This window comes from Cupriavidus sp. L7L (assembly GCF_004353535.1).
Lineage (GTDB): Bacteria > Pseudomonadota > Gammaproteobacteria > Burkholderiales > Burkholderiaceae > Cupriavidus > Cupriavidus oxalaticus_A.
Genome location: NZ_SMNY01000024.1, coordinates 1 through 56937 on the forward strand (window position 1 = coordinate 1; position 56937 = coordinate 56937).

49 protein-coding genes and 1 rRNA gene (1 of these 50 only partly in view) are annotated in these 56937 nt (G+C 67.4%); 25 read left to right on the forward strand and 25 right to left on the reverse strand.

Features of this window, described 5'->3' with window-relative positions:
* Window positions 1–57: 57 nt before the first annotated feature.
* A 5S ribosomal RNA gene (rrf, locus tag E1J61_RS22090) occupies window positions 58–171 on the forward strand.
* Between the two features lie 95 nt (window positions 172–266).
* Here rrf and E1J61_RS22095 read toward each other — a convergent pair.
* The 6 genes from E1J61_RS22095 to E1J61_RS38355 all read right to left on the reverse strand — a co-directional run bounded on the left by E1J61_RS22095 (window position 267) and on the right by E1J61_RS38355 (window position 4889).
* Window positions 267–785: a hypothetical protein gene (locus E1J61_RS22095; RefSeq protein ID WP_133096137.1), complete on the reverse strand. Its 519-nt coding sequence runs from the start codon at window positions 783–785 to the stop codon at window positions 267–269.
* Window positions 786–797: 12 nt separating this feature from the next.
* The gene (locus E1J61_RS22100; protein WP_133096138.1) at window positions 798–1865 is read right to left on the reverse strand and encodes a poly(3-hydroxybutyrate) depolymerase; all 1068 of its coding nucleotides are present in this window, start codon (window positions 1863–1865) and stop codon (window positions 798–800) included.
* Window positions 1866–2192: 327 nt separating this feature from the next.
* The gene (locus tag E1J61_RS22105) at window positions 2193–2408 is read right to left on the reverse strand and encodes a hypothetical protein (RefSeq protein WP_207951241.1); all 216 of its coding nucleotides are present in this window, start codon (window positions 2406–2408) and stop codon (window positions 2193–2195) included.
* Between the two features lie 288 nt (window positions 2409–2696).
* Complete coding sequence (locus E1J61_RS22110) at window positions 2697–3281, reverse strand: hemerythrin domain-containing protein (protein WP_133096140.1); 585 nt, start codon at window positions 3279–3281, stop codon at window positions 2697–2699.
* Window positions 3282–3476: 195 nt separating this feature from the next.
* Entirely contained in the window at window positions 3477–4547 is a 1071-nt protein-coding gene (gene cax / locus E1J61_RS22115) for a calcium/proton exchanger (RefSeq protein WP_133096141.1), read from the reverse strand.
* A 63-nt stretch (window positions 4548–4610) separates the two neighbouring features.
* Window positions 4611–4889, reverse strand: coding sequence for a hypothetical protein (locus E1J61_RS38355; protein WP_243736948.1), 279 nt, complete (start codon window positions 4887–4889; stop codon window positions 4611–4613).
* Window positions 4890–5823: 934 nt separating this feature from the next.
* On the opposite strand from E1J61_RS38355, the gene E1J61_RS22130 reads away from it, so the two are divergent.
* On the forward strand, window positions 5824–6186 hold the full coding sequence (locus E1J61_RS22130; protein ID WP_243736949.1) for a hypothetical protein: 363 nt from the start codon (window positions 5824–5826) through the stop codon (window positions 6184–6186).
* Window positions 6187–6222: 36 nt separating this feature from the next.
* Here the strand turns inward: E1J61_RS22130 and E1J61_RS22135 are convergent, their stop codons facing one another.
* On the reverse strand, window positions 6223–7596 hold the full coding sequence (locus E1J61_RS22135; protein WP_133096143.1) for a tetratricopeptide repeat protein: 1374 nt from the start codon (window positions 7594–7596) through the stop codon (window positions 6223–6225).
* 269 nt (window positions 7597–7865) lie between these two features.
* Between E1J61_RS22135 and E1J61_RS22140 the strand changes: the two genes are divergently transcribed.
* From E1J61_RS22140 to E1J61_RS22160, 5 genes are all read left to right on the forward strand, one after another.
* Entirely contained in the window at window positions 7866–11783 is a 3918-nt protein-coding gene (locus E1J61_RS22140; protein WP_133096144.1) for a BTAD domain-containing putative transcriptional regulator, read from the forward strand.
* A 362-nt stretch (window positions 11784–12145) separates the two neighbouring features.
* The gene (locus tag E1J61_RS22145; protein ID WP_133096145.1) at window positions 12146–13675 is read left to right on the forward strand and encodes an ISNCY family transposase; all 1530 of its coding nucleotides are present in this window, start codon (window positions 12146–12148) and stop codon (window positions 13673–13675) included.
* A gap of 361 nt (window positions 13676–14036) precedes the next feature.
* A complete protein-coding gene (locus E1J61_RS22150) occupies window positions 14037–15617 on the forward strand; it encodes an isocitrate lyase (RefSeq protein WP_133096146.1) in 1581 nt (526 codons plus the stop codon).
* A gap of 242 nt (window positions 15618–15859) precedes the next feature.
* On the forward strand, window positions 15860–16249 hold the full coding sequence (locus E1J61_RS22155; RefSeq protein WP_133096147.1) for a helix-turn-helix transcriptional regulator: 390 nt from the start codon (window positions 15860–15862) through the stop codon (window positions 16247–16249).
* 2 nt (window positions 16250–16251) lie between these two features.
* Window positions 16252–17580, forward strand: a complete 1329-nt coding sequence (locus E1J61_RS22160) for a type II toxin-antitoxin system HipA family toxin (RefSeq protein WP_133096148.1) — start codon at window positions 16252–16254, stop codon at window positions 17578–17580.
* 2 nt (window positions 17581–17582) lie between these two features.
* Here E1J61_RS22160 and E1J61_RS22165 read toward each other — a convergent pair whose 3' ends face one another.
* Window positions 17583–17993 carry a DUF1801 domain-containing protein gene (locus E1J61_RS22165; protein ID WP_133096149.1) on the reverse strand — a complete coding sequence of 137 codons (411 nt, stop codon included), beginning with the start codon at window positions 17991–17993 and terminating at the stop codon, window positions 17583–17585.
* Window positions 17994–18174: 181 nt separating this feature from the next.
* Here E1J61_RS22165 and E1J61_RS22170 point away from each other — a divergent pair, with 181 nt between their 5' ends.
* A complete protein-coding gene (locus E1J61_RS22170) occupies window positions 18175–21660 on the forward strand; it encodes an adenylate/guanylate cyclase domain-containing protein (protein WP_133096150.1) in 3486 nt (1161 codons plus the stop codon).
* A complete protein-coding gene (locus E1J61_RS22175) occupies window positions 21657–22310 on the forward strand; it encodes a hypothetical protein (protein ID WP_133096151.1) in 654 nt (217 codons plus the stop codon). Before E1J61_RS22170 ends, E1J61_RS22175 begins: the two co-directional genes overlap by 4 nt.
* Here E1J61_RS22175 and E1J61_RS22180 read toward each other — a convergent pair.
* The 3 genes from E1J61_RS22180 to E1J61_RS22190 form a co-directional block, all read right to left on the reverse strand.
* Complete coding sequence (locus E1J61_RS22180) at window positions 22291–23322, reverse strand: patatin-like phospholipase family protein (protein ID WP_133096152.1); 1032 nt, start codon at window positions 23320–23322, stop codon at window positions 22291–22293. The genes E1J61_RS22175 and E1J61_RS22180 overlap by 20 nt on opposite strands.
* A gap of 180 nt (window positions 23323–23502) precedes the next feature.
* Complete coding sequence (locus tag E1J61_RS22185; protein ID WP_133096153.1) at window positions 23503–24387, reverse strand: class I SAM-dependent methyltransferase; 885 nt, start codon at window positions 24385–24387, stop codon at window positions 23503–23505.
* 108 nt (window positions 24388–24495) lie between these two features.
* On the reverse strand, window positions 24496–24741 hold the full coding sequence (locus E1J61_RS22190; RefSeq protein ID WP_133096154.1) for a hypothetical protein: 246 nt from the start codon (window positions 24739–24741) through the stop codon (window positions 24496–24498).
* Between the two features lie 92 nt (window positions 24742–24833).
* Here E1J61_RS22190 and E1J61_RS22195 point away from each other — a divergent pair, with 92 nt between their 5' ends.
* Complete coding sequence (locus E1J61_RS22195) at window positions 24834–25703, forward strand: DUF72 domain-containing protein (RefSeq protein ID WP_133096155.1); 870 nt, start codon at window positions 24834–24836, stop codon at window positions 25701–25703.
* A gap of 6 nt (window positions 25704–25709) precedes the next feature.
* Here the strand turns inward: E1J61_RS22195 and E1J61_RS22200 are convergent, their stop codons facing one another.
* Genes E1J61_RS22200 through E1J61_RS22230 form a run of 7 tightly spaced genes read right to left on the reverse strand, consistent with a single transcriptional unit; the run spans window position 25710 to window position 31743 of the window.
* Window positions 25710–26054, reverse strand: a complete 345-nt coding sequence (locus E1J61_RS22200; protein WP_133096156.1) for a Na+/H+ antiporter subunit G — start codon at window positions 26052–26054, stop codon at window positions 25710–25712.
* Between the two features lie 12 nt (window positions 26055–26066).
* On the reverse strand, window positions 26067–26339 hold the full coding sequence (locus E1J61_RS22205) for a K+/H+ antiporter subunit F (protein ID WP_133096157.1): 273 nt from the start codon (window positions 26337–26339) through the stop codon (window positions 26067–26069).
* Entirely contained in the window at window positions 26324–26827 is a 504-nt protein-coding gene (locus E1J61_RS22210; RefSeq protein ID WP_133096158.1) for a Na+/H+ antiporter subunit E, read from the reverse strand. The genes E1J61_RS22205 and E1J61_RS22210 overlap by 16 nt, the downstream gene beginning before the upstream one ends.
* A gap of 3 nt (window positions 26828–26830) precedes the next feature.
* Window positions 26831–28369, reverse strand: coding sequence for a monovalent cation/H+ antiporter subunit D (locus tag E1J61_RS22215; protein ID WP_133096159.1), 1539 nt, complete (start codon window positions 28367–28369; stop codon window positions 26831–26833).
* A complete protein-coding gene (locus E1J61_RS22220) occupies window positions 28366–28749 on the reverse strand; it encodes a Na+/H+ antiporter subunit C (RefSeq protein ID WP_133096160.1) in 384 nt (127 codons plus the stop codon). The genes E1J61_RS22215 and E1J61_RS22220 overlap by 4 nt, the downstream gene beginning before the upstream one ends.
* On the reverse strand, window positions 28749–31553 hold the full coding sequence (locus tag E1J61_RS22225) for a monovalent cation/H+ antiporter subunit A (protein ID WP_133096161.1): 2805 nt from the start codon (window positions 31551–31553) through the stop codon (window positions 28749–28751). Before E1J61_RS22225 ends, E1J61_RS22220 begins: the two co-directional genes overlap by 1 nt.
* A 10-nt stretch (window positions 31554–31563) precedes the next feature.
* Complete coding sequence (locus E1J61_RS22230) at window positions 31564–31743, reverse strand: hypothetical protein (protein ID WP_133096162.1); 180 nt, start codon at window positions 31741–31743, stop codon at window positions 31564–31566.
* Window positions 31744–32012: 269 nt separating this feature from the next.
* Here E1J61_RS22230 and E1J61_RS22235 point away from each other — a divergent pair, with 269 nt between their 5' ends.
* The gene (locus tag E1J61_RS22235; protein ID WP_133096163.1) at window positions 32013–32810 is read left to right on the forward strand and encodes a crotonase/enoyl-CoA hydratase family protein; all 798 of its coding nucleotides are present in this window, start codon (window positions 32013–32015) and stop codon (window positions 32808–32810) included.
* 24 nt (window positions 32811–32834) lie between these two features.
* On the opposite strand, the gene E1J61_RS22240 is transcribed toward E1J61_RS22235, so the two are convergent.
* Complete coding sequence (locus tag E1J61_RS22240) at window positions 32835–34916, reverse strand: acyl-CoA-binding protein (protein ID WP_133096164.1); 2082 nt, start codon at window positions 34914–34916, stop codon at window positions 32835–32837.
* Between the two features lie 34 nt (window positions 34917–34950).
* Window positions 34951–35766 carry an IclR family transcriptional regulator gene (locus tag E1J61_RS22245; protein ID WP_133096165.1) on the reverse strand — a complete coding sequence of 272 codons (816 nt, stop codon included), beginning with the start codon at window positions 35764–35766 and terminating at the stop codon, window positions 34951–34953.
* Window positions 35767–35992: 226 nt separating this feature from the next.
* Between E1J61_RS22245 and E1J61_RS22250 the strand changes: the two genes are divergently transcribed.
* From E1J61_RS22250 to E1J61_RS22270, 5 genes are all read left to right on the forward strand, one after another.
* On the forward strand, window positions 35993–37171 hold the full coding sequence (locus E1J61_RS22250; RefSeq protein ID WP_133096166.1) for a thiolase family protein: 1179 nt from the start codon (window positions 35993–35995) through the stop codon (window positions 37169–37171).
* Between the two features lie 58 nt (window positions 37172–37229).
* Complete coding sequence (locus tag E1J61_RS22255; RefSeq protein ID WP_133096167.1) at window positions 37230–37994, forward strand: SDR family NAD(P)-dependent oxidoreductase; 765 nt, start codon at window positions 37230–37232, stop codon at window positions 37992–37994.
* Window positions 37995–38051: 57 nt separating this feature from the next.
* Complete coding sequence (locus E1J61_RS22260) at window positions 38052–38816, forward strand: crotonase/enoyl-CoA hydratase family protein (protein ID WP_133096168.1); 765 nt, start codon at window positions 38052–38054, stop codon at window positions 38814–38816.
* Window positions 38817–39069: 253 nt separating this feature from the next.
* On the forward strand, window positions 39070–40314 hold the full coding sequence (locus tag E1J61_RS22265) for an MFS transporter (protein ID WP_133096169.1): 1245 nt from the start codon (window positions 39070–39072) through the stop codon (window positions 40312–40314).
* A gap of 56 nt (window positions 40315–40370) precedes the next feature.
* Entirely contained in the window at window positions 40371–40703 is a 333-nt protein-coding gene (locus tag E1J61_RS22270) for a YnfA family protein (RefSeq protein ID WP_133096170.1), read from the forward strand.
* A 237-nt stretch (window positions 40704–40940) separates the two neighbouring features.
* Here the strand turns inward: E1J61_RS22270 and E1J61_RS22275 are convergent, their stop codons facing one another.
* Window positions 40941–41921: an SDR family oxidoreductase gene (locus E1J61_RS22275; protein WP_133096171.1), complete on the reverse strand. Its 981-nt coding sequence runs from the start codon at window positions 41919–41921 to the stop codon at window positions 40941–40943.
* Window positions 41922–42093: 172 nt separating this feature from the next.
* Between E1J61_RS22275 and E1J61_RS22280 the strand changes: the two genes are divergently transcribed.
* Both E1J61_RS22280 and purT read left to right on the forward strand, forming a co-directional pair.
* On the forward strand, window positions 42094–42573 hold the full coding sequence (locus E1J61_RS22280; protein WP_133096172.1) for a hypothetical protein: 480 nt from the start codon (window positions 42094–42096) through the stop codon (window positions 42571–42573).
* A gap of 72 nt (window positions 42574–42645) precedes the next feature.
* The gene (purT, locus tag E1J61_RS22285) at window positions 42646–43851 is read left to right on the forward strand and encodes a formate-dependent phosphoribosylglycinamide formyltransferase (RefSeq protein WP_133096173.1); all 1206 of its coding nucleotides are present in this window, start codon (window positions 42646–42648) and stop codon (window positions 43849–43851) included.
* A 21-nt stretch (window positions 43852–43872) separates the two neighbouring features.
* On the opposite strand, the gene E1J61_RS22290 is transcribed toward purT, so the two are convergent.
* The gene (locus tag E1J61_RS22290) at window positions 43873–45198 is read right to left on the reverse strand and encodes a mechanosensitive ion channel family protein (RefSeq protein ID WP_133096174.1); all 1326 of its coding nucleotides are present in this window, start codon (window positions 45196–45198) and stop codon (window positions 43873–43875) included.
* 129 nt (window positions 45199–45327) lie between these two features.
* Window positions 45328–45645, reverse strand: a complete 318-nt coding sequence (locus E1J61_RS22295; RefSeq protein ID WP_029045934.1) for a multidrug efflux SMR transporter — start codon at window positions 45643–45645, stop codon at window positions 45328–45330.
* A 116-nt stretch (window positions 45646–45761) separates the two neighbouring features.
* On the opposite strand from E1J61_RS22295, the gene E1J61_RS22300 reads away from it, so the two are divergent.
* Window positions 45762–46679 carry a LysR family transcriptional regulator gene (locus E1J61_RS22300; protein ID WP_133096175.1) on the forward strand — a complete coding sequence of 306 codons (918 nt, stop codon included), beginning with the start codon at window positions 45762–45764 and terminating at the stop codon, window positions 46677–46679.
* On the opposite strand, the gene E1J61_RS22305 is transcribed toward E1J61_RS22300, so the two are convergent.
* Window positions 46674–47897, reverse strand: a complete 1224-nt coding sequence (locus tag E1J61_RS22305) for an HD-GYP domain-containing protein (protein ID WP_133096176.1) — start codon at window positions 47895–47897, stop codon at window positions 46674–46676. The genes E1J61_RS22300 and E1J61_RS22305 overlap by 6 nt on opposite strands.
* 223 nt (window positions 47898–48120) lie before the next feature.
* Here E1J61_RS22305 and E1J61_RS22310 point away from each other — a divergent pair, with 223 nt between their 5' ends.
* Together E1J61_RS22310 and E1J61_RS22315 are read left to right on the forward strand one after the other, a co-directional pair.
* Complete coding sequence (locus E1J61_RS22310) at window positions 48121–48414, forward strand: putative quinol monooxygenase (RefSeq protein ID WP_133096177.1); 294 nt, start codon at window positions 48121–48123, stop codon at window positions 48412–48414.
* A 165-nt stretch (window positions 48415–48579) separates the two neighbouring features.
* Window positions 48580–49581, forward strand: coding sequence for a cysteine synthase A (locus E1J61_RS22315; protein ID WP_133096178.1), 1002 nt, complete (start codon window positions 48580–48582; stop codon window positions 49579–49581).
* A 13-nt stretch (window positions 49582–49594) separates the two neighbouring features.
* On the opposite strand, the gene prpR is transcribed toward E1J61_RS22315, so the two are convergent.
* Window positions 49595–51574 carry a propionate catabolism operon regulatory protein PrpR gene (prpR, locus tag E1J61_RS22320; protein ID WP_133096179.1) on the reverse strand — a complete coding sequence of 660 codons (1980 nt, stop codon included), beginning with the start codon at window positions 51572–51574 and terminating at the stop codon, window positions 49595–49597.
* 285 nt (window positions 51575–51859) lie between these two features.
* On the opposite strand from prpR, the gene prpB reads away from it, so the two are divergent.
* The 4 genes from prpB to prpF form a co-directional block, all read left to right on the forward strand.
* Window positions 51860–52768, forward strand: a complete 909-nt coding sequence (gene prpB, locus E1J61_RS22325; RefSeq protein WP_133096180.1) for a methylisocitrate lyase — start codon at window positions 51860–51862, stop codon at window positions 52766–52768.
* A 101-nt stretch (window positions 52769–52869) separates the two neighbouring features.
* A complete protein-coding gene (gene prpC / locus E1J61_RS22330; RefSeq protein ID WP_133096181.1) occupies window positions 52870–54027 on the forward strand; it encodes a 2-methylcitrate synthase in 1158 nt (385 codons plus the stop codon).
* Between the two features lie 123 nt (window positions 54028–54150).
* Window positions 54151–56763 carry a Fe/S-dependent 2-methylisocitrate dehydratase AcnD gene (gene acnD, locus E1J61_RS22335; protein ID WP_133096182.1) on the forward strand — a complete coding sequence of 871 codons (2613 nt, stop codon included), beginning with the start codon at window positions 54151–54153 and terminating at the stop codon, window positions 56761–56763.
* A 131-nt stretch (window positions 56764–56894) separates the two neighbouring features.
* Window positions 56895–56937, forward strand: the start of a protein-coding gene (gene prpF / locus E1J61_RS22340) for a 2-methylaconitate cis-trans isomerase PrpF (protein ID WP_133096183.1). It continues 1148 nt past the right edge of the window; the window shows 43 of its 1191 coding nt (coding positions 1–43); its start codon is at window positions 56895–56897; its stop codon lies off the right edge, out of view.

Sequence of the window (56937 nt, forward strand, 5' to 3'; positions counted from 1 at the left end):
CCAACTACATCCCGATTCGTGACGCTGGCTTGAACCCCAGCGCCACAACCCCTCATGCCTGGTGACCATAGCGAGCTGGAACCACCCCTTCCCATCCCGAACAGGACCGTGAAACAGCTCCGCGCCGATGATAGTGCGGATTACCCGTGTGAAAGTAGGTCATCGCCAGGCTCTTATTGTGCAAAACCCCTCGACAGCGTGTGCTGCGAGGGGTTTTTGCTTTGGCGGTCACGCCTAGAATGGCGCAGCGGCCGCCAGGCCAGCGACTATGCTTCTGCCACCTGATCCGCCGGCGCCGCCTGTGCCGCAAGCGTCTGTGCCACCCAGTATCCGGTATTGACCTCGATATTCTCTTGCAGAGTTACGAGGTCGACCATCTGGTTGCTGAGAAGCAATCCGAAGCGAGCGAGGAGGTCCAATTCCTGTTCGACGAGCTTCGACATAGTGTTGGCACGCTTGACCTGCGCACGCTCTTGCAGCCAGGCCGTCCATCCCGCCATCCATCCTTGCTGCTGCGTCTGCAGGCGTTGGACGATAGCGTATTGCAGCTGGAACAGCTCCGTCAGCACTTGCACATCCATGCCAAAAGATGCCAGGTTCAGGCTTTTCACTCCGGTATCGGCTGTACGCAAGGCCCAGCCGCTCATCAGCGTCTGCAGCATCTGACTGCGCTGCAATGCGGCGGGTTGGGTCATGGCCAAGGCGCGATGCACTGCCGGCACGGAGGCCTCGTTCTTCGCTACGGTCAGCGCACCGTCATGCGGACTCATCATGGTTCCTTCCATCTTTCCGCTCCTTCAGCCGCCAAGGCGGCTAAGCATGCCGTGGATCGCCCTGATCTGGATCGCGTCACGCGAATAATAGTCAGGCTGCTCGGCGTCCGCGCTGGAATAGCCCCACCAGTCCCAGCATCCGTCCGGATTTTGCGTGAGGCTATTGTCAGTGCCCTCTGCCTGAGGGTACAGCACGATGATGTTATTGCTGTCGGCGATATTGTTGTAGCCGGTGGTCGTGATATACCGGTTGCCATAAGGCGGCTGGCTGGCGAAGTCGGACTGGCCGAAAGTAAAGTCGATATAGTTGTAGCCCTGCTTGCAGCCGTGAAGGGCGATGTGCACCCGAGCCGCTGCGCCATCCGCGACAGCCTGCGGTATGTAGGCGTAGCCATACTTGCTCATACTTGCGCGCGCTTCATTTCCGAAGAACTCCGTCTGGTCGAAGCGTAGCAGGCGCCCGCTCAGCTGGCGTGAAGGGGCATGCAGATTGCCGTAGATATGCCGAAGGATATTGTGCGACTGGATAAAGCTGCCGTTATTGATGTACGGCGGCTGGTTAGTGCCTAACGGCGAATCCTCGGCATTGTCGGTGATGATCGAATGGCCAGCCGGCACGCTGTCGTCAAAGAAGATATTGTCAGCCTTGACGCCAAGCAGGCGGTAGAACTCGCGAGTGCGTTCCACCACTGTTGAAAACACCACGCTGTCTTCGCTGCCCGTAAAGATGTAGACGCGATCCCCGGCAAGATTGGCGACCGGGTCGATCTTGCCGTCGAGCGCCGTCTGGTGTGCCAGCCGAGCAAGACGCTCAGCGTTTGGCGCGGTCCGCGGCACAAGCGGATTCATGCACAAATGCAGCGCGTTGAGTTCGTATGCATCCTCTGCTACCGCCGACGCGGAGCGAAACGATTCCGCGCAGCGATACGGACCTCCCGCGATCACGCCCGCGCCGCAAAAACTCGACGAATGGGCGAGATGCATTTGCACGGTCATAAAGGCCCCCGAGGAGAGCCCCGAAATGGAACTCTTTCCCTTTTCGACCCGATACGCGCCAAGTTGAACGACCTCACTATCCATATCAACTGCCATGTCCACCCCTTCGGTTGCGGGAATTATGTCTGGCACTGGCATGTCTGCACCGGCACGCCGTAGGCGGCCGCACAGAGGCGAATCTCCGCGCCCGTGGTGAAGCTACGCAGGGTGCAAAATGCAGCTATTGTGCAATGCACAATCCATATTAGCCGAGCCGCATGATGGCCGCCAGACGAATATTCGGCTGAACGTCACAATGCGGTAACAGCTAAATGGAAGGACTCCGGCAGCCTCCGCCGGCACATTTGGCCGTGAGATGCTCCAGTAGCCATGGCAAACAACCCAGGGCTCGGGCGGCGGGCAATGCTGGATAGGGGAGGGAGTTTATTGGGGTCGGACCGCCACCTGCCGCATCAGGGCCAGGCCTCTTGTGAAGCGAGACTGCATCGGCTTCTCGTCAAGGATGGCCACTAGAAGCAAGCCAAGGGACGGGCTGAAGATCATCGAGAAAGTCGTCCAGGCCGCGCCGGAGCGCCCCAGTCCGTTGGCAAAGCAGCCGACCAGAACGGAGAAAATCAACCAACAGGCAATGGCGAACATGACGGAAACTCGCAAAGGGGATCTACAGTGGCGTCGCGCGGGACGGCGTGTCGCTCTCACTCCCTTTCGCTTGTGCTGTCGTTGCCGAACCGGTGGATGGAGGGGAAGCGCTGCTATGAGTATGTGAAATCGCAGCGCGTCCATTTGACACCGCGGGACAAAAACTTTGCTCTTCGGGACAGTTAGGGTTAGTTAGGGGGCCGATGCGGTGCGCATGGGTGTGGGGGAAGGACGGATGCCGCACAACCTTCTTGGCGAGGCCTTGGATGCGGAATCGGGGTCGTGGTTTCAAGCCAGCTCGCGATGATCAGGGGAGGGGATATACATACTTGCTTCTCCGTCAATCAGTTTCCGCAGGGCTGCAAAACGCTGGTGTACATTTTCGCCAAATAATGGGTCGACGCTGGCCGGCTCAGTGGCCGCCACTGCTGCCCAATCTTCTTCGGTCAGCAAGTGTGCGGCACGGGGCATGACCTGTTTCTCCTCGGTGGAGAGATGATTGCGATAGTAGGCAAGGTACATGGCTGCAGCGGCTTCCAGCGCCGTTCGCGACGTTATGACATCCCGTTCCGCTTCATGAAGCCGGTTGAGCAAATCCTCGCCTACCGCTGCAATCACACGATGCTCTTGCAGAAGCCGGCTGATCACAATGCGCATGCCTGGGTCTCGCTCGACGAGCAGCGCGTATGCAACATCCTCCCGAGGATGGTGAACGCAATCGCCATACTTGCGCATGTACTCGATGATCAGGTCCATCAAACCGTAGTTTGGCTGCTCCTCCTGGTAAAAGGCGCTCACCTCTCTCTCCAACAGGTCAAGCAGGCTGGCGAAGTTGATATGGTCGGTATGCCAGGCGGCAAGTTGGTTGGTCATGGCGCCCCTCCCGGGAGACTGGTCGAGTGGATCTTGAGTCCGCATCCATATCGGAATTGCAAGATTCCTGATAACACCATAGGTATCCATCACCATGGGGATCTGATACAGATCAATCAGACTCCAGATGCCATGACGACTCGCAAGCTAACTGTCGAGCTTGTCACCTGCGCTTCAGCCGTGGCCGGCCATGACTTAGCGCGGCAGGAAGAAGAAGGTGAGGGCAAGCGCGAAATAGACCATCAGAAGTTGCGTGCCCTTGAACCAGTCCGCCCGTCCGTCGCTTGCCATTTGCGCCGTGACCAGCACGGACAGGACCACAATGAGTACCAGGGCTGGACGAAAGGCCAGGTCCATCGGAGCCGGCCCGAGAAAATGGCTGACAAGCACCAGGACTGGCGCGACGAAGAGTGCCACCTGGACGCTGGATCCCACCGCAATGGAAAACGACAGGTCCATGCGATTTCTGAGGGCTGCGGTAATGGCCGATGCATGTTCGGCTGCATTGCCCAGGATTGCCACGACGAACGCGCCGACAAAAATTTCGCTGAGGGCGTAGGCATGCATCATGGGACCAATCGCGCCCACCATGATCTCGCTCATCCACGCCGTCCCGACGGTGGCTGCCGCCAGTATCGCTAGCGCGCGGGGGGCGTTGGCAGGTGGCTTGTCCTTCTCGTGTTCTGTCGCCGCCTTCCCGGCTTCATGTGCACTGCGGAACAGCGCAGGATGAGTGACCAACGAGAACAACAGATACAGCGCGTAGATGACAAGCAGCGCAATGGAAATCCAGACGCTGAGCCGGTACAGCACGTCTGATCTGTCCGCTACGGCCTCGAAGCTCGCAGGGAGGATCAGCGCGATCGCCGACAGTATGAGCATGGTCGCCTGCGAACGCGCACCGCGCGGGTTGAACCGTTGCTCGGGATAGCGAATGCCCCCCGCGAGCATCGCAGCGCCAAACACCAGCAACAGGTTGCCGACAATGGAACCGACGATGGAGGCTTCCACGACCTGATGAAGGCCTGCACGCAAGGCAACCAGTGCAATGATCAGTTCCGCCGCGTTGCCGAATGTCGCATTGAGCAAGCCACCGATGGCCTCGCCGAGACGCTCCGCCAACTGCTCGGTGGCATGGCCCATCCGTCCCGCAAGGGGCAGGATGGCCACGGCAGAAGTCAGGAAAATGAGCAGATGCTGGTCGGCCGCGAGGAATTCCAGGGCTATCGCGACCGGCACGAATATAAGAAGCCAGTTCATCCACATGGGGCGTTCCTTTGCAGGGGCTGCCAGCGCCGAGCGGATCAGTGTGGCCTGTGCGCACGACGATTATTCGTGCCTGGCGATAAAGCCCTCAACGGTGTCGTGCAGCAGGTGCGGCTGCTCCAGGAAGATGAACTGGCCGCCGTCCAGCATGACAAGCCCGGCGCCGGGGATTCGCGCGGCAATCTCCGCGGAGGGTTGCGCTGCGCAATAACGCGCGGTGACGGATTGCCAGAAGCTGCGCGATGGCGCGGCCGGTCGAAGAACCGGCGGCATGGGCGCGTGCTGTGGAATGCCCTTGATCTCGTAGTGGATACGAACACCGTCTGAGGCTACGTCTGGCATGTTGCTTCCCCGGTTTAGGGCAGCGTGAAGGAGAAGTCGAAGGGGATGCAAGGGCCTGTGCGAAAAGCGTACATACTGGTATAGGCGGATCGTCCTCTTCGTCAAAGGCCTGCCTGCATGGACGAGGGCGCGTGGCGCCGCCTATTGAAGGCAGCGCGGCGCTAAAAAGCAGGGCGAATAGCAAGACCGCGAACAGCAAGACCGGCCGGCCAGGGTGGCGCTCAGCGCGCGCGCATCCCATACTAGAAGCGGTGCCCTCAGGACCAGGGGGCTCAGGCTGGCGCAAGAGCGCCGGTTCCGAGCAAGCATGAAGGGCGCCCAAAAACGGCTAAGGAGCCAGAGCTAGATATGAAAGCGCTAGGCGTGCTTCTCGGCATATCCATGGCGGCTGGGGTTGCGCCTTACGCCGGAGCCGCTGGATGCCAATACGACATGCAGTGCAAAGGGGAGCGAATCTGCGAGAACAGTCAGTGCGTCTCTCCCGGCGCACAGGAGCGGAGCGTCGATCCAGGCATCAAGGTCCCCGCGGCTCCAAAAAGCTTCCCCAAATCTGAGCAACCCACCCGGGCCTTCCCGGCAACGAAAAATGTTCCGGCGCCTGCGCCACCTCCCAAGGCTGCCCAAGTGACGAAAAGCGTTCCCGCCCCTGAGCACGCCATGCCGGCCGAGCGATCCGTCATGGCGTCTCCCGCAGTGGTGAATTCTCCGGCGCCTGCGACGGAATTCCGTTTCTGCTGCACCAAGGTCGGTAAATTTCCCATCGACCCGGAAGCGAGCGCGGACGGCCCCCTCAAGCAAGGCGATACCTGTCATGGGATCACCAGTTACGGGACGCCGCTACCTGGCACGCCCTGTAATTAAAAGGGTTCCACGCCCATCGCGCCAGAACGCGATGGGATGACCGCCTGTGCCCGGGCCTGGAAGGGAGCGTGTCATGTCCGTAGCACTTCGATCCGCGCTTTGCCAATTCTTCGTCGCCTGCTGCCTTGGCATCGCAGCCTGCGGAGGGGGCGGCGACGACGAGGGCAATGACGGCGGCACCGGCACGCTGATGATCTCCATCTCCGGCCTGCCGTCCGGGACGTCGGCGGCCATCACGGTACTGGGACCCGGCGAGTTCCGCCAGACCGTGACCCAGCCGACCACGCTGTCCAACCTGGCTCCTGGCAGCTATACCGTCAGTGCCGCCAATGTGCTGACCAGCAGCGCGCTGCTCAAGCCGCAGCCGCCCTCGCAGACGGTGGGGGTGGCCGCGGGCGCACGCGCCTTGGCCATGGTGGCTTACGAGGCAACGTAGCGGTTGTCGCCGAGCCACGCACCCGTCGTCCCAACCTTATGCCGCCTTCACGGCCGCCGCGTCGCGCGTGCCGTCCGCCGCTTCGCGCTGCAGCGCGGAGGCGCGCTGCGCCAGCTTGCTGAGGCTGGGGTTCATCGGCTTGAGCTCCATGCGCTCGGCCGCCAGCGCGCAGGCCAGGTTGGCGCGTTCGCCGCGCAGCGCCGACTCGATCAGGGTCAGGTTGATCAGGTCGCGCTGGGCATGGCTGCCGCCGAAGCGGTGCGCGATCTGGCGCACCGGCATCAGCAGCTCGATGCTGCGATCGTAGTCGCGCCGCGAGAAGGCGACCAGGGCCTCGGTCACCGGCAGGCCGACATCGCGCGTCATCATCGCGTTGCAGCCGCTTCCGGCCGCCGCGGCGCGCATGCCGGCGAGCAGGGCGGCGAGCGCGTCATCGCGCCCGGCGCACAGGAAGGCCATCGCCGCATGGGTGTCGTTGAAGGCGTAGTATCCTTGCGCGCCGCGGGCCTGCCAGGTATCGGCCAGCTCGTCCCAGCGCGAGCCCACGTCGATGCCGCGCAGGTGCAGGCGCCACAGCATGGCGCAGCCATCGATCAGTTCCAACGCGACCGAAGACTGGTTCTCGCGGATGTGCGCGTCGTAGATGTCCAGCACCTGCCTGGCGTGGCCGAGCTCCAGATGGAACAGCGCCAGGTGCCACCAGTTGTGCACGGCCATCATGTTGTCCTGCGACCAGTCGCCGGCACGCCCGCTTAGCCAGTCGATGCCTTCGTCCTGGCGGCCCTGCATTTCCATCACGTGGGCCACGGCGTGGATCGCCCAGGGATCGCGCGGGTTCAGTTCCAGCGCGAAGCGGCCGCGTTCCTCGGCCTGCTCGTACCGGTGCGTTTCCTCGAGGCCGAAGGCATGCATGCCGAGCACATAGCCGAAGCCCGGCACACGGGTGTTCCAGTGGGGCAGCACCTGGGCGATGCGATCGCGCAGCAGGGTGGACTGCCCGAGCAGGAAGTCCCCGATATGGGCTACCTGCAGCGCCAGGCTGTCGCGCGGGTAGTCGATCACGATGTCGCCGTAGAGCTGAATCGAGCGTGTGAAGTGTCCATCCAGCCAGGCGCGCGCCGCGGCGATATGCCGGCGCTCGCGCTCGTTCGCGCTGGCGGACAGCGCTTCGCCTGCTTCGACGCTTTCGCGCAGCAGCGGCGCTACGGTGCCGTCGCCCGCGGTGATCATCATCCCGGCCCGCAGCGCATGCCCCATCACGAAGCCGGGGTCCTCCGCCAGGGCGTGATCGATCACGGTGAGCGGGTCGCCGTAGTAACCGTGCAGCAGTTCCAGTGCTGCCTCGAAGCGCTCGATCGAGCTGGCGTTGGTGCTTGAGACCGAAACACTCCGCGAATCCGTATGTGCCATGACGCAATCCTTCCAGTGTGATGGAGACAGCCCTTGTCTCGATAATCAGCCCGCTGATGCCGCTATTGCGCGCTACGGTAGTGCCGCGCGGCCCCGGGGGTTGTGCTGATAGTAGGCAGGGGCCGTGAACGGGCCCGGCGGTCCGGCGTGAAAGAAGCGTGAAAGTTGCCGCGGGCCGCAAAGTAACGGCTACCTGTCTTTGCGGCGTGGGACCGCAGCGTAGTCCATTGCCGTCGCCTATAACGGATGGGCCTGCCAGGTTCCTTCCCATGACCCGCGCCCGTCTAGACCTGTTCGGCGGTTTCCAGCTCAGCTCCGCCGACGGCACCCCGATTCCGCTGACGGCGCGCAAGGCGCGCGCCGTGCTGGCCTACCTCGCACTGGCCCATGGCCGGGCCCAGCCGCGCGACAAGCTTGCCGCGCTGTGCTGGGCGGAAAGCAATGCAGAGCAGGCGCGCAGCAGCCTGCGACAGGCGCTGAGCGCGGCCCGCCGCGCGCTCGACGAGGCGGGCACGCAGGGCCAGCACGTGCTACTGGCGGAAGGCGACTGCGTGATGCTGGGCGAGATCTCGGTCGACGTGTGCGAGTTCGAGCAGTGTGCCCGTGCAGCCACGCCGTCCTCTCTGGCACGCGCGGCGGACCTGTACCGTGGCGACTTGCTGGAGGGTTTCCATGCCGCGGCGCCGGCCTTCGACCACTGGCTGGCGATCGAGCGCGAGCGCCTGCGCGGCGTGGCGCTGGGCGCCCTGGCGAAGTTGCTGGGGCACCACGAACAGGCCGGCGCGACAGACCTTGCGATTGCCAGTGCCACGCGCCTGCTCGCGCTCGACCCGCTGCAGGAAGGCGTGCACCGGGCGCTGATCCGGCTCTATGAACGGCAGGGCAGGCAGGCCCTGGCACTCAAGCAATACCGGCTGTGCCGGGCAGCGTTGCAACGCGAGCTCGGTGTGTCGCCGGAGCCCCAGACCGATGCGCTGTACCAGGCCATCCTGCGCGCGCGGCGCGAGCCGGCGCCAGGCAGCCTGGGCGGTGACGACGGCGGCGGGCAAATTGCGGGACCGGATGCGATTTCACCCGCGGCCACGTTGACACCCGAGCCGCAACTGCGCCACGCGGTGGTACTGGTGGCAAGCCTGCAGGAGGGCGCCGGCGGCCCGCTGGAGCCCGAGCAACTGCACCAGGCGCTGAGCTGCTGGCGCCAGCAGGCCCGCGCCCTGGCGGGCGCCTGTGGCGGACACATTACCGATGAGATCGGCACCCGGCTGACCATCGTGTTCGGGGTCCCGGTGGCGCACGGCAACGACGCCGAGCGCGCGCTGCACACCGCCGGGGCGCTGCATGCAGCGTTGGCGCGAGTGGCCGGGGTGGCCGGGGCCGCCGAATCGCGGCTGCAGGCCCGCGTCGGCCTGGCAAGCGGGCAGGTGCTGGCGGCCTATGGCGACAGCGAGATGACGCTGACCGGCGGCCCGGTCGGCGTGGCCCTGCAGGCAATGGAGGCCGCCGAGGCTGGCGGCACGATGGTGTCCAACCGGGTCTACCAGGCGCTGCCCGGGCGCCTGGTAGCCGATTGCGTGGCCCGCGCCGTGCTGCCCGGGGTAGCCGAGCCGATCCCGCTGTGGTGCGTGCGGCGTTTCCTTGGCGTGGAGCAGGCGCCGGCCGAGCATGCCTTCGTCGGCAAGCACGCGGAACTGGCGCAGCTGGCCGGGGTGGCCGACAGCTGCCTGCGCTCGGGCCATGGCCGCGTCGTACTGATCCGCGGCGAGGCCGGCATCGGCAAGAGCCGGCTGGCCGGGCGCTTTGTCGCGCTGGCGCGCGAACGCGGCCTGGAGGCGCACCGGGTCCTGGTGCTCGACTTCGGCGCGGGCAGCGGCGGCGATCCCATGCGCATGCTCGCGCACAGACTGACGGGCCCGCCGGGTCCCGACGCGAAAGGCAGCAACGTGGCTGCCATCGAAGGCACGCTCGCCGCCTGGCAACTTGCCGAGCAAGAGCTGATGTTCGTGCGCGACATGCTGGAGCTGCCGCATTCCCCCGAGCACGCCGCCGCGCTGGCCGCGATGGATCCCGCCAGCAGGCAGCGCGGCGCGCAGCGGCTGATGGTGACGCTGGCCACCCGCCGCAGCGCCGCGCGAGCGCTGCTGATCGTGGTCGAAGACGTGCACTGGGCCGAGCGCACGGTGCTCGATTGCCTGGCGCAGCTGGCGGCCGCAACGCGCGGCCATGCGCTGGTCCTGGTGCTGACCGTGCGCCCCGAGCACGACCCGATCGATGCGGCCTGGCGCGCGACCAGCCAGGGCGCGCCGCTGACCACCATCGACCTCGGCCCGCTCGACGATGCCGAAGCGCACGAACTGGCCGCCTGCTACCGGCAGGTCGATCCGGCAGTCGCCGCTTCCTGCATCCGCCGGGCCGAAGGGAATCCGCTGTTCCTCGACCAACTGCTGCGCGGCGTCGAGGCGGGCGCGGAAGCTGGCACGGAAGAGCTGCCCGGGACGCTGCAGAGCATCGTGCTGGCGCGGCTGGACCGCTTCTCCAGCGCCGACCGGCAGGCGCTGCAGGCCGCTGCCGTGCTGGGCCAGCGCTTCAGCCCCGCCGCGCTGCGGCACCTGCTCCAGGATCCCGCCTATGCGTGCGAGCGCCTGGTCATGGCCGCCATGACACGGCCGGAAGGCGAGGACTACCTGTTCATGCACGCGCTGATCCATGAGGCGGTCTACGCATCGCTGCTCAAGTCGCGCCGCCAGAACCTGCACCGGCGCGCGGCCGCCTGGTACGAGGGCAGGGACCCCGCACTGATGGCCGAGCACCTGGATGCCGCGGGCGATCCCGGCGCGCCCGAGGCCTATGCCGCCGCGGCACGGCATGAGGCGGCGCACTTCCGCGGCGAGCGCGCGCTGCGCCTGGTCGAGCGCGCGCAGCGGCTGCCCAGCGACGATGACTGCAGGCACGCGCTTGCCTGCCTGCACGGCGAGCTGGCGCTGGACCTGGGTCTGGCCGTGCAATCCCTGCAGGCGTTCCGGCAGGCCCAGCCACTTGCCAGCGTGCCGGCGCAGCAGGCCCGGGCATGGCAGGGCACGGCGGCTGCCTTGCGCCTGCTCGACCGCCATGAAGAGGCCCTGTCAGCGCTGCGCGAGGCCGAACAGGCGGCCGCCAAGCTGGGCCAGTCGGAGCGGCTGGCCGAGATCGAATCGCTGCGCGGCAACCTGTATTTCCCGATGGGAGACATGGACCGGTGCCTGGCCGCCCACCAGCGCGCCCTCGGCCACGCGCGCGCGGCCGGATCTGTGCTGGGCGAGGCGCGTGCGCTGGGCGGCCTCGGCGATGCCTACTACCAGCAAGGCCGCATGATTACCGCCCATCCGCATTTTGTCCGTTGCGTCGAGCTGGCGCGAACGCACGGCTTTGTCCGCATCGAATGCGCCAACCTGCCGATGGTGGGCGCGGTGGAGCTGTTCCTCAACCAGCTCGATGCGGCGCGGGCCCATTGCGAGGAAGGGCTGCGCCTGGCGCAGCGCATCGGCGATGCGCGCAGCGAGATGCTGGCCTACGACGTAATGACCTCGACCGCGCAGCTGGCCGGCGACTGGCCGCACGCCGAAGCGCACGCGCGGCTGGCCCTGGCGCTGACGCGCCGGCTGGGCGCGCGGCGCTTCGAGGCCGAGGTGCTGGCGCGGCTTGGCCTGGCGCTCGGCGCGCTTGGCCAGATGCAGGAAGCCGAGGCATTGCTCGACGAGGCGCTGCAACTGAGCCACGCCAGCGGGCTGCGCTACTCCGGCCCCACCGTGCTGGGGTTCCTGGCACGCACCACGCGCGATCCCCGCCGGCAGCTCCACGCCTTGCGGCAGGCCGAGGCGATCCTGACGCAGGGCTGCGTGAGCCATTGCCACGTCGACCTGCTGGAAGCCGCGATCGACGTTTCCGTGTCGTTGCGGCACTGGCAGGAAGCGGATCGCTACCTCGCGGCGCTACAGGATTACATGCGGCCCGAGCCGTTTCCGTGGGGCGACTTCCTGATCCGCAGGGGCCGCGCACTGGTCAGCGCCGGACAGGAAGAGGAGGGTGGCGGCACCCCGGCGCTTCGCGAAAACCTGCGCCAGCTCAGGGACGAAGCGCATGCGGCCGGCCTGCACGCATCCCTGGAGGCCATCGATGCCGCGCTGAAGCGGCTGGCGGCAAGGCGCGATTAGGCCGTCCCGGGCAGCTATATTGTGATGGTGAGGGCGGTTCGCCATCTTGCCGGCCAGGGAATGAGCAGGTGGGCGAAAGCACGGAATGCGAACTCATGGAGATGCTTGGCCAAAAGTGCGATATCGCCAAGCCAATGGCAGAGCGCGGGGTTGTCGTTTAGTTCTTTAGAGTCGGCTGGGTCAGGAGGTCTTGTTGCCAAGATGCGCCGCAACTGTGATTTAACATAATATACATTATGCGTTTTTGTGATGTTGGCCCCAAATAGTAATGTCGCATCTGAGCCAAATAGAAATGTCGCACCCCTAGCCACGGCTGGCATGCTGGCGGCTTTCGTGTCTGTCCAGGACCGGAGGCCCCAGCCATGTCGATGCCCGAGACCATCACGATGACGATGCGCGAACTCGACCGACTCAAGGTGATCCAGGCCGTGGTCGAACATGGCCTGCCGGTCTGGCGCGCCGCCGAGAAGCTCGGCTTGTCGCGGCGTCAGGTGGAACGAATAGCGCTGCGCTACCGCGAGGATGGTCCGAGTGGCCTGGGCTCGCGCAAGCGTGGCCGGGACAGCAACCGGCAGTTGCCGCCCGGGCTCGAATCCCGCGTGCGCGGCCTGATCCGCGACAGCTACGCTGACTTCGGCCCGACCCTGGCGGCCGAGAAGCTGCGCGAGCGCCATGGCATCGACCTGGCCACGGAGACCGTGCGCCGGATCATGATCGATGCCGGGTTCTGGGTACCCAGGAAGCTGCGCCCGCCCAAGGTGCACCAGCCGCGGAACCGTCGCGCCTGCCTGGGCGAGCTGGTCCAGATCGATGGCAGCGACCATGCCTGGTTCGAGGAGCGGGCGCCGGCGTGCACGCTGCTCGTGTTTGTCGATGACGCGACCGGGCGGCTGATGCAGCTTTTGTTCGTGCCGACCGAGTCCACGCCGGCGTATTTCAGCGCCACGCGCGCCTATGTCGAGCGCCACGGCAAGCCGATGACGTTCTACAGCGACAAGGCCAGCATCTTCCGGGTCAATGCCCGGGACAGCGCCGAGGGCCGCGGCTACACCCAGTTCGGGCGCGCGCTGTTCGAGCTGAATATCGACATCGTGTGCGCCAATTCGAGCCCGGCCAAGGGCCGGGTCGAGCGCATGAACGGCACGCTGCAGGACCGGCTGGTCAAGGAGCTGCGGCTGCGCGGCATCAGCACGATGGCCGCCGCCAACGCCTTTGCCCCGCATTTCATGGCCGACTTCAACGCGCGCTTTGCCAAGGTGCCCAAGCGCGACTTCGATGCGCACCGGCCGCTGCGCGGCGACGAGGACCTGGCGCGCATCTTCAGCTGGCGCGAGTGGCGCAAGGTGTCGGCCAGCCTCACGCTGCAGTACGACAAGGTGAGGTATTTGCTCGAGGACCGGCCCGAGCATCGGCGCCTGATCCATCGCTATGTCGAGGTGGCCGAGTACCCGGACGGTCGGATCGAGCTGTGGGCCGAGGGCGCGTCCCTGCCCTACACCACCTATGACCGGCTGGGCGAGATCGACCAGGGCGCCATTGTCGAGAACAAGCGCCTGGGGCACGTGCTGGCGATCGCCGCGCAGGTGCAGGCGCAGCGCGACAGTCGGCAGCAGGCGGGGCCGTCGCGCACGCTGCAAGGCGAACCAGCCCGGCCCCATCGCGCGCCGCTGAACGTCAAGCGGCAGCGTCTGATCAACCGGCTCGATCTGGAGCGCGCGCTCGCTGCGGCCCCCCCAATCCAGCAGAAGGCGGACATTTTAACTTTGCCCACCGCCAATCAACCGCCCCACCCTGGGCCCAACTCTGCCACGTCAGGCCAGCACCACCGCCCCACCACCACCCCGCAAAAGCCTCCAACCCCGCACAAAAAGCACGCCCGCACCGACATTTGAATTTAGCGGAAGCGACGACCTTTCAAAACCGGCTGGACATGTGATGTTAGCCGTTTTTTCTAATGTCGTACTTGGCCAGCGTGCCACCACTCTGGTGGTCCGAATGCGTGAACTGAAAGTTGATTTCACATAGTGGAATCCAGTCCAGCTTTTCACAGCATTGCTTTTCGTTGCTTGAAAAGCCGTTCCACATCGCAAAATTTACCTCCTATCTCATTGAAAAATAAAGAAAAACTAACTCTTATGTCTTATATAAGACCTCGCCGCAACGCACCAGGAACGCCCTACAATAAGTCCACGCTGCTTGCTTCGACATCCGTAGCGACACTTTTCAAACGCTCCCTACCTCTAGGAAATTCACATGGCCCAGTATCAAGACGACATCAAGGCAGTTGCTGCTTTGAAAGAGAACAACGGCAGCGCGTGGAATGCCATCAATCCCGAGTATGCTGCCCGCATGCGTGCCCAGAACAAGTTCAAGACGGGCCTGGACATCGCCAAGTACACCGCCAAAATCATGCGCGCCGACATGGCCGCCTACGATGCGGACTCGTCCAAGTACACCCAGTCGCTGGGCTGCTGGCACGGCTTCATCGGCCAGCAGAAGATGATCTCCATCAAGAAGCACTTCAACAGCACCGAGCGCCGCTACCTGTACCTGTCCGGCTGGATGGTGGCCGCGCTGCGCTCCGAGTTCGGCCCGCTGCCGGACCAGTCGATGCACGAAAAGACCTCTGTCAGCGCGTTGATCCGCGAGCTGTACACCTTCCTGCGCCAGGCCGACGCCCGTGAACTGGGCGGCCTGTTCCGCGAGCTGGATGCTGCCCAAGGCGCTGCCAAGGCCGCCATCCAGGCGAAAATCGACAATCACGTCACCCACGTCGTGCCCATCATCGCCGACATCGACGCGGGTTTCGGCAACGCCGAAGCCACTTACCTGCTGGCCAAGCAGTTCATCGAAGCGGGTGCATGCTGCATCCAGATCGAGAACCAGGTGTCCGACGAGAAGCAATGCGGCCACCAGGATGGCAAAGTCACCGTGCCGCACGAGGACTTCCTGGCCAAGATCCGCGCCATCCGCTACGCCTTCCTGGAACTGGGCGTGGACGACGGCATCATCGTGGCCCGTACCGACTCGCTGGGTGCCGGCCTGACCAAGCAGATCGCCGTGACCCACACGCCGGGCGACCTGGGCGACCAATACAACTCCTTCCTCGATTGCGACGAACTGTCGGCCGACCAACTGGGCAACGGTGATGTCATCATCAAGCGCGACGGCAAGCTGCTGCGTCCCAAGCGCCTGCCGAGCAACCTGTTCCAGTTCCGCGCCGGCACGGGCGAAGCGCGCTGCGTGCTGGATTGCGTCACCGCCCTGCAGAACGGCGCCGACCTGCTGTGGATCGAAACCGAAAAGCCGCATATCGCCCAGATCGGCGGCATGGTCAGCGAGATTCGCAAGGTCATCCCGAACGCCAAGCTGGTTTACAACAACAGCCCGTCGTTCAACTGGACCCTGAACTTCCGCCAGCAGGCGTATGACGCGATGAAGGCCGCGGGCAAGGATGTGTCGGCCTACGATCGCAGCCAGCTGATGAGCGTGGAATACGATGACAGCGAACTGGCGAAGCTCGCCGACGAAAAGATCCGCACCTTCCAGGCAGACGCGTCGCGCGAAGCCGGCATTTTCCACCACCTGATCACGCTGCCGACCTACCACACCGCCGCACTGTCGACCGACAACCTGGCCAAGGAATACTTCGGCGACCAGGGCATGCTGGGTTATGTGGCTGGCGTGCAGCGCAAGGAAATCCGTCAGGGCATCGCCTGCGTCAAGCACCAGAACATGTCCGGCTCGGACATCGGTGACGACCACAAGGAGTATTTCAGCGGCGAAGCGGCCCTGAAAGCTGCGGGTAAGGACAACACCATGAACCAGTTCTGATACCGGTCATACCCCCAGGCAAAACGCCAACCCATAACGGGTTGGCGTTTTTTTTGTCCAACGATAACGCCGTGCATGGGTTCTACCCCTGGGCCACACAGGCGATTCCCTGTTTTCACAATACACAGGCCAAATCCTGTATTTTCAAGATACAGGCTACATCTTGTAAAACATCAAAACAGGCTATATCCTGTACGTTATCAGCAACCCATGGCCTGCCATCCGGGACGGCAGGCGGCGCCATGCAATATCCCATCCATACCCTCACCCAGCTGCGGCCGATCCTGCAGGGCTTCAGGAAGTCCAGGGGCCTGACGCAGGCCAGGATGGCGGCTTACCTGGGCGTCAGGCAGCAGACCTACGCCGAGCTGGAAGCCAACCCCGCCGCGGCCAGCGTCGAGCGGCTGTTCAAGGCACTGCGCGTGCTCGGCGTGGAGATGGTACTGTCCCCTGCCCCGGATTCCCAGGTGTCCCAGGTGCAGCCGGAACCTGTGCAAGAGACAAGTCCCGCCTCCCTGCCGGCAAGCAAGGCTGCCCGCAAGGCAACAACGGAACAGCCGAAAAAGCCCGCTGGCGGCAAGGCAAGCCGCGCCGCCCGCAAGAGCACCAGGCCACAGCGGGAGGATTGGTAGCCATGGCGCGCGGCACGCAGGCGAAGCGTCTCGATCTGTGGATGAACGGGTTGCCGGTGGGTCACTGGGAAACCACGCCCGCCGGCGACCGGCTGGCCTATCGCGAGGACTGGATTGCCGACCCGCAAGGCCGGCCGCTGTCCCTGTCATTGCCCTTTACGCCGGGCAACCAGCCACACCGCGGGCCCGTCGTCGCCAACTATTTCGACAACCTGCTGCCCGACAGCGATGCCATCAGGCGGCGCATCGCGGCCCGGTACCGGACCGGCGGGACCGACGCCTTCGCGCTGCTGGCCAAGCTCGGCCGCGACTGTGCCGGCGCCCTCCAGATGCTGCCGCCGCAGGAGGCACCGACGGCGTTGAAGCGCGTCCAGGGCCGCCCGCTGTCGGAGACCGAGATCGCCACCCTGCTGCATGAGGCCACGGCCGAGCCCGTGCTCGGGCTGCGCGAGCCCATCGATGACCTGCGCCTGTCCATCGCCGGCGCGCAGGAGAAGACCGCGCTGCTGCGCTGGGGCGGGCACTGGCTGTTGCCGCAAGGCAGTACGCCTACCACGCATATCTTCAAGCTGCCGATGGGACTGGTGGGCAATATGCGCGCCGACATGCGGACCTCGGTGGAAAACGAATGGCTCTGCGCCAGGATCGTCGCCGCCTTTGGCCTGCCGGTCGCTGCCTGCGAGATCGCGCGCTTCGGGGATGTCAAGGCACTGGTGGTCGAACGCTTCGACCGCAAGCCTTCGGCCGACGGTTCCTGGCTGCTGCGCCTGCCGCAGGAAGACATGTGCCAGGCCACCGGGACGTCGGCATTGCAGAAGTACGAGTCGGACGGCGGGCCCGGCATCCAGCAGATCGCCGACATCCTCTCCGGCTCGCGCTCGGCGCTGGCCGATCGCCGCAACTTCTTCCTCGCGCAGATCGTCTTCTGGCTGCTTGCCGCCACTGATGGCCATGGCAAGAACTTCAGCATCAGCCATCTGCCGGGCAGCCGCTATGAAGCGACGCCGCTGTACGACATCCTGTCGGCGCATCCGATCATCGGCAGGGGCAAGAACCAGGTGGCGCCGCAACGGGCCCGGCTGGCGATGGCGTTGCACGGCAAGAATTCGCACTACGCCATCCAGGAGATCCAGCGGCGACACTGGTTTGCCCAGGGACAGCGCATCGGCTTCTCGCCCGACGACGTCGGGTCGATGCTCGACGAGGTCGTGTCGCAGACCGGCCGGGCCATCGACGCCGCCGCTTCCGCGCTGCCGCCGGAATTCCCCCTGGACCTGGCCGATGCGATCTTCGACGGCATGCGCCGGCAGCAGCGGCGCCTTGCTGCCTGAGGCTAGCGCCTGCGCGTGAACTGGTTCAGCGCCACGGCGGCGCGGACCAGTGTCTTCAGCGCTTTCTCGTCGATCTTGTCGCCTTCCTGGAAATCGATGGCGCGCCGGGTGTTGCCCTCCAGGCTGGCGTTGAACAGGCCGGCGGGATCGTCCAGCGCGGCGCCCCTGGCGAAGGTCATCTTGACGACGTTCTTGTAGGTCTCGCCGGTGCAAATGATGCCGTCGTGCGACCAGACCGGGACGCCGCGCCATTTCCATTCCTCGACGACTTCGGGGTCGGCTTCCCTGACCAGCGCGCGCAGCCGGCCGAGCATCTGGCCGCGCCAGTCGTCGAGCTCGCGGATCCTGGCATCGATCAGCTCGGAAGCCGGAATGCTGTCCTGGCTGCTGTCCTGCGCTTCGCTCTTTTTCATGGCGGTTCTCCTCAAGCGGATACCGTGCCCGCGGCACATGGCTGGCCCTGCATTGTGCCGAAGCCGGCCCTGTATCGCCACCACCGCGCCACCACCGCCCTCACCTTGCCACGCCGCCCAAATCTGCCTCTAATAGTCTGAACAGGCGGGTCGGCATGACCCGGTCCGGTCAGGAGGCGAAATGCGCTGCACGCATTGCGGCTTCGCGAACCTTGCGGGCGCCAACTTCTGCGAGGAGTGCGGGGCAAGGCTTGCCCGCATTTGCCCACAGTGTGGCGCTGAAGCCACGCCAGCGGCCAAGTTCTGCCGCGCCTGCGGTGTTTCCCTGGGCGATACAGCCGCGCCGCGACCTGTGCCCCAACCCGCGCCCCAGCAGCCCCAGCCGCCCCGGCCGCCGGCGACCGCCCCCGTCCACTACACCCCGCCCCACCTCGCCGAGCGCATCCTGGCCGAACAGGCCGCGATGGAAGCCCGCGGCGAGGCCGCCGGCGAGCGCAAGACCATCACCGCCCTGTTCGCTGACATGGCCGGCTCGACCGCGCTGACGCAGGACATGGACCCGGAAGACTCGCGCCGCCTGATCGACCCGGTCGTGACGCTGATGATGGAGGCGGTCCACCACTACGAAGGCTATGTCGCCAAGTTCCTCGGCGACGGCATCCTGGCGCTGTTCGGCGCGCCGATCGCGCACGAGGACCATGCCCTGCGCGCGTTGTACGCCGCGCTGCGGATGCAGGGCGCGATGCATCGCCACAGCGACCGGGTCCGGCTGGAGCAAGGCATCCCGCTGCAGATCCGCATCGGCATCCATACCGGCGAGGTGGTGGTGCGATCGATCCGCAAGGACGACCTGCATACCGATTACGATCCGGTCGGCCACACCATCCACATTGCCTCGCGCATGGAAGGGATTGCCACCCCGGCATCGATCCTGGTCAGCGAATCCACCCACAAGCTCGCCGAGGGCTATTTCGAGTTCACGGCGCTGGGCACCACCCATGTCAAGGGCGTGCGCGAGCCGCTGGCGGTGTACGAGGTGGTGGGCCTGGGCGCGTTGCGCACGCGGCTGCAGGTGGCGGCGCACCGCGGGCTGGCGCGCTTCGTCGGGCGGCAGCAGGAACTGGAGCATCTGCATGAGGCGCTGGAGCACGCCAAGGCGGGCAGCGGGCGCATTGTCGCCGTGGTCGGCGAAGCGGGCGTCGGCAAGTCGCGGTTGTTCCATGAGTTCAAGACCCGCTCGCAACAGGGCTGCCTGGCGCTGGAGACGTTCTCGGTCTCGCACGGCAAGGCTTTTGCCTACCTGCCGCTGATCGAACTGCTGAAGAACTACTTCCAGATCACCGCGCAGGACGGCGACCGCGCCTGCCGCGAGAAGGTGACGGGCCGGCTGCTGACGCTCGACCGTTCGCTGGAAGATAACCTGCCCTACCTGCTCTACCTGCTCGGCACCACCGAACCGGGTTCGCCGCTGCCGACCATGGATCCGTCGATCCGGCGCCAGCGCACCTTTGACGCGATCGCCCGGCTGCTGGTGCGCGAGAGCGCCAACCAGCCGCTGATGCTGATCTTCGAAGACCTGCAATGGCTCGACGGCGAGACCGAAGCCTTCCTCAACATGATGGTCGACCATGTGCCCGCCGCGCGCATGGTGCTGCTGGTCAACTACCGGCCCGAATACACCCATCGCTGGGACGCGGGGCCGCATTACTCGCAGCTGCGGCTGCAGCCGCTGGGCCCGGCCGAGGCGCAGGGCCTGCTGACCGCTTTGCTGGGCGACGACCAGAGCCTGGTGCCGCTGAAGCGGCTGATCCTCGACAAGACCGAAGGCAACCCGTTCTTCATGGAGGAAGTGGTCCAGACCCTGTCCGAGGAAGGCGCGCTGCTGGGCCAGCCCGGCTGCTACCACATCGAGCAGGCGCCGGCCCTGCTCCATATCCCGACCACGGTCCAGGGCGTGCTGGCCGCGCGTATCGACCGGCTGCCGCTGGCGCAGAAAGAACTGCTGCAGACGCTGGCGGTGATCGGCAAGGAATTCCCGCAAAGCCTGGTGCTGCGCGTGGCGGGGCTCGAGGACGACAGGCTGCATCCGCTGCTGGCCGACCTGCAGGCCGCGGACTTCATCCATGAACGCCCGGCATTCCCGGAGGTCGAGTACGTCTTCAAGCACGCGCTGACCCAGGAAGTCGCGGGCAACTCGCTGCTGACCGAACGCCGCAGCGCCTTGCATGAAGCCACGGCGCGGGCGATCGAAGACTTGTTCCAGGGCCGGCTCAAGGACTATTGCAGCGAGCTGGCGCACCACTACAGCCTCAGCGGCAATGTGCCCAAGGCGGTCGAATACCTGCACTGCGCCGGCCAGCAGGCGCTGCAGCGCTCGGCGCAGGCCGAGGCGATCCGGCACCTGAGCGCCGCCATCGAGCTGCTCAAGCGCCAGCCCGATACCGCCGAGCGCGCGCGCCAGGAACTGACGCTGCTGCTGACGCTGGGGCCGGCGCTGATGGCCGCGCGCGGGCAGGCGTCGCAGGAAGTCGAGGCCAACTACCGGCGCGCGCTGGCGCTGTGCGAACAGGGCCGTCAGACCCCCTACGTCTTTTCCGCGCAGCTCGGCCTGTGGGCCTTCTACCAGCTGCGCGCGCAATACCAGGTGGCGCTGCCGCTGGGCAAGCGGCTGCTCGGCCTGGCGCTGCAGTCGCAGCGGCCCAAGCAACTGGCCGAAGGCCATCGCGTGCTGGGCGCCACGCTGTTCCGGCTGGGCAAGCTCGACGCCGCGCGCTCGCATATGGAGACGGTGATCGGCCTGCCCCACCCCGATTCGCAGGCTTACGACTTCCTGATGGGCTACGGGCGCGACCCGGCCGTGCACGCGACCAGCACGCTGGGCTGGATCCTGTGGTACCTCGGCTGTCCCGACCATGCCCGCGCGCTGTGCCAGGAAGCACTGGTGATGGCGCGCGCGCGGCCCGATGCCTACAACCTGGCGCTGTGCCTGGTCTTCGCCGCGGAAGTGCACCAGTGCCGGCGCGAAGCGAAGCTGGCACGCGAGTATGCGGAGGCAGCAATCGCGATTTCGGGCGAACAGGGTTTCCCGATCTACCTCGCGTGGGGAACCGTCGTGCAAGGCTGGGCGATGGCCGAACTTGGCGAGGCCGAGGCGGGGATCGCCCGGATCCGCCATGGCCTGGCTTCCTACGAAGGCACCGGCGCCGTGCTCGGCACGCCCAACCTGCTGTCGCTGCTGGCCGATGCCTGTTGCAAGGCCGGACAGCCGGAAGCCGCGCAGGAAGCGATAGCGCGCGGGCTGGCACTGGCGGAAAAGACCGGCGAGCGGCTGGACGAAGCCACGCTGTGGCGGCTGCGCGGCGACATGCTGTGCCGGATGCAGCCGCCCGGACTCGAGGAAGCGGAAGCCTGCTTCCACCGGGCGCTCGGCATCGCCGGCGAGCAAGGCGCCCGGCTGCTGGCGCTGCGCGCCGCGCGCAGCCTGGCCAGGCTGTGGCGCGCGCAAGGCAAGGCCGAAATGGCGCGCGAGACGCTGGCCCGGTACCTGGCCCCGCTGACCGAAGGCGCCGACACCGCCGACCAGCAGGAGGCCGCAGCGTTGCTGGCGCAGCTGGAAGGCGAAGTATCCGGCACTGCCAGCGACACCACAACCCCTGTGCGCCAATGACTCCGCTCCAGGCCCGCCAGCTCGAGGACCGCTTCCATGCCGTGTGGACGCGCGCGGGCGGCGCGCATGCGCGCGACGCCTATGCCGACCTTGCCGGCCGCTATGGCGAGCCGGGCCGCCATTACCACACCCTCGACCACATCCGCCGCTGCCTGCGCGACCTGGACTGGGCACGCAGCAGCATCGACACGGCCGATGCCGATGCGGTGGAACTGGCGCTGTGGTGCCATGACGTGATCTATGTGCCCGGTGCGACCGACAACGAGGCGCGCAGCGCCGGCTGGATCCGGCAATGGGGGACCGGCATGGCCACGGCCGGCCGGATCGCCGCACTGGTGCTGGAAACCGTCCACGACGGCATTCCTGCCAGCACGGCGGGCCGCTTTACCGCGGATATCGACCTGGCCGCGCTGGGCTGCGGCCGGAGGCGCTTCCGCCATAACGGCGCCTGCCTGCGCGCCGAGCGCACCGACCTCGACGACCAGGCCTACGACGCCGCCGAGCGTGCCTTCCTGCGCGCGCTGCTGGACAGCCCGCGCATCTTCCACACCGAGCTGTTCCACGCGCGCTACGAGGCGCGCGCGCGCGGCAACCTGGCGTGGCGGCTGGCGCAGCCGGGCCCTCCCGGCCTCACAGGAATTCGCCGCTGATGTCGATGCTGGAGCGCCGGCCGACGCTGTCGTAGTGCTGCGCCAGCCAGGCCGTGGCCTGCGCCCTGCCCTGGTCGCGCAGTGCGCACAGGAAGCCCCAGTCGGCGTTGTACTTGGTCGACACGCCGAGCGCCGCCATGGTTTCGTCGGAGCGGATCGAGTGGATCCACATCTCCTTCATCTCGCGCCCGTCCACCTTGCCCTGCTGGATCAGCGACGTGACAAAGGCAATGGCGCGCATCTCGCGCATCAGCGATGAGTTGAAGCTGAGTTCATTGACGCGGTTGAGGATATCCGCCGCCGAGGTCGGCACGCCGCGGCGCACGATGGGGTTGATATGGACGATGACCACGTCGCGGGTCTGGCAGTGGTAGATCAGCGGAAAGATCGCCGGGTTGCCGACATAGCCGCCGTCCCAGTAGTACTGGCCATCGATGCACACCGCCTGGAACAGCGTGGGAACGCAGGCCGACGCCAGCACGGCATCGATGCTCAGTTCCTCCGGCGGGAAGATGCGTATGCGGCCGGTCTCGATATTGGTCGCGCACAGGTAGAGCTGGATCGGGCAATGCTCGCGCAGCGCGGCGAAGTCCACCTGTGTGCCGAGCACTTCGCGCAGCGGGTTCAGGTTGTTGGGATTGAACTGGTACGGCGACAGCAGGCGCAGCGCAATGTCGGCCATGGCGTACAGGGGCGAATGGTTCAGCCCCAGCGTATGGCCGGTCTTGAACCAGGGCATCCAGCGGAACGGGCTGTAGCGCTGGGCCGAGTTCGAGATCGCCAGCCAGAACGAATGCAAGGCCTCGCGCGCGCCGGCGCTGCCGCCTTGCAGCAGCCCATAGGCCAGCACCGCGCCGTTCATGGCGCCGGCGCTGGTGGCGCTGACGCCTTCGATCACCAGCCTGCCGTCCTCCAGCAGGCGGTCGAGCACGCCCCAGGTGAAGGCGCCGTGCATGCCGCCGCCCTGCAGGGCAAGCGACACGGGTTTGTGGTCTGGCTGGTCCGGCTGCATCCGAGGCTCCCTCCCTGGCGCGCCATGCGGGTGTGCCAGGCTCCGTGCTGCGGGCGGTGATCCGTATCAATCCAGTGTAGGGAATAAGCCGTTTTCCGGCAGCCCGGCGCGTGGCCTGGCGCGTGGCCTGACGGGCGGACCGATGGCGCGCTTGCCGCTGGCGCCATGCCCGGACATCCGTCACGCGCCGGCGCCGGCCATCACCACGTGCGCCTGCATCGGGCCGGAGACCGGACCGTCCCCATATGCCGCCACCAACGCCCGTGCGCACGCCTCGGTCGCCCGCGCCAGCGCGTCGGGACCGCGCCGCTCCAGGTCCGCGCGCAGCGGCGTGCCCTGGCAGTACGCCACCGCGGGGATGCGGGCGTCATCGGCGCGGCTGGTGGCGGTGACGGTCTCGAACAGCGGCGGCGCGGTAAAGCCGCCCTGGCGCAAGTCCTGCTCGATCGCCACCTGGCTGTGATAGCCGTGTGGCGTGCGCACCATGAAATCCGGCGGCGATTCGGGGAACAGGCGCGCCAGCGCCGCCGTGACATCGCGGGCGAAGGCGTTGAATTCGATCCGGTCCCAAACGTTGAACGCCAGCGTCCCGCCCGGCACCAGCACGCGGCGCGCCTCGGCGAAGGCCTTGGCCTTGTCCGGGAAGAACATCACGCCGAACTGGCAAGCCACCAGGTCGAAGCTGGCATCGCCGAACGGCAGCGCCATCGCGTCGGCCTCCCGCCAGGTCACGGGGCGCTCCGTGCCCTCGGCCTGGGCCCGCGCCAGCATCGGCGCATTGAGGTCGGTGGCGACGATGATGGCGTCGGGCGCGAGCCGGCGCGCCAGTTCGCGCGTGAGCACGCCGGTGCCGGCAGCCAGTTCCAGCACCCGGCGCGGTTGCAGCGCGGTGATGCGTTCGGCCAGGTCGGCGGCATAGGGCGCAAAGATCATCGGCACCATCAGCGACGCGTATACGTCGGGAATCGCACCCGCAAAAATGTGGTCGAAATTCGGGTGGTCGGCATTCGGCTGGTCGGCATTCGGCTGGTCGGCATTCGGCTGGTCGGCATTCGGCAAAGCCATGGAAGTCCCCTTGCCCGGCGCGCTGGAAGCCGGGATCGCCTCAGTGTGTGTAGGACACCTGGCCGCGAAAGTAAACCAGACGGCGCTGCCTGCCGTGGCGCAACGTCGTCAGGGCCGTCCCAGTGCCTGCGCTTCCTTCATCTGTGCGTTGGCGAATTCGAGCATGCGCAGTACTTCGTCGAATACCGGCAGCGCGTGTTCCCGGTCCGGCACCTCGGGCATGCCGGCGCGGTCGGCGGCAACGCCCCGGATCAGGTCTTCCAGGAAGCCGGGCTGGCTGGCCTCGGCGCGCTGCAGCAGCAGGTGCAGCAGGTAGGCGCAGGCATCAAGGCGCGAAACTTGCGTGGCAGTCATGGAACTTTTCCTCCTGTAGGCATTGGCAAGGCCTGCGCGCCGTGCGTGGCGTGCATATTGGAAAAAAATACAGGGCACTCGCAGGCAAGGCAATGATCCGGATCGGCATCTCGGGCTGGCGCTACGACGGGTGGCGCGGCGTGTTCTATCCCAAGGGGCTGGCGCAACGGCGCGAGCTGGAGTTCGCCTCGCGCGCGGTCGATTCCATCGAGATCAACGGCTCGCACTACGCGCTGCAGACGTTGCGCAGCTATCGCGCGTGGTACGACGCCACGCCCGACGATTTTGTCTTCAGCGTCAAGGGATCGCGCTACCTGACGCACATGCTGCGCGTCCGCGACGACAAGGCGCGCCCGGCCATGGCCAACTTCCTGGCGTCCGGCGTGCTGGCGCTGGAGGAAAAGCTGGGCCCGATGCTGTGGCAGTTTCCGCCCAGCTTTGCCTTCGATCCCGAGCGGATGGAGCGCTTCCTTGCCCTGCTGCCGCATGACACCCACAGCGCGCGCGAACTGGCGCGCGAGCATGACAGCCGGGTCAAACAACCCTGGTGCGAGACGCGGCGCCGGCGCCGGATCCGGCACGCGGTGGAGATCCGGCACGACAGCTTCTGTACGCCCGAATTCCCGGCGCTGCTGCGACGCCACCGCGTGGCGCTGGTGATCTCCGACGCCGTCGCCGACTGGCCCTACGCCGAAGACATCACCAGCAATTTCCTCTACCTGCGGCTGCACGGCAGCCAGACGTTATACGGTGGCAGCTACTCCGACAAGGCGCTGCACCGCTGGGCCGCGCGGCTGGAAAAATGGGCCAGCGGCCACGAACCGGCCGATGCGCAGCGGATCTCGCCCAGGCGGCCGCGCAAGGCGGCGCACCGCGACGTCTATTGCTATTTCGACAACGACAAGAAGGTCAAGGCGCCGTTCGACGCGCAGCGCCTGATGCGCCTGCTGCAGAACGCCTGAAGGCCATCAGTCGCGGATGCGCGGCATCCAGCCGCTGCCACGCGTGCGCGGGTCCACCGGCAGCTGGCGCTGCAACGCGGCCTTGGACAGCATGTGCGCACTGATCGGCGCGGTCAGGAACAGAAATGCGGTTACCAGCAGCTCATGCAGGCTGGCATTGCCGCGGAAGCTGAAATACGCCACCGACGCCAGCACCACCCCGCCCACGCCCAGCGTGGTCGACTTGGTGGGCCCGTGCAGCCGCATGAAGAAATCCGGCAGGCGGAACAGCCCGATCGCCCCCACCAGCATGAATACGCTGCCGGTCACAAGCAGCGCGCAGACAACGAACTCCGCAACGGGATGCAGCATGGCCATGGCTCCTCAGTATTCGATGATGTCGCCGCGCTGCAGGTACTTGGCCAGCGCCACCGTGCCGACGAAGCCCATCACCGCGATCAGCAGCGCCGCCTCGAAGAACATCGCCGAATCGAGCCTGATGCCCAGCAGCACAATCAGCGCGATGGCGTTGATATTGAGCGTATCGAGCGCCACGATGCGGTCCGGCAGGCTGGGTCCGCGCAGCAGCCGCGCGAAGGTCAGCAGGAAAGCCAGCCCGAGGATGGCCAGGCACACCGGTATCACGATGGCAAGCATTGGAAGATCTCCTTCAGCGGGATTTCATAGCGCGACTTGATGCGTTCGACCAGCGCCGCTTCTTCTTCCAGGTCGAGCACATGGACCAGCAGCGCGCGCCGGTCGTCGCTCAGTTCTGCGCACAGCGTGCCGGGGCTCAGCGAGACGATGCTGATCAGCGCCGTGGTGGCCAGTTCGTGCTCCACATCCAGCGGCACCACGATAAAGGCCGGCCGCAACCGCGCGGTGCGGCCCAGCACCAGGATCGCCACTTCGATATTGGCCATGACGATGTCGATCAGCACATGGATGCTCAGGCGCAGGATCAGGTCGGGACGCGACAGCCGGAACGCGCTTAGCACCAGCCAGCGGTCGGCCAGCCGGCCGATGGCCCAGCCGAGCAGCGCGCCCAGCAGCCAATGCCCGGGGGCGATGCTGTTGGCCAGCATCAGCCACATCAGCAGCAGGATCAGGCTGAGCCAGGGATGCGGCAGCAGGCGGTGCAGCATGGCCTACTCCTTCTGCGCGGGCAGCACGGCCCGCATGTAGGCCGCGCGGTCCAGCAGCTGCGCGGCGGCGTCCGCCATATATTCGGTGGCCGGCCGCGCGTACACGGTCAGCGCGACGTTGCCCGCCAGCAGCAGTGCGCAGCAGGCCAGCTTGCGCGGGTCCGGCCGCACGCGGGCGCGCGCGGGGCTGGGATGGTCCTCGTCGAGATGCTCGGCGCCTTCCGGAACCTGCGCCGCCTCATGCGGCAGGCGCCACAGCAGCCGCGTGCCGGTGCGCGACACCGCGATCAGCAGCAGCAGGCTCGACAGCAGCACCACCGGCCACAGCGCCGGCATCCACGGCGCCGGGGTCGCGCGCAGGATCATGGCCTTGCCCAGGAAACCCGACAGCGGCGGCAGGCCCACCGCCGCGAGCACGCCGACCAGGTACAGCACCCCGGCCAGCCGCGAGGCCACCGGCGGCGCGCCGTCGTGCGCGGGATCCGGCTCCAGCGCATCGGCCAGCAGGAACAGCCCCGCCGTGCACAGCGTGGTGCTGGGCAGGTAGTACAGCGCGGCGGCCCAGCCGGCTTGCGTCTGCATCGCCACGCATGCCGACAGCAAGCCCACCGACGCTACCACCAGGTAGCTCGTCATCGCGCGCAGCGTGCGGGCGGCCACCGCGCCGATGCCGCCGATCGCCAGCGTCACCAGCGCCAGCGGAAACACCCAGTCATCCAGGAATGGCCCCAGCAAGTCCTGCGCGCCGCCGAACAGCAGCGCGGCACAGCGCAGCATGGCGTAGATGCCCACCTTGGTCATGATGGCGAACAGCGCGGCGACCGGGCCGGTGGCGCTGGCGTAGGCGCGCGGCAGCCAGAAGTACAGCGGGAACAGCGCCGCCTTGAGCGCGAACACGAGCATCAGCATGACGCCGGCCGCTACCGCGAGCGGCAGGTCCTGCGCCGGCAGGCCGGCCAGCCGCAAGCCCAGGTGCGCCATGTTGAGCGTGCCGCCGAGCCCGTACAGCACGCCGATCGCCACCAGGAAGAACGACGACGCCACCAGGTTCAGGATCACGTAATGGAACCCGGCGCCGATGCGCGCGCGCCCGGCGCCGTGCACTAGCAGCGCGTAGGAGGCGATCAGCAGGATCTCGAAGAAGACGAACAGGTTGAACAGGTCGCCAGTCAGGAAGGCGCCGTTGAGGCCCATCAGCTGGAACTGGAACAGCGCGTGGAAATGCCGGCCCTGGCGCGCGGTGCCGTCGCCTGCCGCGGCCAGCGCCGCGACGGCCAGCACCGCGGTCAGCGCCAGCATCATGGCGCCGGTGCGGTCCAGCTGCAGCACGATGCCGAACGGCGCGGCCCAGTTGCCCATCGCATAGACCTCGATGGCGCCGCCTGCCGCGTGCTGCATCAGCATGATGGCCACCGGCAGCAGCAACAGTGTCGCTACCGCGCACACGGCGCGCTGCGCGCGCAAGGCCGTCGCCGGCATCGCAGCCAGCAGCGCGCCGGCGAACATCGGCAGCAGGATGGGGAGCAGCACGGCGTGGTTCATGGGCGTGGCCCCCGCGCTTCATCGTCGCCGTCCGGGTCGTGCACCGGGGCGCCTTCCGGCTCGCCGGCGGCATCGACATGGTCGCTGCCGGTCAGTCCCAGCGAACGCAGCGCCAGCACCACGGCAAACGCCGTCATGCCGAACGCGATCACGATGGCGGTCAGCACCAGCGCCTGCGGCAGCGGATCGGCGTAGCTGGCGCCGGGCACGATCACCGGCGGCCGGCCGATCGACAGGCGGCCCATGCCGAGCAGGAACAGGCTGACCGCATACGACAGCAGCGTCAGGCCCAGCACCACGGTGAAGACGCGCTCGCGCAGCAGCAGGTAGATGCCACAGGCAGCCAGGATGCCGATCGTCACGGCATAGAGGGCGGCCATCAGTCGTCCTCCGTAGCGCGCGCGGGCGGCAGGTTGCGCACCCCAAGGTGCGAGACGATGACCAGCGTGGTCCCGGTCACGGTGCAGAACACCCCAAGGTCAAAGATCATGGCCGTAGCCAGTTCGATTTCGCCGATGCCCGGCAGGTGGAAATGCCCGAACGCCGTCGTCAGGAACGGGTAGCCGAAGGCCAGGCTGCCGAGGCCGGTCAGCCCCCCCAGCAGGATGCCGGCGCCGGCAATGGCGCGGTAGTCCGGCGCGATGCGCGCTTCGGTCCAGCGTACGCCGTTGGCCACGTATTGCAGCAGCAGCGCCACCGACGTGGCCAGCGCCGCGATAAAGCCGCCGCCGGGCAGGTTGTGCCCGCGCAGCAGGATAAAGACCGCCACCAGCAGCGTCAGCGGCAGCATCAGCCGCGCCAGCATGGCCAGCAGCAGCGGATGCGCCTGGCTGGTCCACGGCAGCCCGTCCGGCGCGGCCGACGGCGTCGGCAGGCGCATGCCCTTGAGCAGCGCCTGCACCGCCAGGCCGGCGATCAGCAGCACGCAGATCTCGCCCATGGTATCGAAGCCGCGGAAGTCCACCAGCAGCACGTTGACCACGTTGTGGCCGCCGCCGCCCGGCACCGCCTGCTCGACATAGAAGGCCGATACCGGGTCGAACGGGCGCGTCATCACCGCGTAGGCTGCCACCGCCAGCAGCGTGCCGCCGCCCAGTGCCAGCATCACGTCGCGGATGCGGCGCGCAGGGCCGCCCTGCTCGGCCGTCTCGCGCGGCAGGTAGAACAACGCCAGCACCAGCAGCAAGACCGTCACCACTTCCACCGACAGCTGCGTCAGCGCCAGGTCCGGCGCCGAGAAGCGCAGGAACACCAGCGACACCATCAGCCCGCAGCCGCTGAGCAGCACCAGCGCCGCCAGCCGCTGCCCGCGCGCGGCCACTACGGCAAGCGCCAGCACCGCCAGTATCGCCAGCGCCGCGGCGCCCATCGGGTCGAGCGCGCCGGCCGGGACGGTGCCGGCGAGCGTGTCGAGATCGGCCAGGAACCACGCCGGAATCGCCAGCAGCGCCAGCAGCATCCAGGCGATATAGCCCGGCAACGAGCCGCTCTCCAGCGCGCGCGTGATCGCGGTGGCAATGCGCTCCAGCGCGCGCATGCCGCTCTCGAACGAGCGGCGCGCGTTCAGGTGCTCGAGCGACTGCTGCCAGCGGCGCAGCGCATCGCGGCGCAGGAAGAACAGCGCCGCGCCGCCGGTCATGGACAGCAGGCTCATCAGCAGCGGCAGGTTGACGCCATGCCACAGGTTCAGGCTGTACGGCGGCAGCGGCGCGCGCAGCGTGGCCAGCGACGCCGCCGCCAGCAGGGTGCCTACCGTGTAGGCCGGCACCAGTCCCACCACCAGGCAGATCACGACCAGGAACTCCACCGGCACCTTCATGAAGCGCGGCGGCTCGTGCGGCGGATAGTTGGGAACGTCGGGCTGCCTGCCGCCAAAGAACACGCCGTAGATAAAGCGCAGCGAATACGCCATCGTCAGCGCGCCGGCCATGGTCGCCGCCGCCGGGATGACCCAGTTGAATTCGCCCAGCAGGCCCTGCGCCAGGGTCTCGCCAAAGAACATTTCCTTGCTGAGGAAGCCGTTGAACAGCGGCACGCCCGCCATTGACAGCGACGCCACGATCGCCAGCACCGCCGTATGCGGCATGTAGCGCGCCAGCCCGTGCAGCCGTTCCAGGTCGCGCGTGCCGGTCTCGTGGTCGATGATGCCGGCGGCCATGAACAGCGACGCCTTGAACACCGCGTGGTTGATGATGTGGAAGATCGCCGCCACCGTGCTCAGCTGGGTATCGAGCCCGAACAGCAGCGTGATCAGTCCCAGGTGGCTGATGGTGGAATACGCCAGCAGCCCCTTGAGGTCGCGCTGCAGCAGCGCCATCGCCGCGCCGAAGATCAGTGTGGCCAGCCCCGTCATGCTGACCAGGTAGAACCAGCCGTTGGTCCCGTCCAGCACCGGGTACAGCCGCGCCAGCAGGAACACGCCGGCCTTGACCATGGTGGCGGAGTGCAGGTACGCGGATACCGGCGTGGGCGCGGCCATCGCCTGCGGCAGCCAGAAGCTGAACGGGAACTGCGCCGACTTGGTAAAGACCGCCAGCAGGATCAGCACCAGCATCGGCATGTAGAGCGGGTGGCGCTGCACGTTGCCGGCCTGCGCCAGCACCACCGACAGTTCGAAGCTGCCGCAGATATGGCCCAGCAGCAGCACCGCGGCCAGCAGCGCCAGCCCGCCGCCGCCGGTGACGGCCAGCGCCATGCGGGCGCCCTGGCGGGCATCGCCGCGCCACGACCAGAAGCCGATCAGCAGGAACGACAGGATGCTGGTCAGCTCCCAGAACACCACCAGCAACAGCAGGTTGCCGGCCAGCACCACGCCCAGCATGGCCGCCATGAACAGCAGCAGCAGGCAGAAGAAGCGCACCGCCGATGCATTGCGCGCCAGGTAGTAGCGCGCGTACAGGATCACCAGCAGGCCCACGCCGACCACCAGCAGCGCAAACAGGTAGGCCAGGCCGTCCAGGCGCAGCGACAGGTCGAGTCCGAGCGCAGGCAGCCAGCTCACGCGCCAGGCAAGGCCGTCCTCTGGCTGGTCGAAGACCGCGCCGCGCAGCTGCAGTAGCAGTACCAGCGCGACCAGCGGCAGGCCGACGATGACGGGCGCCACCAGCCGCGGCGCGCGCATGCCGATCACCCAGGTCAGTCCGGCGGCCAGCAGCGGCAGCGCGAGCAGCAGCGGCAGTTCCATGGGCGCCGCCTCAGGCCCGGGCCGGCGCGCGCGCCTGCGCGGCCCGGGACAGGCCGGGGCTGCCCAGCACCGGCGAGACATGGGCAACATGCACGGACAAGGGCCCGGCCAGCAGCGGGCGGCTGGCCAGGCGGCGGGCGGCGGCAACGCTGTCGGGCGATCCGTCCATCGCGAGTACGACGACTGTCATGGGCAGGGATCCAGGATTAACAAGGCAGCGGGCAGGCTGCCCCCTACTTTCCGGATTCTGGGGGTATTGCGCAAGTCATGCGTGGCCTGCTACCGGCTGCACGAAAGAATTCATCGCCCTGCATAACATACTGAAGTCCCGAGAATCGCCCCGGCAATCGATACATGCCCGCTATCGCCCGCCAACAAATGAATATTGGACGCGGCCGCCCCGGCTGACTTAGCCTTGGCGGCAGCAACTGAACCCGATGCCCCCCGGAGACACCCACCATGAGCAACTTCCTCCTCTACGAACAGGACGGCCACATCGTCACGCTGACGATGAACGAGCCCGGGCGCCGCAACCCGCTGACCGGCAACACCGCGGTGGCGGAGTTCCTGGCCGCGATCGAGCGCATCCATGCCGACCGCAGCGTGCGCGCCGTGGTCATCACCGGCGCCGGCACGGCGTTCTCGTCGGGCGGCAACATCAAGGACATGGAACGCCAGGCCTCGGGCCAGGTGCCGGGCATGGAGATCCGGCAGGACTACCGCTGCGGCATCCAGCGCCTGCCGCTGGCGCTGTTCAACCTGGAAGTGCCGGTGATCGCCGCCGTCAACGGCGCCGCCATGGGCGCGGGCCTGGACCTGACCTGCATGTGCGATATCCGCATCGCTTCGGAACGCGCGCAGTTCGCCGAATCATTCGTCAAGCTCGGGATCATCCCGGGCGATGGCGGCGCCTGGCTGCTGCCGCGCGTGATCGGGCTGTCGCGTGCCGCCGAGATGACCTTTACCGGGCAGGCGATCGATGCAAAGACCGCGCTGGAATGGAACCTGGTGTCGCGCGTGGTGGCGCCCGAGGCGCTGCTGCCGACCGCATATGAGCTGGCCGGGCGCATCGCGGCCAACCCGCCGCATGCGGTGCGGCTGGCCAAGCGGCTGATGCGCGAGGCCATGCACACGCGCCTCGACACGCTGCTGGAATTGTCGGCCGGCTTCCAGGCGCTGTCGCACCAGACCGCCGACCACCGCGAGGCGGTGCAGGCTTTCCTGGACAAGCGCACGCCGGTGTTCAGCGGCAGCTGATCGCGGCAGCTACGCAACCCGGCTTCAGGCGGATTGCGTTTCCGCCGCCTTGAGCTGGTTGACCAGCGCCACGTAGTCGCGCATGGCCTGCTCGCGCGGCAGGCCGCGCCGGGCGGCCCAGGCGTCGTACTTGGCGCGCCCGACCATGTCCATCATGCCCGGGCGGTCACCGCTGGCGTCGCCGGCGCTGCCTTGCTTGTAGAGCGCATAGAGCGACAGCAGGGTGTCGTGGTCGGGCGCCTGGCGCAGCGTCTTCAACAACGCGGCGGCGGCCTCGAAGGCCTTTTCGGCCGGGCTTGGCCCTTGCAGCGCCGGCGTGCCGCCGAAGTACGCATCTTCCAGCGCCACTTCGTCCGGGAACCACCGCCCCTCCAGCAGCTTGCCGTCGCGCAGCGCAAACGCCAGCACGCCCTGCGAGGCCAGCGTGCCGCTGCGCAAGGTCGCAGGCACCACGGCCATGCCGGTGTTGAGCACCGGCGCGCCGAACGCGGTGAACGCCAGCCCCGCATCCGCCCACTCGCGCAGCCGCGCCAGGCCACGATCGCCACGATAGACCCCGCTGGTCCGGTTGGCGCCCGGCTGGAACCACGCAAAATCGCCCTTGCCGCGCGCATACAGTGCGGCAAGGTCGCCCTGCTCCAGGTCCGCGCGCGCCGCCGCCAGCAGCCCGGTCACCTGGTCCGGCGTCATGCGCGCATCGTCGCGCTCCGCACCCGCCATGCCTAGCGACGTGCCCACGCTGGCCTCGAAAAATTCAACCACGTTGCGCGCCACCAGCTCGCGGTCATTGTCGACGCAGACCATGTGGTAGCTGTCTTCCAGCACCAGCATGCGCTGCAGCCCCTTGCGCACGTAGCCGCGCAAGCGATCGACTTCGCGGATGCACGCCAGCGGCACCCACTGGTAGTGGAAGTTCTCGCCGCGCGCGAACTTGGCCTTGACGATCTCGCGCAGCTGTTCGTTCTTGATGCCGAACGGCTCTTCCTCTTCCACCTTCATCCGGTTGGGAACGCCTGGAATCCGGTACAGCAGCGGACGCAGGCCGCGATACCACGGCGTGGCCCAGCCGTCGATATAGACCGGCGGCGCCAGCGCCACCAGCCGGCCCCTGGTGTGCTGCTCGCGCTTGACCGTTTCCACCGCCAGCAGCGCGCCCATGCACATGCCCATCACGTGCAGCGTTTCATGCTGGTCGATGATCTCGCGGTATTTGGCGCGCACCGCCTCGAGCCAGTCCTCGGCGCGCACGCCGCACAGGTCTTCGGGTTGCGTGCCGTGTCCCGGCAGCGTCAGGGAGTGCGTGACAAAGCCGGCGCGCTTGAGGCGCTTGTGCATCGAGCCCAGGTCATACTCCGTGCCGCCCAGGCCGTGGATCAGGAACACGCCCGGGTCAGACATGCGCGGGTCCGCGCCGGCGCGGCGCAGCAGTGCCGCCACCTGCTCTACCTTGCCGTCCGCGCCGCGGATGCCGGCCAGCCGCTCATGCACGTGCAGGCGGCCGCTGCCCGGCAGCGTCACGGCGTATTCCTGCACGCTGTCGGGCGCATCGCCGCGCGCCACGGCGGACCAGGTGGCCTGCACCAGCCCGCGGTCGGTGGCGTCGATATGGTCCAGCCATTCGTCGACGCTGTTGACGTCGCGGATCGTGTCGCCGAGCAACGCCGCCGCGCCCTCGCTCCATGTAGCGCGGCCGGTGACCGCGTCATACTCGACGCTGGCCACGCCCACCGCCTGCAGCGTGCGCGCATAGCGCAGGCGCCAGGCACGCGCTTCCTCCAGCGCGGTGCGGCGGCCCTCGGACAATGCGCGGCCGAGCAGCATCACCAGCGCCCAGACAATGACAAAGCCCTGCACCTCGACCACCGCTTCGCCCGGAAAGCCTTCGATGACGTTGAACGGGCCGGCACCGGCCGCGGTGCGGTGGATGATCAGCAGGCAGCCCAGCAGCGTGGCAATGGCACCGCCGCGCGGTCCCCACAGCAGCGCGGTGGCAAGCAGCAGCGGCATCGGCACGTAGGCCAGCGTGGGCGCAAGGCCGCCGAAGCGCTGCGCGGCGTTGTCCGAATGTTTGTGACTCAGGATAGTCGCCAGCCCGCCCGGGGCCAAGACAAGTCACCCCGCCTGGCGGGGCGCCGGAACGTCAGCCTGACACCCCGATGGCCCCCTCCACGTTGCGCACCAGGCTGACCAGCCGCGGGCCGATGTCTTCCTCGATCTGCTTGCTCTGCGGGCTGAACACCGGCACCGACGCGGCAAAGATCCACGCTTCGCCATCGCGCCGTGCGCGCATCGGCACGGCAACGGATTCCACCTCGCGATGCAGGTCGCGATGGCCGCGGCAGAAGCCGTGCTCCTGCAGGTCGCGCGCGGCATCCTTTAGGCGCTGCTGCAGCCAGTCAGCGCGGGCCGGATCGGCGGCGCGCAGCTGGGCCAGATACGCCTCGCGCTCGGGCTCGGGCATCAGCAACAGGTAGCCGCGGCCCGAACCGGTGCGCGAGATCGAGACCCGGGTGCCGACCTCGGGCCGGAACACATGGCTGCCCACGCCCTGGGCGATCTCGACGTAGGTCATGGCGTTGCCGTTGCCGACGATCAGCTCGACCTGCCCGGCGATGTGGTCGGCCAGCTCCTGCATGGCCGGCCGCGCCAGCTGGCGCACCGTCATTCGCGCCAGCGCGGGCGCGGCCAGGTTGACCAGCCCGACCCCCGGCACGTAGCGCGACAGGCGCTCCGAATAGTGCAGCAGGCCCAGTTCGCACAGGGTGTCGAGCAGGCGGAACAGCGTCGGCTTGGCCAGCCCGGTGCGCTCCATCAGCTCGCGGCTGCTCAGCTCCTGCACCGTTGGCGAGAAGCAGTTGAGGATCGAAACGCCCCGCGCCAGCGCGCTGACGAGGCGCGACTCGCCATCGGCATCGGCGGGGGGCGGGGTCAGGGAGGCATGTGCTTCATTGGTCATAACCGGGCCTTCGTCTGGATTTTTTTGATACCAGCGTCTCAAAACCCGGATGTTGCCCTTCGTTGATTCCGAAGTCAAACACAGGATTTTGAGTTTACATGGCGAATTTCCGACGCGAGAATTCCGATTCATCGTATTGGACGATCACTTTTTGAAACCGACGTCTCAATATCCCAACTCAACGATTCATCAACGACTCGCAACCCCTGCACCAGGAGACACCCTCATGCAACAAGCCGTCATCGTCGACGCCATCCGCAGCCCGATGGGCCGCTCCAAGCCGGGATCGGCCTTTACCGAGCTGCATGCCACCGAACTGCTGGCCCAGGTGCTCAGGGGCCTGGTCGAACGCAACCAGCTCGATCCCGGCCTGGTGGACGACGTCATCACCGGTTGCGTGACGCAGGCGGGCGAGCAGTCCGCCGGGCCGGGCCGCGTGGCCTGGCTGGCGGCCGGCTTCCCCGACCACGTGCCGGCCACCACCATCGACCGCAAGTGCGGTTCGAGCCAGCAGGCGGTGCACTTTGCCGCGCAGGGCATCATGGCCGGCGCCTACGACATCGTCATCGCCTGCGGCATCGAGTCGATGAGCCGGGTGCCGATGGGCTCGGCGCGCATCGGCCAGAACCCATATGGCCCGTCGATGGAAGCGCGCTACGCGCCGGGTCTGGTGTCGCAGGGCGTTGCTGCGGAGCTGGTCGCGGCCAAGTACGAGCTGTCGCGCCAGGACATGGACAGCTACTCGGCCCGCTCGCACGAACTGGCTGCCGCGGCGCGCGAGAGCGGCGCCTTCCGCCGCGAGATCCTGCCGATCAGCACGCCCAACGGCGTGGTCGAGCATGACGAAACCATCCGCCCCGGCACCTCGGTGGAGAAACTCGGCACGCTGCAGGCCTCGTTCCGCAACGACGAACTGAGCGAGCGCTTCCCGCAGATCGGCTGGAACGTCACCGCGGGCAATGCCTCGCAGATCAGTGACGGCGCCTCGGCCATGCTGCTGATGAGCGAAGCCATGGCGCAGCGCCTGGGCCTGAAGCCGCGCGCGCGCTTTGTCGCGTTCGACGTCTGCGGCGACGATCCGGTGATGATGCTGACTGCCCCGATCGCGGCCAGCCAGCGCGCCATCAGGAAGAGCGGCCTGGCGCTGGACCAGATCGACCACTACGAAATCAACGAAGCCTTCGCCTGCGTGCCGCTCGCCTGGCAGAAGGCGCTGGGCGCCGACCCGGCGCGCCTGAACCCGCGCGGTGGCGCGATCGCGCTGGGCCATCCGCTGGGTGCGTCGGGCGTGCGCCTGATGACCACCATGCTGCATGCGCTGGAAGACAGCGGCCAGCGCTACGGCCTGCAGTCGATGTGCGAGGCAGGCGGCATGGCCAACGCCACCATCATCGAACGCCTGTAACCGCCTGCGTCGTTCCCGCGCAGGCGGGAACCCAGTGACTTTTTCCTAGGAGACACCCATGAAACTCGAAAACATGTCCGCCGTCGTCACCGGCGGTGCTTCCGGCCTGGGCCTGGCCTGCACCCGCCGCCTGGTGGAGCGCGGCGTCGGCGTGGTCATCGCCGACCTGAACGAAGAGCGCGGCAACGCGGTGGTGGACGAGTTCGGCGGCAAGGTCCGCTTCGTCAAGGCCGACGTCACCGACACAGAGCAGATGAACGCGGTCTACGACGCCGCCGAGGCCATCGCCCCGCTGCGCGCGCTGATCCACTGCGCCGGCCTGGGCGCGCCGGTGCGCGTGGTCGAAAAGGACGGCTCGCCGGGCTCGCTGGAAAAGTACGAGTCGGTGGTGCGCATCAACCTGATCGGCACCTTCAACGCGCTGCGTTTGGGTGCCGCGCGCATGGCAAAGAACGAAATGGTGGACGGCGAACGCGGCGCCTGCGTGCTGACCGCCTCGGTGGCCGCCTATGAAGGCCAGATCGGCCAGATCCCCTACAGCTCGGCCAAGGCCGGCATCGTCGGCATGACGCTGGTGGCCGCGCGCGACCTGGCGCAGCGCGCCATCCGCGTCTGCACCATCGCCCCGGGCCTGTTCGACACGCCACTGCTGGCGAAGCTGCCGGAGAACGTGCGCACCTCGCTGGGCGCGATGGTGCCGCACCCGGCACGCCTGGGCGCGCCGGACGAGTACGCCTCGACCGCGCTGCACATCCTGGAGAACCCGATGCTCAACGGCGAGACCATCCGCCTGGACGGCGCCATCCGCATGGCCCCGCGCTGAGCCGCCTTCGATCACCATCCAGCACTCCCCAATGGCTTTCTTGACCAGGACATCTGCATGAGCGACACGCTGCAACTAGAGACCCGCGGCAATACGCTGCTGATCACCATGAACCGGCCCCAGGCGCGCAACGCCATGGACTTCGAGACCGCGACCGCGCTGGCCGCCGCGATCGACCAGCTGGAAAGCCGTGACGACCTCGCCGTCGCCATCCTGACCGGCGCCGGCGGCACCTTCTGCTCCGGCATGGACCTGAAGGGCTTCCTGGAGGGCAAGCGCCCGAGCCTGCCCGGCCGTGGCTTCGGCGGGCTGACCGAGAAGCCGCCGCGCAAGGTGCTGATCGCCGCGGTGGAAGGCTATGCGCTGGCCGGCGGTTTCGAGCTGGCGCTGGCCTGCGACCTGATCGTTTCTTCGAAAGCGGCCAAATTCGGCCTGCCCGAAGTCAAGCGCGGGCTGGTCGCCGGTGCCGGCGGCCTGATGCGCCTGCCGCGCCGCGTGCCGTACCACATCGCGATGGAGTACGCGCTGACCGGCAATATGCTCGGGGCCGAGCAGGCGCATGCCTACGGCCTGATCAACCGCCTGACGGAACCCGGCGAAGCGCTGCAGGGCGCGCTGGCGCTGGCCGGGGAGATCGGCGCCAACGGCCCGCTGGCGGTGGCGGTCAGCAAGCAGATCGTGGCCGAGTCGGCGGACTGGAGCAACGACGAGATGTTCGAACGCCAGCGCCCGCTGCTGGCGCCGGTGTTCACCTCCGCCGATGCGCGCGAAGGCGCCGCGGCCTTTGCGGAAAAGCGCAAGCCGGTGTGGACCGGCAAGTAAGGCGGGAGCAAGCCATGCCGTCGTCGCGCCTTTCGCCTGGACGGCCGGCCGCAAGCCGGCGGGTCAGCCTGGACTAGCGCGGCGCCGGACCGCCTTCGGCAAAGCGGAAGGCGGTCCGGCTCAAAGCCAAATTGACACGATGCAGGCTGCCGCTTACCCTCGGCCTACCCTGCGGTATATTCAGCGCATGCTTAACATGCCAGGCGCCGCCGCGGGCACATAACGATAACGACAATCCCGCGAGACGACCATCGTGCCTGCCTCCACCGCGCCTTCCCGCCTGGAAAGCCTCCGCCCGGCCCTGCCGATCCTGCTTGGCGCCTCCCTGATGCTCAGCCTGGCCATGGGCCTGCGCCAGAGCCTGGGCATCTTCATGCCGCCGCTGACGCGGGACATCGGCATCTCGGTCTCCGACTTCACGGTCGCCATCGCCGTGCAGAACCTGGCCTGGGGGCTGCTGCAGCCGCTGGCTGGCGCATGGGCCACGCGGATCGGCTTCCGGCCCCTGATGCTGGCCGGCTCGCTGTCGTATGTGGCCGGGCTGGTGCTGCTGGCAACCGCGCAAGGCATGATCGGCGTCACGCTGGGCGCGGGCGTGGCGATCGGCGCTTCGATGGCCTGCACCGGCAGCGCGCTGGCGATGGCGGTGGCGGCACGGCCGGTGCCGGCGGCGCTGCGCAGCACGGTGCTGGGGCTGGTGTCGGGGGCCGGCTCGCTCGGCGCGCTGCTGGCCGCGCCGATCGGGCAAATGGTGACGCAGGCTTACGGCTGGCGCGCCGGGCTGGCCGCGTTCGTGCTGCTGGCGCTGGTGATGCTGCCGGCGGCCTGGATGGCGGGGCGCGTGGACAAGCTGCCGTTGCCCGCGTTCGTCGGCGCCGACCATAGCAATGCGCGGCAGGCGCTGGGCACTGCGCTGCGGCATGCGCCGTTCATCGTCATGGCGCTGGCGTATTTCGTCTGCGGCATGCAGCTGGTCTTCCTGACCACGCACCTGCCGTCGTACCTGGACATCTGCGGCATGGACCCGATGCTCAGCGCGCAGGCGCTGGGCGTGATCGGCGGCTTCAACGTGCTCGGCAGCATCTTCTTCGGCTGGGCCGGCGGGCGCTTCAACAAGCTGATGCTGCTGGGCGGCATCTATACCGTGCGCTCGCTGGCGCTGACCTGGTATTTCTCGTCGGCGCCCACGCCGGGCAGCACGCTGGTGTTTGCCGCGGTGATGGGCTTCCTGTGGCTGGGCGTGGCGCCGCTGGTGTCGGGCTGGATCGCCGAGACCTTCGGCCTGCGCTGGCAGGCGATGCTGGGCGGCGTGGCCTTTTTCAGCCACCAGATCGGCAGCTTTACCGGTGCCTTCGGCGGCGGGGTGGTCTATGACGCGCTGGGCTCATACACCGTTGCCTGGCAGGCGGGCGTGGCGATGGGGCTGGCGGCCGGGATCGCGCAGATCGTGTTTGCGGTGGCGACGCAGCGCCGGCCGCCGTTAATGGCGACGTCCTGAGGCAGAATCGGGGGTTCCGCAAGGAACCCCTTTTTTAATTCCGCTTCTTCCATATCTTGGACCTGCTTCGCATCGCCCTGCTCTTCGCCGTGACCGCCGTTGCCGAAATCGTCGGCTGCTACCTACCCTGGCTGGTGCTGCGCCAGGGCAAGAGCGCGCTGTTACTGGTGCCCGCCGCCGTCTCGCTGGGCCTGTTCGCCTGGCTGCTGACGCTGCATCCCGCAGCCGCGGGGCGCACCTACGCCGCTTACGGCGGCATGTATATCGCCGTGGCGCTGCTCTGGCTGCGCTTCGTCGACGGCCTGGCGCTGACGCGCTGGGACGTGGCCGGCGCCGCCATTGCGCTGGCCGGCATGGCCGTGATTGCATTGCAGCCCGCGGCGCGCTGATGCCCGCCGGCGCATCGAGGCCGGATCACGCACGAATGCGGCCTGCACCCCGAACGGGGGATGTGCAGCCGCTGCCAGGCAATTAGGATAAATACCGAGCGGTCCTCTCGCGGATCCTCAGGCCTTTGCGGCCCGCGTTCGCGCGGGCCTTTTTCTATGGGGCGGCAGCCGCACGCGGCGCAGGTAAGAAGCACCCGCGGTTGTAAATCTGCCTGCCAGCCCGCCTGCTGCCGGCGCTCAGCGGGCGTGGCGGCGCCAATGCCACAGCGCGAGGCCGGCCAGCCCTGCCACCACCGCCGCGCCGGCAATGCGATGGCGGCGCATCCGTTCCGGCGAGGTCCAGCCGCCCTGGACGTCCATATGACCCAGCGAGGCATGGAACAGGTTGCCGTCGGTGACCGGTATCTCGTGTGCCCCGCTGAAATGCCGATGCAGGATGCGGCCGTACGCCTGCTGCAGCAGGCCTGGCGCCAGCAGGTTGGCAGCGCGCGCCAGTCTTGCGACCACGCCTACTGTTACCGCCTGCGAGGTCGGCGCCGCCACCGCGCGCAGCACGGCCCGCGCGACCGCGCCGGCGTCGACCAGCGGCCGCGGCGGACGCAGTGCCTTGCCGGTGTAGTTGGCACTGTGGCGCATGCCCGGCGTGTCGGCGGTGGCCGGGAAGATGTCGCAGATGCGGATCTGCGGATAGTCGACCAGCTCGGCGCGCAACGCCTCCGAAAAGCCGCGCAGCCCGAACTTGCTTGCCGTATACGACACGCCATATGGCGACGGCGCCCATGCGCCCAGCGACACGATATTGACCAGCACGCCCTTGCGCGCCGCCTTGAAGAACGGCAGCACCGCATGCGCGCCGTGCAGGTAGCCCAGCAGGTTGATGCGTACCACCTGCTCATGCGCGGCCACCGGTGTTTCGTCGAACAGCCCAACCGCGCCGACACCGGCATTGTTGACCCAGACATCGATGCCGCCGTCGCCGAACTCCGCCGCACGCTCGGCCAGCCGGTGCATGGCCGCCGGCTGCGTGACGTCGCCCGGCACGGCCAGTGCCCGCGCGCCCAGTTCGCGGCAGGCTGCGGCGGCACGTGCCAGCGGCGCCTCGCCGCGCGCGCACAGCACCACGCGCGCCTGGGCACGCGCGAACGCCAGCGCGGTGGCCAGCCCGATGCCGCTGGAAGCGCCGGTGATGACAACAGTAAGCGGTCGGGTCGGGTGCATGGCGAACCTCTTTTAGAGTTAACGGCGTAATCCCGCAGGAGCAGCAGGTTCCGTTCCAGCGCGGCGGCGCTGGAATGCAACTTGCCTGTCTGCCTGGGGACCGACCACACGGCCGGCCCACGCGGCCGGTATGGCGTGCCGGCCCCCTGGAACCTGCACAAGGAGCCCTGCCATGATCTCGACCGAACAGGAAATCCTGGTGTGCGGCCCGGAAAACGGCCGCTGGCACCTCGAAATGCGCACCGGCAACGCCGCACCGGAGCGGCTCGCCGGCGAGTTCGATTCGCCCGACATGGCCATCGCCGGCGCCCAGCAGGTCTATCCGTCGATTCCGGTGCGCGTGACCGATATCTCCGGGGCGCCGGCACCGTCGGCCCCCGCGCATGGAGGATCGCTGACCGACTATCACTACGGCGGCCACAGCGCGACCCAGGACGAGAAGCTGACCGGCCGCGCGCATCCGTCGAGCGACACCTCGCAGCCGCCGCCGGGTCCGCACCCTTACCAGGCCACTGATCTCGGCAACCTGCCGGAAGGCACGCCGCGCCATGGCATGTACGGGGTCGCGTCCACTCCGGCAGAGGCGGAGGCGGCCGACCGCAAGGACGAGGCGACACGGCGCCACCCCGGCTCGCGCGACGCCGAAGACTAGGCCAGGGCGACGCCACGGCGGGCGGCACCACGTACAATCCTGGTTTTCCCTTCGCCCCGCCGCCCTGCTGCCATGACCACCCTCGGAACGCCCCTTTCCCCCTCTGCAACCAAAGTGATGCTGCTCGGCTCCGGCGAGCTGGGCAAGGAAGTGCTGATCGCACTGCAGCGCCTGGGCGTCGAGACCATCGCCGTCGACCGCTATGACAATGCGCCGGGCCAGCAGGTGGCCCACCACGCGCGCACCATTGCCATGAGCGACCCCGACCAGCTCAGGGCGCTGATCGAAGCGGAGAAGCCTCACCTGGTGGTGCCCGAGATCGAAGCCATCGCCACCCCCATGCTGGAAACGCTGGAAGCCGCCGGCACCGTGCGCGTGATCCCCACCGCGCGCGCCGCGCGCTTGACCATGGACCGCGAAGGCATCCGCCGCCTCGCCGCCGAGTCGCTCGGCCTGCCCACCAGCCCGTACAAGTTCTGCGATTCGCTGGAAGAACTGCAGGCCGCCATCGATGGCGGCATCGGCTATCCGTGCGTGGTCAAGCCGGTGATGAGCAGCTCCGGCAAGGGCCAGAGCAAGATCGACGGCCCCGAGGGCGTGCAGGCCGCGTGGGACTACGCCATGGCCGGCGGCCGCGTCAGCCACGGCCGCATCATCGTGGAAGGCTTTATCGACTTCGACTACGAGATCACGCTACTGACGGTGCGCGCCATCGGCGCCAGCGGCCAGGTCGAGACGCAGTTCTGCGCGCCGATCGGGCACGTCCAGGTCAGCGGCGACTACGTGGAAAGCTGGCAGCCGCAGCCGATGCACCCCGCCGCGCTGCAGAAGGCCCAGCAGATCGCGCAGGCCGTCACCGCCGACCTGGGCGGCATGGGCCTGTTCGGCGTGGAACTGTTCGTCAAGGGCGAGCAGGTCTGGTTCAGCGAGGTCAGCCCGCGCCCGCACGATACCGGCATGGTGACCATGGCCACGCAGCACCAGAACGAATTCGAGCTGCATGCGCGTGCCATCCTTGGCCTGCCGGTCGATACCTCGCTGCGCAGCCCCGGCGCCAGCGCGGTGATCTACGGCGGCGTGGACGCGCAGGGCGTGGTGTTCGACGGCGTGGACCAGGCGCTGAGCGTGCCGCAGACCGAGGTGCGCCTGTTCGGCAAGCCCGAGAGCTTTACCAAGCGCCGCATGGGCGTGGCGCTGGCCTATGCGGACGATGTCGACACCGCCCGCACCCGCGCCAAGGAAGCCGCAAGCCGCGTGCGTCCGCGCGCGGTGGGCTGATACCTGAAGGAGCGGAAGGCGTTACAGCACGTGACTGCCCGCGGCGGCATGGGCGGGCGGGTGCGGTGCCGCCACCTGCGCGGCAGCGTGCGCCGCGGCCAGCACCGGCGCCATGCGCACGCCGCTCAGGTCGGCACCGGACGGGGCCTGGTACAGCCGCAGGCCCAGTTCCGGCAGGATCGCCAGCAGGTGGTCGAACACATCGCCCTGGATGCGCTCGTAGTCCATCCACGCCGTCAGCGCGGTAAAGCAATAGATTTCCACCGGGATGCCCTGCGAATCGGGCTCCATCATGCGCACGTTGAGCAGCAGGTCGTGGTGGATTTCGGGATGCGCCTTCAGGTAGGCGATGCCATACGCGCGGAAGGTGCCGACATTGGTCAGCCGCCGCCGGTTCACCGGGTCATTGCCGGCGGCAATCAGCAGCCGGTTGGCCTCGTCGACCTTGGCCTGCTTCTCGGCCAGGTAGTCGTGCAGCAACTGGTACCGCATCAGCGCATGCACTTCGTCGTCTTCCAGGAAGCGCACGCTGCTCGCGTCGATGCGCAACGTCCGCTTGATACGGCGCGCGCCGGACTCGAACATCTGGCGGTAGTTGCGGTAACTCTCCGAAAACAGCTTGTAGGTCGGCACCGTGGTCACGGTGTTGTCCCAGTTCTGCACCTTGACCGTATGCAGCGCGATGTCCTTGACGTAGCCATCGGCATTGCATTGCGGCATTTCGATCCAGTCGCCGATGCGCAGCATGTCGTTCGAGGTCAGCTGCGTGCTGGCCACCAGCGACAGCAGCGTGTCCTTGAACACCAGCAGCAGCACCGCCGACAACGCCCCCAGGCCGGACAGCATCCACAGCGGCGAACGGTTGATCAGGATCGACAGCACCAGCACCGCGCACACCAGCCCCAGCCCGAGCCGCCCCACCTGGATATAACCCTTGATCGAGCGCGTCTGCGCGCGGCGGCTGCCGGCGTAAACGTCCTGCCACGCGCCCAGCACGCCGCCCAGCATCAGGAAGAAGCAGACCCACAGGCTGGAATGGGCCAGGCGCTCCACCAGCAGCGCATAGCGGCCCATGTGCGGCACCTCGCCGATGCCGACGGTGATCACCGCAAAACCCACCGCATAGCCGAAGCGCCGGTACGCGCGATGGCGCGTCAGCGCCTTGCTCCAGGGCCCCTTGCCCCAGACCGTCAGCACGCGATGGGCGATGCGCGACATCACATGGCCGAACAGCCATTGCGCGACCAGCGCGATCAGCACCAGCACCACCAGGTACAGCGTGATCTGCGCCCAGGGATGGGCCGGAATACGTTGCTGGAACAGCTCCAGCAGGGCATCGAAACTCATAAGGGGCGAAGTCAAGCCAGTGGTTCGGCCGGATAGTGTACAAAACGTGCACGCCCCTTCGTAAAACTGCGATCCCAGGACCCACCAGGCCCCACCAGGCCCCCCTGTGTCCCGCGGCCCTGCCCTCGCTCAGGCAGGCAGCAGCTTCAGCCCCCCGATTCCGACAAAAATCAGCGCGATCAGCGCCAGGCGCATCGGCGCCGCGCTCTCCCCAAGGAACAGGATCCCGATCACGGTGACCCCGATCGCCCCGATCCCGGTCCATACCGCGTACGCCGTTCCCACCGGCAGGTGCCGCAAGGCCGCACTGAGCAGGAAGATGCTGGCCAGGGCGGCCCCGATCCCCAGCACCGTCGGCCCCGGCCGCGTCCATCCGTCCGTGTACTTCAAGGCGAGCGCCATCACGATCTCGATCAGCCCCGCCAGCACCAGCAGCATCCACGCCATTGCCTTTTCCCGTTCCCTGATTGCCGCCCGGCGACCATTGCCGGGCCCGCCAGGCCAATGTAGGCTGTGCGAATCGGCACGAGAACTGGCTATTTTCGCAAAGGGGCTATGCAAACATGCAGGAAGCGGACTGGGACGACCTGAAGTACTTCCTTGCCGTCAGCCAGTCAGGCTCGCTGGCCGGCGCCGCGCGGACGCTGCACGTCAACCACTCCACCGTGCTGCGCCGGCTCGCCCGGCTGGAAGAGGTGCTGGGCACCCTGCTCTTCGAGCGCCATCCGACGGGCTACGCCCTCACCACAGCGGGCGAAGCGCTGGCCCAGCGGCTTGCCGGCGTCGGCGAACAGATCGATGCCGCGCAACGCCAGTTGTCCGGCCTGGACAGCCAGCTGAGCGGGCCGCTGCGGGTCACCACTACGGACACGCTGCTGGCCGGGCTGCTGATGCCGCTGTTCGCGGAATTTCGCGCGCTGCATCCGCGGATCCAGTTGCAGATCGTGGTCAACAACAGCTTCCTGAGCCTGAGCCGGCGCGAGGCGGATGTGGCGGTACGGCCGGCCAGCGCGCCGCCGGAATACCTGGTCGGGCGCCAGGTCGGGATGCTGGAAACTGCGCCGTACGCATCGCGCGACTACCTGGCGCAAACCGGCAACGCCCCGGCCCGTGGAACCGCAGCGCCTGACTGGGCCGGCCACGACTGGGTGGTCCCGGACGACGCGCTCGCGCATCTCGCGCAGGCTCGCTGGGTGGCCGAGCACGTGCCGCCGGCGCGCCGGCTGGTGAGCGTAGACAGCCTGGTGGCCATGGTCGATGCCGTCAGGCATGGCATGGGTATCGGCATGCTGCTGTGCCTGCTGGCCGAGCACGACGCAGGCCTGGTCCGTCTGGCCCGGCCCGACCCCGCGCTCGGCACGCCGCTGTGGATCCTGACCCATCCCGACCTGCGCCATAGCGCGCGGGTCCGGGCGTTCAACGACTTTCTCCACGCCAGGCTCAGTGCGTCGCCCTGGCTGAAGCCAGCGCCGGCGCTATGAAGCTTTCGTATTCGTATACATCGCCATCAGTTGCTCGTCCGTGTAACCCCATTCGGCGGCATTCTCGAACGCCACCACCGTCTCCTCGCTGTGCCGCAGGTCGATCAGTTCCGTCGGCACCGGGCGTGACTGCGACACCGAATAGAACGCCATCACCAGCGGCCGCAAGGGGTCGGCTTCGTTCTGGCCGCAAACCACCGCCAGCCGGTTGGAGCGCAGCCGCAGCACGGTGCCCAGCGGGTAGATGCCGACGGTGCGCGTGAAGGCCTTGAACACCCGGCGGTCGAACAGCGTGTCGACGCGCACGGCCATATATTCCATGGCGCGCGCCGGCGACCATTGCTGGTGGCCCGGACGGTCCGAGGTCAGCGCATCGTAGGCGTCGCAGATCGCGGCAATCCTGGCGTGGATGCTCAGTTCGTGGCCGGCCAGCCCGAACGGGTAGCCGCGGCCGTCCACGCGTTCGTGGTGGTGGACACAGACATCGAGCGGGATATTGGAGACCAGCCGCGCCTCGTTGAGGATGCGGTAGCCCGCCGACGGATGGCGGCGGTAGCTTTCCTCTTCCTCGGGCGTGCGTGCGACGGCCTTGTGCTGCACGGATTCGGGCAACGTCAGCTTGCCGATGTCGTGCACCAGGCCGGCGAGGCCGAGTTCGCGCACCTCGTCCTCCGGCAGGCTCAGCGTCCGCCCGACCGCGATCATCAGCGCGCAGACGGCAAAGGCGTGCAGGTAACTGTAGTCGTCGCGCGCCTTGAGCCGCGCCAGCGCCAGCAGCGCCTGCCCGTGGCGCGACAGCGAGCGCGACGCGGCGTCGACCAGCGGCAGCGCGCGTCCGACCTCCAGCGCGCGGCCCATGCGGATGTCGGCGAACATGGAGCCGATCACCGCCTTGCCGGACTGGAGCAGGTCGCGCGCCCGGCCGAGCTCGGCTTCGAGCGAAGCGACCGGCTGCTCGGCCGCAGGCTCCCACGCCGGTGGCTCGGCCTCGGCAACCGGCACTGGCGGCGCCTCGGGCACGGCTGGTGCGGGCAGGTTGCGCCCCTTGAGGATATCGATCCAGACTTCGCGGACGCCCGCGGACTGGATCTGCCGGATCTGGTCTTCGTGGCTGACCAGAAACTTCGCGCGCCAGAACGGGTGGCTGATCCACGGCCCACCCAGCCTGGCGACAAACATCCCGACCTGCAATTGTTCCGACCCGATTCGTCTCAGCATGAGATGTCCCCCGGACGCTGGTTTTTTTCTTGTCGGAATGGCTATCGGCAGGCCGGCGCCAGACTTGAGGCCTGTTTTTTGCCCGCCGGAACCGCGCCGGCGTTGTCAAGGGGGCGCCAAATGCCCGGACGGCGCCGTCAGGCATTCCAGGCGGCCCCGGCGCCGGCGCTACAATGGCGCGCCCAGAGCTCACCAGACGCCAGCCAGTCGCCCCCGTTCAACCATGTCCGGAACGTACACGCTAGTCGGCATCGCCCGTGCCAAGTCCCATCGCCGCGAGGCGCTGGTATCCCAGCTCACCACGCTGCAAACGCGCGGGCTGAAGGAGCCCGGCTGCCTGGACTACCATGTCGGGCAGGATGCCGAGGACGCTCAGGTCTTCGTGATCTATATGGTCTGGGACTCGAAGAACGCGCTGGAATCGCACCTGAACCGGCCGTATATGCGCGATTTCCACGCGTCGCGGCGGGAATTCGTCGAGGGCGACTTCAGTTTCCGCTGGCTGAATGCGGCCTGACACGGCCTGACACAGCCTGAAACGGCCAGCCACCGCGCCAGGCGTTACCGGCGCCACTTCCGCGGCCCCACGGCCTTCTTCCCCCCGCTTGTCATTCCCGCCGCCCCGGTCTATCAATCAGATTGACCCTCATCTCGGGCCGCCGCGGCCTGGCAGGAGTGCATCATGGAAGTCAGGGACGGATTTGCCGGCACCATCGGACACACCCCGCTGATCCGGTTGGCGGGGCTGAGCGCCGAGACCGGCTGCGATATCTACGGCAAGGCCGAATTCCTGAACCCGGGCGGCTCGGTCAAGGACCGCGCCGCGCTCTACATCATCCGCGACGCCGAGCGCCGCGGTGTGCTGAAGCCCGGCGGCACCGTGATCGAAGGCACGGCGGGCAATACCGGCATCGGCCTGGCCCACCTGTGCGCGGCGCGCGGCTATCGCTGCATCGTGGTGATCCCCGACACGCAGTCGCCGGAGAAGATGGAACGGCTGCGCATGCTCGGCGCCGAGGTGCGGCCGGTTCCCGCCAAGCCTTATGCCGATCCCGGCAACTACCAGAAGATCGCTTGCCGGCTGGCCGAGGAAACCGATAATTCGATCTGGGCCAACCAATTCGACAACCTCGCCAACCGGCAGGCCCACTACGAAACCACCGGCCCCGAGATCTGGCACGCCACGGCTGGCCGCATCGATGCCTTCACCTGCTCCACCGGCACGGGCGGGTCGCTGGCGGGCATCGCGCGTTGCCTGAAGGAGCACAAGCCGGCCGTGCGCATCGTGCTGGCCGACCCGCACGGCAGCGCCCTCTATAACTTCGTCAAGCACCGCGAACTCAAGGCCGAGGGCAGTTCGATCACCGAAGGCATCGGCACCAGCCGCGTCACCGCCAACCTGCAGGACACGCCGATCGACGATGCGGTGCAGGTCGACGACCAGACCTGCGTCGACATGGTCTACCGGATGCTGCGCGAGGAAGGGCTGTTCCTGGGTGGCTCTTCAGGAATCAATGTCGGCGCCGCCGTGGCGCTGGCCCGCGAGATGGGACCGGGCCACACCATCGTGACCCTGCTCTGCGACCGCGGCGACCTGTACATGGGCCGGCTCTTCAACGAGGCGTGGCTGGCCGGCAAGAACCTGCAGCCGATTCCGTTCCGGCGCGTCGGCCCGGGGGTATAGGCACGGCCGGCGGCTACGCCGCCTTCAGCCGCCGCCACAGCGTGGTCGGGCTGATGCCCAGGATGTGGCACGCGGCGGTCCGGTCGCCGCCGCATTCGGCGAGCACGCGGCGGATATGCTCGACTTCGCTCGACTGCTTGACGCGCGCCAGCGAATGGCCGGGCCTGCCGGCCGTTGCAGCGCGCGCGGCCGGTTCCGTTGGGGCTTCCGCCACGGCCATCGCCACGCCCTCGCCGCCAAAAAGTTCCGGCACGGCGGCCTGCAGTTCTCGGAGCAGTGCATCGGCTTCCAGCTTGCGGCCGGCCACCAGCACCGCGATGCGCTCCGTGACATTTTCCAGCTCGCGGATATTGCCCGGCCATGCGTAGCGCGCCAGGCGCGAGCGCGCCACGACCGGCAAGCGCTGCGCACGCTCGGTGCCCAGGCGCTCCTGCGCGCGGCGGTACAGCAGCTCGGCGAGCTCGGCCAGGTCTTCGGCGCGCTCGCGCAACGGCGGCATCTCGATGCGCAGGATATTGAGGCGGTAGTACAGGTCCTGGCGGAAGCCGCCGTCGCGCACCATCGCGGGCAGGTCGCGGTGGGTGGCCGCGATCACGCGCACGTTGACGGGCACGGCGTCGAGGCCGCCGATCGGCAGCACCTGTTTTTCCTGCAGCACGCGCAGCAGGCGCGTCTGCAGCGTCGGCGGCATGTCGCCCACTTCGTCGAGGAACAGTGTCCCGTTGTGCGCCGACTCGAACAGGCCGGCCTTGCCCCCGCGGCGCGCGCCGGTGAAGGCGCCCTCTTCGTAGCCGAACAGCTCGCTCTCCAGCAGCGCTTCCGGAAACGCGGCGCAGTTGACCGCCACGAACGGGAACGCGCGGCGCGGGCTGGCGTCGTGCATGCCCTGCGCCAGCACTTCCTTGCCGGTGCCGCTCTCGCCGCCGATCAGCACGGTGGAATCGACCACGGCGTAGCGCCGCGCCAGCGTGCGCAGTTCGGTCATCACCGCGGAGGTGCCGGCGAGGTCGTCGAGGCTGTAGCGCACGCCCGCGGGCCGGGCGCGGCTGCGCGAGCGCAGGTTGCGGTCGACGCGCTGGATCGCGCTGGCGTCCTGGATGGTGAGCACCGCGCCGAGGGTGCCGGCTTCGCTGGCGATCGGGATGCGGTTGACCACCACCATCTTGTCGCCGAGCTTGTGGATCGCTTCCAGCTCCTTGTCGCCGCTCTGCATCACGCCTTCAAGCGACAGGTTGGGCGCCAGCGTCTGCAGCTTGCGGCCCACAGCGGCCGCGGCCGAGGTACCGAGGAATCGCTCCATGGCCGGATTGAACGACTGGATCCGCCCTTCCGCATCGACGGCGGCCACGCCCTCGTTCAGGTGCGCCAGGATAGTGTTGACATAGTCGCGCCGGGTCGATTCAATGCGGCGCAGCCGTGCGGCCTCGATCGCGTCTTCCAGCGCCATGCGCACCGAGTTGCCTGAATACAGGAACACGCCGGTCAGGCCGTAGCGGTCGGCCAGGTCGGTGACCAGCCCTGGGCCGACCACCACCTGGATGCCCTCCTGCTTGAGCGCCTTGACCCGCGCCACGGCATCGTCCTCGGTCAGGTAGGTATAGGCCGGGATCGCCAGCGAGAACGCGCGCACGAATTCATCGACCTCGGCATAGGTGGAGGCATGCGTGACCAGCGCGACCCGGGGCGAGATGCGGCGCGCGGTGGCGAGTGCGCTCATGACGTCGAAGCCCGTCACCTTGACCAGCACCACCGGCACGTCCACATGCTGCCGCAGGTAGGCGCCGTTGGAGCCGCCGGCGACCACCACATCGAGCCGGCCTTCGCGCACTTCACGCGATACCGCGCTGGCGGCGGCCTCGAAGCCCTTGCCGACGATGCGGAATTCCGCGCGCGCGGCATAGGACGGGATCAGGTCGGCAAAGGCACGTGCCAGGCGGCTGATGCCGATGGCCCAGATGCGCGGGCGGGCGGGCGTGGAGGCGGGAGGACTCATGGTGCGATGCGGCGTTGGGAGCGGGTGAAACCCCGTCGGAACAGGCGTACAGTGCTGGCACATTGTCCGTCATGCCAGCCCCGATTTCAACTTTGAATTCGCGATTTGCGAATGTGAAATTCAAATGTGCTGAAATGAGGACATCCGGCATCGGCAAGATTTCACGCTGCTGCCCGCGAGGCCAGTCCTGACAAGGCTTTACGGCGATTCCAGCGACGTGCCCGCAAAGGCTGGCACACCCCTTGCGCTTATGGCTCCGTCTTGTTCACCTCAAACGCAAACGCCATGACCTACTCCGCTTCCGACCTCGCGCGCTCCGCAGGCGCCCGTTTCCGCCAGGCGCTTGCCGAAGAGCATCCGCTTCAGGTGGTCGGCACCATCAACGCCAACCACGCCCTGCTGGCCAAGCGTGCCGGCTACCGGGCCATCTACCTGTCCGGCGGCGGTGTCGCCGCCGGCTCGCTGGGCCTGCCCGACCTGGGCATCTCCAGCCTGGACGACGTCCTGACCGACGTCCGCCGCATCACTGACGTGTGCGACACGCCGCTGCTGGTGGACGTCGACACCGGTTTCGGCGCTTCGGCCTTCAACGTGGCCCGCACCACCAAGTCGCTGATCAAGTTCGGCGCCGCGGCCATGCATATCGAGGACCAGGTCGGCGCCAAGCGCTGCGGCCACCGTCCCAACAAGGAAATCGTCACCCAGGGTGAAATGGTCGACCGCATCAAGGCCGCCGTCGACGCCCGTACCGACGAGAACTTCGTCATCATGGCCCGCACCGACGCGCTGGCCGTGGAAGGCCTGGACAGCGCCATCGAGCGCGCCGTGGCGTGCGTGGAAGCCGGCGCCGACGCCATCTTCCCGGAAGCCATGACCGACCTGGCCATGTATCGCAAGTTCGTTGACGCGGTGAAGGTGCCGGTGCTGGCCAACATCACCGAGTTCGGCGCCACGCCGCTGTTCACCACCGACGAACTGGGCGGTGCCGGCGTGTCGATGGTGCTGTACCCGCTGTCCGCCTTCCGCGCCATGAACAAGGCCGCGGAAAACGTGTACGCGGCCATCCGCCGCGACGGCACGCAGAAGAACGTGGTCGACACCATGCAGACCCGCTCGGAGCTCTACGAGAGCATCGGCTACCATGACTTCGAGCAGAAGCTCGACGCCCTGTTCGCACAAGGCAAGGGCAAGTAAGACACCATAGAGGCAGGCGCGGCCGGGCCGGGACATCTCCCCTCCCGGCCGCTCGCCTGACATAGACAGGCAACACCAGGCATCACACCAAGGAGACCCAGATGTCCGAAGCGCAACCGCTCGTCACTCCCAAGCCCAAGAAATCCGTCGCGCTGTCCGGCGTTGCCGCCGGCAATACCGCGCTGTGCACGGTCGGCCGTACCGGCAACGACCTGCACTACCGCGGCTATGACATCCTCGATATCGCCGAGACCTGCGAATTCGAAGAAATCGCCCACCTGCTGGTGCACGGCAAGCTGCCGACCAAATCCGAACTGGCCGCCTACAAGGCCAAGCTGAAGTCGCTGCGCGGCCTGCCCGCCAACGTCAAGGCCGCGCTGGAATGGGTCCCCGCCAGCGCCCACCCGATGGACGTGATGCGCACCGGCGTGTCGGTGCTGGGCACCGTGCTGCCGGAGAAGGAAGACCACAACACCCCGGGCGCGCGCGATATCGCCGACCGCCTGATGGCCAGCCTGGGTTCGATGCTGCTGTACTGGTACCACTACAGCCACAACGGCAAGCGCATCGAAGTGGAAACCGACGATGACTCCATCGGCGGCCACTTCCTGCACCTGCTGCATGGCCAGAAGCCGTCGGCGCTGTGGGTAAGCGCCATGAACACGTCGCTCAACCTGTACGCCGAGCACGAATTCAACGCGTCGACCTTCACCGCCCGCGTGATCGCCGGCACGGGCTCGGACATGTATTCGTCGATCGCCGGCGCGATCGGTGCGCTGCGCGGCCCGAAGCACGGCGGCGCCAACGAAGTCGCGTTTGAAATCCAGAAGCGCTACGACAACGCCGACGAGGCCCAGGCCGACATCACCCGCCGCGTCGAGAACAAGGAAGTCGTGATCGGCTTTGGCCACCCGGTGTACACCATCAGCGACCCGCGCAACCAGGTGATCAAGGAAGTGGCGAAGAAGCTGTCGAAGGATGCCGGCTCGATGAAGATGTTCGACATCGCCGAGCGCCTGGAAACCGTGATGTGGGACATCAAGAAGATGTTCCCGAACCTGGACTGGTTCAGCGCGGTGAGCTACCACATGATGGGCGTGCCGACGGCAATGTTCACGCCGCTGTTCGTGATTGCGCGTACGTCCGGCTGGGCCGCGCATATCATCGAGCAACGCATCGACAACAAGATCATCCGCCCGAGCGCCAACTACACCGGTCCGGAGAACCTGAAGTTCGTGCCGATCAAGGACCGCAAGTAAGACCGGCTGCCGGTTTGCCCTGCGTCGGGTTGCATTGATCCGGGCCTGCGGGCAAAGGGGGTAGTTGGTCGCTGACACGGGACCACTACCCCTTTTTCATACTTATATAGATTTCCCTACACCATGAATTCTGCAAACCGCAAACCGCTACCGGGCACCAAGCTGGATTACTTCGACGCGCGCGCCGCGGTCGAGGCCATCCAGCCGGGTGCCTACGACAAGCTGCCGTACACGTCGCGCGTGCTGGCAGAAAACCTGGTGCGCCGCTGCGATCCCGCCGCGCTGACGGATTCGCTCAAGCAACTGATCGAGCGCAAGCGCGACCTCGACTTCCCGTGGTTCCCGGCGCGCGTGGTGTGCCACGACATCCTGGGCCAGACCGCGCTGGTGGACCTGGCCGGCCTGCGCGACGCCATTGCCGACCAGGGCGGCGACCCCGCCAAGGTCAACCCGGTGGTTCCGGTGCAGCTGATCGTCGACCACTCGCTGGCGGTGGAATGCGGTGGCTTCGACCCGCAGGCGTTCGAGAAGAACCGCGCCATCGAAGACCGCCGCAACGAAGACCGCTTCCATTTCATCGACTGGACCAAGAAGGCGTTCAAGAACGTCGATGTGATCCCGCCGGGCAACGGCATCATGCACCAGATCAACCTGGAGAAGATGTCGCCGGTGATCCACGCTGACAATGGCGTGGCCTACCCCGATACCTGCGTCGGCACCGACAGCCACACCCCGCACGTCGATGCGCTGGGCGTGATCGCCATTGGCGTGGGCGGCCTGGAAGCCGAGAACGTGATGCTCGGCCGCGCCTCGTGGATGCGCCTGCCGGATATCGTCGGCGTCGAGCTGACCGGCAAGCGCCAGCCCGGCATCACCGCCACCGACATCGTGCTGGCCCTGACCGAATTCCTGCGCAAGGAAAAGGTGGTCGGCGCCTACCTGGAATTCCGCGGCGAAGGCGCCTCCAGCCTGACGCTCGGCGACCGCGCCACCATCTCCAACATGGCGCCGGAATACGGCGCCACCGCGGCGATGTTCTTCATCGACGAGCAGACCATCGAATACCTGCGCCTGACCGGCCGCACCGACGAGCAGCTCAAGCTGGTCGAAACGTACGCCAGGGCCGCGGGCCTGTGGGCGGATTCGCTGCAGAACGCCGAATACGAGCGCGTGCTGAAGTTCGACCTGTCGAGCGTGGTGCGCAACATGGCCGGCCCGTCCAACCCGCACAAGCGCCTGCCGACCTCGGCGCTGGCCGAGCGCGGCATCGCCGTGGACCTGGACAAGGCCCGCGCGCAGGAAGCCGAAGGGCTGATGCCCGATGGCGCGGTGATCATCGCCGCCATCACCAGCTGCACCAACACCAGCAACCCGCGCAACGTGATCGCCGCCGCGCTGCTGGCACGTAACGCCAACGCGCGCGGCCTGACGCGCAAGCCCTGGGTCAAGTCGTCGCTGGCGCCTGGCTCCAAGGCGGTCGAGCTGTACCTGGAAGAAGCCAACCTGCTGCCTGACCTGGAAAAGCTCGGCTTCGGCATCGTCGCCTTCGCCTGCACCACCTGTAACGGCATGTCCGGCGCGCTCGACCCGAAGATCCAGCAGGAAATCATCGACCGCGACCTGTATGCCACCGCGGTGCTGTCCGGCAACCGCAACTTCGACGGCCGCATCCACCCGTACGCCAAGCAGGCCTTCCTGGCCTCGCCGCCGCTGGTGGTCGCCTACGCCATCGCCGGCACCATCCGCTTCGATATCGAAAAGGATGTGCTGGGCACGGACCAGGACGGCAAGCCGGTCTACCTGAAGGACATCTGGCCGACCGACGAAGAGATCGACGCGATCGTCAGGCAGAGCGTCAAGCCCGAGCAGTTCCGCAAGGTCTACGAGCCGATGTTCGCGCTGACCGCGGAAACCGGCGAGAGCGCCGCGCCGCTGTATGACTGGCGCCCGCAAAGCACCTATATCCGCCGCCCGCCGTACTGGGAAGGCGCGCTGGCCGGCGAGCGCACGCTGCAGGGCCTGCGTCCGCTGGCGGTGCTGGGCGACAACATCACCACCGACCACCTGTCGCCGTCGAACGCGATCCTGCTGAACAGCGCGGCTGGCGAGTACCTGGCCAGGATGGGCCTGCCGGAAGAGGACTTCAACTCGTACGCGACGCACCGCGGCGACCACCTGACCGCGCAGCGCGCCACCTTCGCCAACCCGACGCTGATCAATGAAATGGCCGTGGTCGATGGCCAGGTCAAGAAGGGTTCGCTGGCGCGCATCGAGCCGGAAGGCAAGGTCGTGCGCATGTGGGAAGCCATCGAGACCTACATGGACCGCAAGCAGCCGCTGATCATCATCGCCGGCGCGGACTATGGCCAGGGCTCGTCGCGCGACTGGGCCGCCAAGGGCGTGCGCCTGGCCGGCGTGGAAGCGATCGTGGCCGAGGGCTTCGAGCGCATCCACCGCACCAACCTGATCGGCATGGGCGTGCTGCCGCTGGAGTTCAAGCCGGGCGTGAACCGCCTGACGCTGGGGCTGGACGGCACCGAGACCTATGACGTGATCGGCGAACGCCAGCCGCGCGCCACGCTGACGCTGGTGGTGCATCGCAAGAATGGCGAGCGCATCGAAGTGCCGGTGACGTGCCGTCTCGACAGCGACGAGGAAGTGTCGATCTATGAGGCTGGCGGTGTGCTGCAGCGGTTTGCGCAGGACTTTTTGGAGTCGAGCAAGGCGGCGGCGTAAACCACTGCTGCCGGTTTTCTCCCCTCTCCCGCAAGCGGGAGAGGGGAGAAAACAAGCGCTACGCTTTGCTTCCCCGCATTCGATTCGTAAGCTGTACAAAGGCCCCCGGCCTAACCAGGACTAAAGACTCCATGGCCCACGTACCCCAGATCAAGATCCCCGCCACCTACATCC

What these genes read in the sequence shown, in the direction of transcription:
- E1J61_RS22095 (WP_133096137.1), bottom strand. Translation starts at nt 785, where the DNA reads ATGGAAGGAACCATGATGAGTCCGCATGACGGTGCGCTGACCGTAGCG.
- E1J61_RS22100 (WP_133096138.1), bottom strand. Translation starts at nt 1,865, where the DNA reads ATGGCAGTTGATATGGATAGTGAGGTCGTTCAACTTGGCGCGTATCGG.
- E1J61_RS22105 (WP_207951241.1), bottom strand. Translation starts at nt 2,408, where the DNA reads ATGTTCGCCATTGCCTGTTGGTTGATTTTCTCCGTTCTGGTCGGCTGC.
- E1J61_RS22110 (WP_133096140.1), bottom strand. Translation starts at nt 3,281, where the DNA reads ATGACCAACCAACTTGCCGCCTGGCATACCGACCATATCAACTTCGCC.
- cax (WP_133096141.1), bottom strand. Translation starts at nt 4,547, where the DNA reads ATGTGGATGAACTGGCTTCTTATATTCGTGCCGGTCGCGATAGCCCTG.
- E1J61_RS38355 (WP_243736948.1), bottom strand. Translation starts at nt 4,889, where the DNA reads ATGCCAGACGTAGCCTCAGACGGTGTTCGTATCCACTACGAGATCAAG.
- E1J61_RS22130 (WP_243736949.1), top strand. Translation starts at nt 5,824, where the DNA reads ATGTCCGTAGCACTTCGATCCGCGCTTTGCCAATTCTTCGTCGCCTGC.
- E1J61_RS22135 (WP_133096143.1), bottom strand. Translation starts at nt 7,596, where the DNA reads ATGGCACATACGGATTCGCGGAGTGTTTCGGTCTCAAGCACCAACGCC.
- E1J61_RS22140 (WP_133096144.1), top strand. Translation starts at nt 7,866, where the DNA reads ATGACCCGCGCCCGTCTAGACCTGTTCGGCGGTTTCCAGCTCAGCTCC.
- E1J61_RS22145 (WP_133096145.1), top strand. Translation starts at nt 12,146, where the DNA reads ATGTCGATGCCCGAGACCATCACGATGACGATGCGCGAACTCGACCGA.
- E1J61_RS22150 (WP_133096146.1), top strand. Translation starts at nt 14,037, where the DNA reads ATGGCCCAGTATCAAGACGACATCAAGGCAGTTGCTGCTTTGAAAGAG.
- E1J61_RS22155 (WP_133096147.1), top strand. Translation starts at nt 15,860, where the DNA reads ATGCAATATCCCATCCATACCCTCACCCAGCTGCGGCCGATCCTGCAG.
- E1J61_RS22160 (WP_133096148.1), top strand. Translation starts at nt 16,252, where the DNA reads ATGGCGCGCGGCACGCAGGCGAAGCGTCTCGATCTGTGGATGAACGGG.
- E1J61_RS22165 (WP_133096149.1), bottom strand. Translation starts at nt 17,993, where the DNA reads ATGAAAAAGAGCGAAGCGCAGGACAGCAGCCAGGACAGCATTCCGGCT.
- E1J61_RS22170 (WP_133096150.1), top strand. Translation starts at nt 18,175, where the DNA reads ATGCGCTGCACGCATTGCGGCTTCGCGAACCTTGCGGGCGCCAACTTC.
- E1J61_RS22175 (WP_133096151.1), top strand. Translation starts at nt 21,657, where the DNA reads ATGACTCCGCTCCAGGCCCGCCAGCTCGAGGACCGCTTCCATGCCGTG.
- E1J61_RS22180 (WP_133096152.1), bottom strand. Translation starts at nt 23,322, where the DNA reads ATGCAGCCGGACCAGCCAGACCACAAACCCGTGTCGCTTGCCCTGCAG.
- E1J61_RS22185 (WP_133096153.1), bottom strand. Translation starts at nt 24,387, where the DNA reads ATGGCTTTGCCGAATGCCGACCAGCCGAATGCCGACCAGCCGAATGCC.
- E1J61_RS22190 (WP_133096154.1), bottom strand. Translation starts at nt 24,741, where the DNA reads ATGACTGCCACGCAAGTTTCGCGCCTTGATGCCTGCGCCTACCTGCTG.
- E1J61_RS22195 (WP_133096155.1), top strand. Translation starts at nt 24,834, where the DNA reads ATGATCCGGATCGGCATCTCGGGCTGGCGCTACGACGGGTGGCGCGGC.
- E1J61_RS22200 (WP_133096156.1), bottom strand. Translation starts at nt 26,054, where the DNA reads ATGCTGCATCCCGTTGCGGAGTTCGTTGTCTGCGCGCTGCTTGTGACC.
- E1J61_RS22205 (WP_133096157.1), bottom strand. Translation starts at nt 26,339, where the DNA reads ATGCTTGCCATCGTGATACCGGTGTGCCTGGCCATCCTCGGGCTGGCT.
- E1J61_RS22210 (WP_133096158.1), bottom strand. Translation starts at nt 26,827, where the DNA reads ATGCTGCACCGCCTGCTGCCGCATCCCTGGCTCAGCCTGATCCTGCTG.
- E1J61_RS22215 (WP_133096159.1), bottom strand. Translation starts at nt 28,369, where the DNA reads ATGAACCACGCCGTGCTGCTCCCCATCCTGCTGCCGATGTTCGCCGGC.
- E1J61_RS22220 (WP_133096160.1), bottom strand. Translation starts at nt 28,749, where the DNA reads ATGGCCGCCCTCTATGCCGTGACGATCGGCATCCTGGCTGCCTGTGGC.
- E1J61_RS22225 (WP_133096161.1), bottom strand. Translation starts at nt 31,553, where the DNA reads ATGGAACTGCCGCTGCTGCTCGCGCTGCCGCTGCTGGCCGCCGGACTG.
- E1J61_RS22230 (WP_133096162.1), bottom strand. Translation starts at nt 31,743, where the DNA reads ATGACAGTCGTCGTACTCGCGATGGACGGATCGCCCGACAGCGTTGCC.
- E1J61_RS22235 (WP_133096163.1), top strand. Translation starts at nt 32,013, where the DNA reads ATGAGCAACTTCCTCCTCTACGAACAGGACGGCCACATCGTCACGCTG.
- E1J61_RS22245 (WP_133096165.1), bottom strand. Translation starts at nt 35,766, where the DNA reads ATGACCAATGAAGCACATGCCTCCCTGACCCCGCCCCCCGCCGATGCC.
- E1J61_RS22250 (WP_133096166.1), top strand. Translation starts at nt 35,993, where the DNA reads ATGCAACAAGCCGTCATCGTCGACGCCATCCGCAGCCCGATGGGCCGC.
- E1J61_RS22255 (WP_133096167.1), top strand. Translation starts at nt 37,230, where the DNA reads ATGAAACTCGAAAACATGTCCGCCGTCGTCACCGGCGGTGCTTCCGGC.
- E1J61_RS22260 (WP_133096168.1), top strand. Translation starts at nt 38,052, where the DNA reads ATGAGCGACACGCTGCAACTAGAGACCCGCGGCAATACGCTGCTGATC.
- E1J61_RS22275 (WP_133096171.1), bottom strand. Translation starts at nt 41,921, where the DNA reads ATGCACCCGACCCGACCGCTTACTGTTGTCATCACCGGCGCTTCCAGC.
- E1J61_RS22280 (WP_133096172.1), top strand. Translation starts at nt 42,094, where the DNA reads ATGATCTCGACCGAACAGGAAATCCTGGTGTGCGGCCCGGAAAACGGC.
- purT (WP_133096173.1), top strand. Translation starts at nt 42,646, where the DNA reads ATGACCACCCTCGGAACGCCCCTTTCCCCCTCTGCAACCAAAGTGATG.
- E1J61_RS22290 (WP_133096174.1), bottom strand. Translation starts at nt 45,198, where the DNA reads ATGAGTTTCGATGCCCTGCTGGAGCTGTTCCAGCAACGTATTCCGGCC.
- E1J61_RS22295 (WP_029045934.1), bottom strand. Translation starts at nt 45,645, where the DNA reads ATGGCGTGGATGCTGCTGGTGCTGGCGGGGCTGATCGAGATCGTGATG.
- E1J61_RS22300 (WP_133096175.1), top strand. Translation starts at nt 45,762, where the DNA reads ATGCAGGAAGCGGACTGGGACGACCTGAAGTACTTCCTTGCCGTCAGC.
- E1J61_RS22305 (WP_133096176.1), bottom strand. Translation starts at nt 47,897, where the DNA reads ATGCTGAGACGAATCGGGTCGGAACAATTGCAGGTCGGGATGTTTGTC.
- E1J61_RS22310 (WP_133096177.1), top strand. Translation starts at nt 48,121, where the DNA reads ATGTCCGGAACGTACACGCTAGTCGGCATCGCCCGTGCCAAGTCCCAT.
- E1J61_RS22315 (WP_133096178.1), top strand. Translation starts at nt 48,580, where the DNA reads ATGGAAGTCAGGGACGGATTTGCCGGCACCATCGGACACACCCCGCTG.
- prpR (WP_133096179.1), bottom strand. Translation starts at nt 51,574, where the DNA reads ATGAGTCCTCCCGCCTCCACGCCCGCCCGCCCGCGCATCTGGGCCATC.
- prpB (WP_133096180.1), top strand. Translation starts at nt 51,860, where the DNA reads ATGACCTACTCCGCTTCCGACCTCGCGCGCTCCGCAGGCGCCCGTTTC.
- prpC (WP_133096181.1), top strand. Translation starts at nt 52,870, where the DNA reads ATGTCCGAAGCGCAACCGCTCGTCACTCCCAAGCCCAAGAAATCCGTC.
- acnD (WP_133096182.1), top strand. Translation starts at nt 54,151, where the DNA reads ATGAATTCTGCAAACCGCAAACCGCTACCGGGCACCAAGCTGGATTAC.